This window comes from Pseudomaricurvus sp. ABR4_320, from assembly GCF_056159445.1.
Window position 1 is genome coordinate 1 of the sequence record NZ_JBSWVF010000020.1, and the last position, 57,671, is coordinate 57,671.

Consider the following 57,671-nt stretch of genomic DNA (forward strand, 5'->3'; position numbering starts at 1 on the left):
AGATCCATAGTTTGTCCCTCCAACGGGTTAAAAAAATTAGCGGACGGGGAAACTCTTCCTCTAAAAAATTAATGAAAATTTAGCAAGGAGTATGCCCAGGAAAAAAACACTCGCGAAGAATAGAAAAGAAAGGGGTGAAACCTCTTAATGTCACGAAAAACTCTTTACGAATGGACTATTCGATCGTGTTTTAGGATTTTTATTGCAAAACTGTGAATAATTTACGTGGCTCTGATTTTTGCTCGGTCCGCGTCAAACATGAAATTACTTCGACAGACGAGGGATTTATATCTATGCAATGTTCCGAAAGGAGCTTGCTACTTATGAGTAGACCCAAACGCTATACGAGCTCTACCAATTTGCAATCAATTTTTATTCTCTCAAGATAAAATCGGCGCTACGTTCAAGTGCTTTGGCCCCCTCTACCAAGGTATCTGGCCAAAGCGTGAACATGTGGAACAAACCAGGAGTGGCGTGAAGGGACACCTCGACACCGGCAAGGATCGCTCTACGACTCAGCAGCATACTGTCGTCAAGAAGTATCTCGTCTCCAGCAACTTCAAGATGTATGGGTGGCAATCTTGAAAGGTTGCTAAAAATCGGAGATGCGTCGGGATCATCTTTTTGCATGTCAGGCATAGCGGTTCGGAAAAGTGCAGAATCTGATGCATCGGTGTTCATCAAGTCCTCACAGCGATGACGAGTGGTGCTTAACCCCGTCCTATCAGTATTAGGTGAAATCAACGCCAATCGCCGTAGGGCTCTTCTTTGTGCTACACATAGCGCCAGATGGCCCCCGGCACTGTCACCACCAACGTTTACAGGATTTTCCGGCTGTGCCGTGGCATCAACAACCGCAATGGCATCCTGTAGTTGGGCAGGCCAGATATGCTCTGGTGCGAGGCGATATTCTGGCAAAATGATGCGCAGCCCAAAGCTGGCCAGTTTTCTTGCCAAATTGAGATGAGTAATCGCAGAACCAAATACATACCCACCGCCATGAAACCAGAGAAGTTCCGGCCCACTTCCTATTGCCATACAGCGTACGCCTCCTCTCTCGATAACCTCGACATCAGTCATCGTCTGTGGACCAGCCAGCTTCATAAAACTGTCTCGCATATTGCAAGGAGAGCCATCGATCGGAGTCGTCTTAATATGTCTCCGCAGTTGCATTTCGTCTTTCAGAGATCCGATCATCGTGTGCCCTTAAAGGTTTTACCCTATAGATACATAGGCGGCATTCGTTGACATGACAAAGCCAGCAGGAGGGCTATTGCCGATATTAACCATGAAAACGAAGCGCCCTCACTCACACCGCAGCGAGTTCGGTTGCACTAAGTCGCCCCCGGTAGTAATTTCTGATTCTGACTTTACGCTCCAGGTCTTTAATGATTGCACCAGAGAAATCCTTACCGGTAAGTTCCTCCGCCATGTTGATGCCTCCCGGTGTATCGACGTTAACTTCCATCATTTTGTCACCGACGATATCCAGACCGGCCAGATACATTCCGTCATGTATCAGTTTTGGTTCTACGGCTTCGGCGAGGCGCAGTGCGTCTTCATCTGGTTCTGCCATTTCATATTTACCGCCAGCAGAGATATTAGAGCGTGCGTCTCCAGAATTGTTATAGCGGCGAAAGCAGGCAAATACACCGTCAACTTTCAGCGGCTTTCCATTTAATGTCAGCAGGCGCAAGTCCCCTTCTGCCGCTTTCGGCAGGTATTCCTGCACAATGGCGTAACCGTCGCGAACCGTCGCTTCTATAATTTGATTAAGGTTGGAAGAGCTTTGTGGATTGATGACAAACACGCCCTGTCCGCCAGATCCCTGCAATGGTTTAATTACTGCGTGATCTCCGAACTGGTGCACGGCATTTTTGATCGCCTCAGCGGAGCAAGCGATTACAGTCTTTGGCCGAACCATATCCGGATAGGTTTGAAAATAGGTCTTGTTGGATGCGTCGGTAAGGTGCGTAGGATCGTTGAGAACAATAACACTCTGGTCTGCCAGTAGTTGCGCAAAAAGCAGACCGGAATTCGGTGCCCAAGGGCGAGTAATTGCTTCATCCGCTGGATCAGACCGCAACATCACCACATCGTACTGGCTTAGGTTAACTTTACCCTTTTCAAATCCGTCTTCTTGCAGTTCTGCCAGGATTTCGCAATCGCTGCTGTAATCGTTTCCGCTCGGTACCGAGGCCAACCCGGTGATAGATTCATCGGCTTCATAAATCAGGTCAGTCAGTCCCACCAGGGCAACTTGATGCCCTTCTTTCAATGCCCGACGAGTTAGACGGATGGTGGTGTAGTTATCTTTTTCGGTTTTAATATCATTGATGATAAAGGCAAGCTTCATTACTCTGCATCCTGTAGATAGAGGGATTCGACAGACATGCGGCGGGCTAGTCTAAGTCGCCGCTGACTGTCTGGATCTCTGAGGTGATGGGGAATAAGACTAGGTCCTAAAATAACGCGTTCCTGCATGAGGCGGCGGATCGTTTCAATTTGCCGCAGCGAAAACTTGCCGATAAACAATGTTTCGAGATCGTTCCCTGCCTGCAGATAGTCGAGCAGATCGCACAAGCCGTGGAGGTAAACCGCGTCTTTTGTCAGGCCCCCTCCGCGGCAAGCACGAACCGCAATATCAAAAGACAGTTCGGCGTCGAGATGAAAGGTATCGTGCAGCATGCCAAAGATGCTGTGGAATCCGTTGCCGTTAACAACTAGGTCGGCAGCAATAACACGGGCAGCGATGACTTTTAGTCGAGAATGTGGCAGGTTGCCCGTCAGATATTCGGCGAAGATGCCGAGACCTTCCTGCAGTGCGTCATAGTGCGCCAGCCCCACCTCAAGCAGCCGCAGCGGCTGCTGCGTCCCGTTGTAGGAAGTAACCACATGCGTTCCGATCTCATGAGCGATCAGAGCATTGACGCGATTGGCTTCAATATTAAGCGAGCGGGCGATCAAAAGATCACCCTGATTAACCATCATCTGAGAGTTGAGATCATCGATAATTCTGACTGCGTGATGAAAGTCGGGTTTACTCTGTCGATATTTATCCAGTTCCCTTTCGGCTGCGCCGAAAAACTCTTCTGATCCAACGCGGCCGGTAGAAATGGATGAGTTTTCCGGATGGCAGCCGTCGTTAACAGAAAGAATTTTTCTCGCACTCCTCAGTAGGCCGCTATCTGCCACGCCAAAAATCTCAATGGATGTAGCGGTGAATCCATCGGTATCTCGCAGCTGGAGAAGATCGATAAAGCGCTCCAATTCCAGCTGCTTTTCGTGCAGCAATGCGTGCAACAATGGGTGTTCGATGTCGTCGATGGGGAGTTCGCGAAGGGTACGGCGTAAACCGCAGAGGTCGCAACTCAGATCGGGATAGCGAAACGCGGAGATGTTCCGGTAACCACTGTTCAGAAAGTTTTCCCACAGTGTATCGTTGTCCAAAGGAGACAGATAATACAGCCAGTTGATCTGGTGATCGATTTCAACCAGTGTATGATCAATTCGGCGTACAGATTCGGAAAGGGTATAGGTCATGATCTACCGAGTTCTCTCACTATGGACCTTACCTGTTTGATGGTATTTGCCAGGCCCTGACGCAACTCTTCGACGGCTACCAGGTTGACCTGTCCGCTCCACTCATCCATATAGATTTTTTTGTACTCCAAAGTCATGGTACAAATATAATCACTGTAATTGGCGTACACCCATTCAGGCCAGTGGCCTCCGTCTGGATAGCGGATATTTTCACGCACATCTAAAGTCATCCCAGAAAAGGTTTGCGTTGCCAGACAATCAGCGACGGTATCGGCTAATTCACCGAATTTATGGCGATTTAGCGTTGTCGCACCGATGTCGATATCGGGATTGCCTAACTGGGGTAGCGGTGGCTCTTCGGCACCATTGCGGCGATGATTGTAGCTGTGTATATCGAGCAGCAAGATCACACCGTGTTTGTCAATAAGCTGATCGAGCCATTGTGTCATCAAAGTGTAGAAACTGTCGTGATGCCGCTGAGACGTATCGATTTCAGTCTCGCTTGGGCTGCTCTCCCAAATCGGCAGGTTCCAGGTCTGTGAGTGGGCTGTCGCTAGAGCTCGATCTCTAGGGCGATTGAGATCAACATCGAATCTGGATCTCCGGGTCCAGAAGATATGATCTCCCTCGCAGGCCAATATCTGTGTCAGCGGATCCTCTTCCCGATGATAGATCGAGGGGTCTTTGTTCAAATGGGGTTTCAGCGTATCTCGGATCCAATGTCCACTGTGGACGGCGGTAGTGAATATCTGGCCTTGCCCCTGGCGTATAAACCAATCTGATTCATTAGCATTACTTGCGTGAAATTGCATATAGCGATTGCCTGCGTTTTATGGCTTTTGTAAGCGAATAATGGACAATATGGCTTAAGGTAGCAGTTTATATGCCATGACTCATTTTGGGCTGAAAAGTGGTGATGGTAGCGGACTGTCGATGAAAAATCAGCGGCCAAGTCTGTTAGAGATTTGCAAAAACTGCAAAGACAGACTCAACTATTGAATTATGTCCAATTACCTATAATTTTTATGCTGGTATCGCGCGGCTCGAACTATCGACAATGCCTATAAATTTATTTTGGAACACGACGTCACACCAGCGAATATACACGACAGCCAGGGATTTATTGAACTGCGGGCAGAGAACAGCTCTTCGAAGTTTAGGCGGAGAGTGCTTACTTCAGTGGCGAGATTTTAGCGCTGGCAACGGAGTTGGGGTACACCAGTCAAGTTCATAAGAAAAGCGTACGTCATAAACCGATAAGCAGCAAAAGATAAACACTGGAAAATCTTGGGCCCACGCGCGGGTCGAACATGTGTATGGTGTTTTAGAGAATGAACAGGGCGGACTGATCCTTCGTAGTATTGGCCTGGCCCGTGCGGCGACGAAAACTGGCTCATGTATCTGACCTATAACCTAGGAAGATGTGTGACATTGAGCAGGCAACTAGCGTCCATCGCATGAATCTGAGGCTCAACGGGCTGCACGAAAACCGAATAAGCGACAAATAGGCGACAATAAAAAGGACGTTTAAAAAATCGAATAGAAAAATTAAGAACCAACTAAAGAGCTGCGAGATCTCAATTTTTCAGCCTTTATAGAGGTTTCCAACAGCAGCGCAGCAACGAAACCCGGCAGGCAATCATAGCTGCCGCTCGCCAATATTTGGTTAACCATGGCTATGCGAAAACATCTATACCGCTGATCGTAGACCTGGCTGGAATGTAATGTCTCGCGGCGCAGTTCTGCATCGATATTCTATTCGGTTTGACCTAGTGCTGGCCGTTATCGAAGACTTGCATCTCACTCGCATGGAAGAATTTTTCCGTTTGTTTAGGTGCAGGCGTATCCCCTAGTCTTCAGGTGATGCCGTTGAGAGCCTTCGACAGGGTGTGCAAGCATCCTGGACACACATCAATCAACAATTCGATCAGCTGGTCGGAGAATGGCTTCCTGATTGTCGATAACTTCAAAACTACCAGACTGGTCTCGATCTGACAAAGTTCCTCCTACGCGTGATAATCAACCATCCCGAGAAAGACAATCGTCAGCACAGACATGAAAGGGTTTTACACAAACTGGCTGAAGTCCTGCAACCGATGTACGAAAGAGGTCACTCCGCTAAGCCAACGGACAGTAAGTGATGCCTTGTTTTCATGACTCGTCACAACGCGTATTCCGCTGGTGTGGTTACGCTAATGACGATCATCCGTCGATAATGCCCCTCTCTGCAAAAACGACCTTTGCAGCCGATGCTGCATTCAGCGCAGCAGGGAAACCCGCATAAACCGAAATTTGAATAATAATTTCGACAACCTCTTCTGGCTGACAGCCAACGTTCAACGCTGCATGAATATGAACTTTAAGCTGTGGCTCGGCATTACCCATCGCCGATAATGCTGCGACCGTGGCGATTTCGCGAGACTTTAGATCCAACGCGTCTCGACTGTAAACATCACCAAATGGATACTCAATTGTATAGCGACCCAAATCAGGCGCGATGTCCTTCAGTGATTCGATCACCTTGACTCCCGCCTCTCCATCGATTTCTTTAAGCTTTTTCCAGCCTCGTTGGAATCTCTCGTTGTTCTCTACATTCATAGCGTACTCCTGGGTTACATGAGAGTGCCACCGTGTAGAACAGCAACCCAACCCAATGCTACCAAAAGACACTGCCACTAATAGTAATGACGATTGCAGAAACGCTCGCTTGCGTTCATCACAGTCTGGGGTTATCGGAGGCATTGAAAGGGGCTCCACGGTTTCAATCTACTGCCTAAGCTACCCCTTAGAGTTAACTCTCAGTCAAGCGAAATTGTTCCTTCGATGGCGGATTTATACAGCGCTATTTTGTCCGTCAGTTTCTGAAGGTTTTGCTGTTGTTGTAAGATTTTTTGCTGAAGATGATCAGCGTGCTCAACCAGCATTGCTTTTCTCTGGGCTAAAGTTGCGGTACCTTTTTTCCGCAAGGCCGCATAGTCGAGTATCTTTTCCAGAGGCATGTCCGTGTCCTTAAGGCGTTGAACGAACTCGATCCATGTCACGTCTTTTTCAGAGAATGAACGATGACCGTTCGATAATCGACAGACATCGTCGAGCAAACCGATTTTGTCGTAGTATCTGATGGTATGCGGGCTCAATCCGACTCTCTTAGAAAATTCGTTTACATTCATTTCCGTATAAACTTAGCGTGGTCAATGTCTAGAATAATCTAATCAGTTTGCCAAATGAACCAAGCGTTCCCCCTCTTACCTCTTCTAACATTGCTATATGACATAAATATCCATCATGCCTCTTTGAGGTTTACCTTCCTATCAAGAAAGATGGCCTTCAACTAGCTCCGCTAGAATTGATCTGGCTTTGCTTGCAAAGACAACGACCAATACGTTATGTTATAACATATATATTAAAAGCTATAGAAAAACCCATGAACTTCCTATCTCCTAATAAGGTAAAGAACAAACTCGGTAGATGTATATGAATGGACGATACAGTGCGTGCAGTCATCCTTAGCTCGAGATACTAAATAACTTATTTCGGTTAATGGAGTGACACCAAGGAACTTGAAGACAAGCGTATTTCTCTCGATATTTCTGGGACTTTCTATTCTTCTTGGAGTTTTCTGGTGGTGGAGTAGCCGCCCAGTGCTCACGTATAAGACCGAACCCGTTACGACCGGTAATATTGAAGCCGTTGTCGCCGCGATCGGTACAGTAAGACCCCGGGACTCCGTGGATGTAGGCGTTCAGGTTTCCGGACAAATTACTCGTCTTTATGTGAAAACCGGCGATACGGTGGAAAAAGGCCAGCTACTGGCCGAAATTGATGCCCGAGTTTTGCAAGCGGCTGTAGACGCTGGACAAGCAGAATTGGCAATGCTCAAAGCGCAATTGCAAGAACGCCAGGCGGAAGTGATATTAGCAGAACAGAATCAACGACGGCAGGTGAAGTTGTCCGACGATGGAGCCACGTCGGAAGAAAAAGCTCAGACCGCTCAAGCCAGCCTTCTGGTCGCACAAGCAAAAGTGAAACAGTTGCAGGCTGCTTTACAACAAACACGATCGCAGCTCAACGCTGACGAAGCCACACTCAGCTACAGTCGCATTTACGCCCCCATGACTGGGACGGTATTGACGATATCCGTGCAAGAAGGGCAAACACTGAACGCCAACTACCAAACACCCACCCTGCTCCAACTAGCAGATTTATCTACCATGCGTATTCAGGCCAGTGTTTCGGAAGCAGATATTCATCGTATTCGACCGCGTATTCCCGTTCGCTTCAGCACATTAGGTAATACCGGACGTCTCTGGCACAGTGAGGTTGATCAAATATTGCCTGCACCTGAAAATTCCGACATAGAGAGTAGCGAAGAGCTTCTCGCCGTTGCTTATACCGTTCTCTTTGATGTAGACAATAGTGATGGTTCGCTGATGCCTGGTATGACTGCTGAGGTGGATTTCGTAGTCACCTTCGCTCGCGATGTTAGCTTGGCCCCAATAGCTGCGCTGCACCCGCAGCCGCCTGATAAAAGCGTTTACCAGGCGCAGGTGCTACTACCTGGTGGCTTCATTGAAGAACGCCAGGTGACAATAGGCCGCCGCGATCGACTTCGAGCAGAAATATTGGATGGTTTACAACTAGGCGAGCAGTTAGTTACCGATACCCACAGGTATCTGCGACGAAGAGATAGCTGGTAATGTTGGCGTTTCGACTACGTCATATCAATAAACACTTCGGTGGCGAGCGGGGTTTCCCACGCATCGAGGTGCTGCATGATATCAATCTGGACATTCACGCGGGAGAATTCGTCGCCATCATGGGGACATCGGGATCAGGGAAATCAACTCTGATGAATATTCTGGGTTGCCTAGATCGTCCCTCTTCTGGTCAATACCTATTTTACGGCAACGATGTTATCAAGCTTAATCACGATCAACTCGCGATATTAAGGCGTAATACTTTTGGCTTCGTGTTCCAATTTTACCACCTTATTCCCACTGAGAGCGTGATAGAGAATGTCGAATTACCGGCGCTCTATGCCGGAATGACTAAAAGAGCCCGCCAAAAACGTGCGTTTACCATACTGCAGAGATTGGGTTTGGAGGACCATTTGCACAAACGCCCTTCGCAACTTTCTGGAGGACAACAGCAGCGTACTTCCATCGCACGAGCCCTGATGAATGGAGGGAAGGTCATTCTTGCCGATGAACCCACCGGGGCATTGGACAGTGAAACTGGTGAGCAAGTCATGCGTTTTCTGGCGGAGCTCGCCGACCAAGGCCATACGGTTATCCTCGTCACCCACGATCAAAAACTTGCTCAAAGATCACGCCGAATCATCCAGATTCAGGATGGTCGTATACTGAAAGATCATAAGCTTGAACATATCGCTGAGGGAGGCACTGCAACCTCCAAGTTTGATGGCGACGGAGAAAGCTATTCCGTGTCGAAAATACAGGCGCGCTCCAGGCACAGAACGCTACTCAAAGAAGAGCTTCGCAATGCTTTGCGAGTTTTGAGAACGAATCGTACCCGTACCATTCTCACTCTGTTGGGAATCATCATTGGCGTCGCCTCAGTAATTATCATGCTGGCTGTGGGAGAAGGTACTAAGCGCAAAGTGATGGCGCAGCTCACCGCTATGGGTCCTAATATGGTTCACGTTGGTTCCACTGTTCCCCCAAATGGAGGACCTCGAGGAGTTATCACGAAAGACGATATTGCGGCTATCGCACAATTGCCGGAGATTCTACGATATATGCCCTTTCTGGTTGATACCGCACTGGTGCGCCACGATGCAGTTCATCGCGACTATGAAATCTGGGCAACCACTGACGTTTTACCGGAAATGTACCGCTGGCCAGTAGCACTAGGACGCTTTTTCACGTCAGAAGAAAATCAGAACGTGGCCCCAGTGGTTGTTTTAGGTCATCTCGCTTATAAGCTCTTTTTCCCAAACGGTGCTAATCCACTAGGACAGAAAATTCTAATTAAAAATGCGCCGTACGAAATAATCGGAGTGATGAGCGAGAAAGGCGCTGAATCTGGGGAAAGTAATCATGATGAGCGATTGTATGTCCCTCACCGCACCGGCACAGTGAGGGTATTTCCTAGGCAGCGAGATAGAGATTATTTGGTTGTGGAAGCAATTAATAGTGACTCGGTCCAGTTGGCCGAACAGCAACTGAGCGATCTGCTGCTACTACGCCATGGTCGTTATGACTTTTGGGTGAATAATGCTGCAGCCCGACACCTAGCAGTATTGGATACGCGCAATAATATGACCCTGATGCTCGGTTTGATCGCTGCCATTTCGCTCCTTGTCGGCGGGATTGGCGTAATGAACGTAATGCTCATGACCGTGCGCGAGCGAGTAAAAGAAATTGGCATCCGCGTGGCCAACGGGGCACGCCAGCAGGATATCCATCGCCAGTTTATTACCGAAGCAGCTCTGGTTTCGTTACTGGGCGGTACCATCGGAGCACTCATTAGCATTCTATTTATAGGAGTTCTCGCTTTGGCTTCAGTACCCGTCGCTCTTTCCTTCATTGCTATTTTCGGAGCTGTTCTAAGTGCAATTATTACGGGCGTCCTATTTGGAATGATGCCCGCTAAACGAGCAGCACGGTTAGACCCTGTGGCAGCACTTACCGGGGATTAACTCTGAGTATTCTTTATGCTGGCCTATCTTATTCGACAATCTCGTTTAATATTGCTAACCGCCTCAGCAGCCAGTGTCATTTCCGGCATCTGTGGCGTACTGATGATTTCAAAAATTAATATCGCTTTAACAACTGACCATCACTCAACAAAGATGGTTGCGAGTTTTTTCGGCCTCATTCTAATTTTAGTAATATGCCGAACATTATCTTCTGCTCTCTTCGAACACTTAGCACAACATGCGATGGCGACCTTAAGGCGTTACATTTCTGACCGCGTGTTAGCCGCAGACTTGAGAAAGCTGGAATTGATAGGCAGTGCCAGAATATACTCGGCTTTAAGTGAACACTGCTCAAGCGTCGTTCAGTTCTTCGTTACGCTTCCCTCTATTTTAAATCACTCGGTAGTTGTTATTGGCTGCATGACATATATGTTCCTGCTGTCATGGAAAATCTTCTTCGCAGCATTACTTATGGTCGGGCTAGGATCCATTGGACACTTTATAGCTCAGAAGAAAGCAACAAAGTTTCTCAGAAAATCATCTCGTGAACACGAAAGGTTGTTCGGCTTATTTCGCTCTATGGTTGATGGCGCCAAAGAACTACGCTTGAATTCAAGAAAACGCCACTTATTTCGAGAAGAGCTATTGAATCAATCCATAGAAGACGTTCGCAAAAATCGTACAGCTGGCGCATCCATTTTCATGATTTCCTCGCGTTGGGGAAATTTTCTCATCTACGCGTTTATTGGATTGGTGCTATTTGTACTGGCTGACAATATTCCCAATAGAGCCCAGATAATGACCGGATTCGCTCTAATTTTCTTCTATATGATGGGCCCTCTAGAAGGGCTTTTAAACGCTATTCCTCGCGCCAAGGTTTCCAGCATCGCCGCTGATCGGCTAGATACGATTATCAACGAAATGGCCGAGAACGCACCTTCGGCATCAATGGAATTACCCAAATGCTCGTTCAACTCGATAGAATTGCAGAATGTAACCCATTGTTATCATCATGAACAACTAGATGAAACTTTTGGATTAGGACCTATAAATTTGCTGTTTCAACCGGGAACGATCACGTTTCTGGTTGGAGGAAACGGTAGTGGTAAAACAACGCTAGCGAAACTCGTGGCGGGCCTCTATGCGCCAGAGTCAGGTACTATCACCCTAGATAACCTACCGATAATTGACTCTAATCGTGATAACTATCGGCAGTTATTTTCTGCCGTTTTTACAGATTTTCATTTATTTGAGAACCTGTTAGAAAAAAATAGCTCCGATCTCGACGAGACAGGAAATCGCTTGCTTCAGCAGTTACATCTACAGAAAAAAGTTAAAGTAAGCAAGGGTGCTTTTACTACTCAGTCACTGTCTCATGGGCAACGCAAGCGACTAGCTTTATTAGCTGCGTTCGTGGAAGATCGTCCTTTTCTCATCTTCGACGAATGGGCAGCAGATCAGGACCCTACATTCAAGGAGGTTTTTTACTACGAGCTACTACCGCAGCTAAAGTCTCAGGGTAAAACCATGCTAGTTATCTCGCATGATGATCGCTATTTCAGCCAAGCAGATAGGCTTCTTAAACTAGAAAATGGGAATCTTACTCTAATGAAGGATATCTGTTCTTCTATAACGTCGGCACCGATGACTTCTGTAGTTCAAACTTTGCCGTCAGGACAGAAGTCTTCTGAATGACAGAAACGATCTGTGTTAGACGATCATCACGATAGTCTTTAAACAATGGAGGCCTCTGTGCCTCTAGATAAAATTGTCGATCCTGTTTGACTGCAGCGGGCAACAGAAATTCTGATACATCCCTGTCTGAAGCATCAGTCAGTAAGCAAGGCACGTAACGGATACCCCTTTCGCGAAGTGCGTAAACGCGATGCGAACCATTGGTTAGAACGATTCGACTGCCTGACTGTGTAACGCTTATGATGTTGTCGCTGAATCCCACGTACATAACTATTGCGTGAGTCGCTGAACCAATTGGCGTAAAGTCTGAAATCGTGTCCGGCTCGACTGTAACGACATCCAGAAAGCGCAGATCATTAGACATTGATGTAAACATATAGCCGCTATCAGCTTGCGTGCAGCGAACCTTAGGATTCGAGTAAGAGTCACTACATGAGACCAAATCAATAATTTCTTGCGGGGTCGGATGCTGCGATAACGAGGCTTTAATCTGTTCAACATGACGCAGATTGATGGATTCCTGAAAAACCACCAAACGATCGATCTCTACCATGCACCACCGTCTTGGTACTAAAGAGGTCATCCGATGCATCGAGGGTTGTTGCAACACCTTTTCAGCCAAAGGTTTCATTTCTTCTGGCAGCTCTCGGACACCAATATTATCAGCGAAACCCGCTTCTTCCTTTAGTACATTTGATAATACTGCACGCGCCGCCTTCCATTCCGCCACCAAAAACGCATCGTCAAAGCTTCTAGGCAAGCAACGCTCCTTGATAAAACGAATAAATCTGGGGAGAGGAAATAATCCTTTTAGTACGGCAGTTGGATTACTGCCGTCTTCCTCGAAGAGATCTTCCATTAGTAAGTACCTGCGTAGGTAGTGTTTAATTAACTTGTCACATAGGATGCAATGTTATAACGTAACATTACCGTCAACTCAATAGCTGACGGATTAGTCGTTGACGTGTGAGGCTTACCGTCAATCAATATATGATCGATGAGGTATTTATTCACAAATATCCAAAAGGAATAGACTATGAACGAATTTATCGAACTGGGTATATTGAGCTCAGAACATAATTCTCCTAGCAAGGGTAAATTGGCGAGTCACGAGCTAAGAGAGCTGGGTTTGGTCGTTGCGGAAACTAAAGCACACGATCATGGAAGTAAAATGGACGATACATTGCCATCCACATCTCCGGACTCTCTCTCTCGTTAAAGTCTAGAAGTAGCGAGCGACATTCTGTCGCTCGCAATTCATAAATTGGTTGATATTTCCATGTCTACTACGATTGCCCCCCCCTATTTTCTCTCGAAACAGGCACATATATGTGTTGCGAGCAAAACCCTTTTTTTATTAGATGAGGCGAACGGAAAGTACTTATGTATTAACCAAGAGCAAGCAGCAAGTCTCGCACCATTTATTTCTGACTGGCCAGTGGAATTCAATGGTTCTAACGGCTCCGAGCTGTTGAAGTCTCTACTTGATCGTAGCCTAATTACCCAAGAATCGGTTCGTGGAAAGCCTGCAACTCCTCCCGTCGTCCAAATGCCGGCCGTTTGGTTACAAGACGGCCAGCCTCGGGGGCGCCCCTCAATTACCGCGAAGGATGGGTACAGATTCACGACCGCAACGATCTATGCACTCACCCAAAAAAAATATTTTCCGTTTAGACACATTATATCGCTGGTACAAAAGAAGAAATCTGACGCACAGGCACGTCCGGTCCAAATAAATACGCTTGCCTCATTAATTCGTATTTTCGACTGGCTCCGACCTTTGGCGTTTAAAAAAAACAATGAGTGTTTTTTATATTGCTTGGCTCTCAATCAGTTCTTATCTAAATACGATATCCACCCTACGTGGGTATTTGCAATTAGGGCACAGCCTTTCGCAGCTCACTGTTGGCTACAATACGGCGATCAGGCTCTAACTGACATTCCATTCAACTTACGTCGAATGGTCCCCATTCTCGTCATCTGAAGCTTCCCATGTATCGGTATATCGCACTCTTCTGGAACCACCTTTCAGAACCATCTATACATCAAGCCAATCATTTACGACACAAATTAGAGAACAATTTTCCTGGATTGAAATGTGCCATATGTACAGACGATGCTGCCATTTATTTTCAAACCAGCGACCCCGGAGTATTCGAATGTAACCAAGCTGGTGAGCTGATCACTTTAGGTAAAGTATTCACCAAAGAATTTGGGGTTGATGCCATACCAGAGCGTGCCAAATTCAGTGACACTTCCTCCGAGAGGATCTGTAATAGCCAAGGACGAGCACTGGTAAATAATTATTGGGGAAGGTACGTTGCCTTTGGTCATGATAGGAAACGACGCCAATGGTTCGCCATGAGAGACCCAACTGGGGAAATACCTTGTCAAATGACAGTCATGGAGCACGTGGCATTATTTTTCTCCAACATGGAAGATTGTTTAAAACTGCAGCTGGGTCGTTACACCATCAATTGGTCATACCTGACCAGTTCGCTGATTTTACCTTTTCGTGATCAAAGTGAGACAGGCTTTAACGAAATTACCACATTGGAAGCAGCAGAAGTCGTGGCGGTTCACCACGGCAAGCCCGCAGATAAAAGCTGTCATTGGGATATTGCACAAATTGCCGCTGAAAATCCAATAACCGATATCCGCGAAGCGGTTCAACTAGCGCGAACAACGCTACTTGGCTGTATTGGCGCACTGGCGAGCCAGCACACTGATATTCAATTGAAGCTATCTGGTGGATTGGATTCTTCCATTGTTCTGGCCGGGTTGCTTAACGCCCCATCAAAGCCGAATGTAGAGTGCGTCCACCACTATGACTCGAACGTTGGTGCGGACGAACGAGAATATGCTCGAATGGCCGTTGCCGGCGCTAGCGAATCGTCGGGAAGAATGTGTAGGCTTATTGAATATGAACGAAAACCTTACTGTTCCTTGGAAGAGGTCCTGAACTTCCCTCGTACTGCCAGGCTTCTATACTGTACTGGTCACCTTCTCCATAGAGATGTCGGATCCGACTCAGCGCTAAGTGGAATAGCTACTCGATTTACCGGTGTTGGGGGGGATGCTGTCTTTCTACGTTTTAAAGGAAATGGTGGTGCAATCGATTATGCGTGGCAACACGGAATAAACTTAACGTTGTTGCGAGTAGCACTAGAAACTGCGCAGGCTGGCGATTCTTTCTACGGTGTTTTGAAGGATGCCATACGCTACGGTTTTCTAAAGAAGCCGTTCTTTGTGAACAAACGCTGGGGAAGCCCTTGCGACTGGCTTAAAGCGATCCCCTCTAAAACAGAATTGCAGCCTGCGTGGTTGCGACACACGCGCTCGAAGGGCTCCGCCTTATCTCCCAGTAAATTATCTCACCTGGGTCGTATGGTATTTCCAACCAATATTCTCGATCCTTACGAAGGTATCGGTGGGTTCCATGGAGTTTCGCCCATCAATTCGCAACCCGTTGTCGAACTGTTTGCACGAATACCCCTGCACATTCTAATGGCCGACGGCGAAGATAGGACCATTGCTCGTCGCGCCTTTGCAGGATTACTGCCCGAGCGCTTATTATCTCGTAGGGTGAAATGTTACCTCGATGATCACGCCGTTTCAGTAACTCAATACCATCGTGACTTTATATCAAGCATGCTTGTTGACGGCATCTTAGCGCAAAAAGGTTATATTGACAGTGCTGCCGCCGATGACGGTATCAAAAACCTCAACCCAGAAAATACATCGCAGGTGCTGGGCATTTTCGGGCCCCAACTGAATATCGAGGCATGGTTAAGAAAATGGTCATAATCACACGAACATCTGTAACTGCTTGCGACCTAAAAGAAGCTAACCATCTCATCAAGGTAAAGACTTTCCAGATCATTTGCAGTCATCGTTGATACATCTAGCCTACGACACAGCCGTCCAGCCTGCATAATGCCTATGGTCGTCGCGACTTCGCGCGCCCGGAAGAGGTCATGAGTCGCCATCAATATAGCTGCCCCGCGGTCACGTTGGCGTAAAAGTAAATCGTGAAATTCCAGCGAAGCTTTTGGGTCAAGTCCAGATGTCGGTTCATCTAAAAGCAAAGCCTTGGCGTCTTTGATAATCGCTAGCGCGATAGCGACCTTTTGCCGCATCCCTTTAGAATAATCTCTGACTCGGCGATTAAACGCAGCTGACGCAAGGCCAGCTTCAGATAATGCTTCAGATAGCCGGGTTGCGGAGCGGTCTGTTACCCCAGCGAGTCGTGCAAAATAATCGAGATTTTCAAACCCGCTGAGCTCATCATAAAGCGCGACGTTCTCCGGAATATAGAGAAGTCGGCGGCGGACAGCTTGTGGCTCGAGTTGAGGATCTAAACTATCCACCTCAACGCAACCCGAAGTCGGCTTTAGGAAGCCTAGAAATAATTTAATCGTGGTTGATTTACCGGCGCCGTTGGCTCCTAAAAGACAGTAAATTTCCCCTTCTCCAACGTGAAAAGTGAGGTCGTCTACAACTCGGAGTGTCCCGTGATCTTTTGTTAGAGCGTTTGCTGAAAGCATCGGAGATCTCCTAGAGCACCACGGCCCTATCGATGAGGACTCGGGCAACAATTATGATCAGTATCGTCGTGCAAAATAACGCGGCCAGATCTGCCAGCACACCTCTTTGTAATACGCCGCCGGTTTCGCGAAACTGAAAAGAAGGTGCATTATCGTAATCCTTTGCCATCACCAAGGCGTCACTGTCCAAATGGGCTTTGTAGATACGACGAAGCTCTAATTGAAGGGCGCGAGCTTGACGTTCAAAGGCCAGTGCGCGATTCGCATCTGATCCCGCGATACGGTCCAGAGCGTCTTGTACTGCGACTGCAGGTAAGAAGAACCTCGCGTTATCAAGAACCTCCCGTCGAGTACGCTTCTGCCTTTGATGCGATGCGATCATTGGAGCGATACCTTTGTCGAGAGCAACATGCTTGGCGTATACGGCTCGAAACCGATCCGGTACTTTGGGAGCGGAACGCAGTGGCGACTCAGCATGGTTTTCTGGATTAGCCGTTTGCCGACCGGTTATCTCTGCCTTTAGAGACTTTAGATCAGTGGAAAAGCGTATTTCCGAAGGCGCCGGAGAGACCAGGTCTATAGCGGCAAGCGTCAACGAAGGCGTTATCACCACGACCAGCAGCCACACCGCACCGACGGCAATGGCCGACTCTGTCGAACGATTGGTTACTACATTAATAGCCACCGCTATGGCTAACCAGAAGGCGCTGTAGGCTAGAACGGTTATCGCTAGCACCAACAACCCCATCGGCTGTCTTGCTCCAGACCAAACAGCGGCTACCAAGATGATTACCACGGAGGGAACCAGTACCGTTCCGCCTCTGGTTAACGCCTTTACACAGAGTACCGCGCCAATGCGAACCGGCTGCGATAGAACCATGGTGGCGACACCACGCTCTCGCTCTCGAGACCAAAGATCATAGGTGGCAACTAAGATCACAAGAGGCAGCAGGAAAACAATCACAAAGGCCAGATCAAAACGACCTGCAGCGCGTACAACCGGATTGCCGATATCTGACCACACTTCCCTGAACAGATCAGAGTAGTCGCCTAATGGCGCCGCATGAGCAGAAAATGGGTAGGCATCGGCTTGGCCGATGGATACCGGCGCCATCGCACCTGGCCGCAACACCGGTCGCAAAATAGGTAGGATAATCGATTCATAGGACTGGAGAATAAATTGGCGTCTGGAGGCAGAGTCATCCCGCTGCTTTGCCTCTATTAGCTCGATAGACGACTCTCGCTGCTGAACCCAATCCGCACCGTTCCAGCCAGCATATCCACTCAATACCACGAGTAGGATCAGCGGCGCAACCACTGCTCGCTCACGCCAAAGGAGACGGACCTCATATTCCATCACAGCGGCAAGTGCACTCACAGATGTCGACTCAGATAGTAGGCCGACATAATCGTCAGGATACTGGCGAATAGAACCCATGCCAGCAGTATCACAAGATTACACTGTTGCGCCGCAAATACCTCGTTAAGGCTTGGAGGAATTGACGTAAAGGTTACATTGCGTGTCACTGTCGCAATGTCGGCACGATATCGCTCACCCGGCAATGCTTTATGCTTCTTGATCTCTTGGTTCAAGGTCTGAATTAATCGGTACCGGTAGTCCTCGACCTCACTCAAGAAAAGAAGGTGAGATTGAATGTCGGTACCTGCAAAAGCGTGGGACCAGGGTTGTATTGAAATCGTGGGCGATAAGATCGCAAACAATCGCATTACCGCTTCCTGGCTGCGGTAAATATCATAAAGTTGATCGAAATATCGATTATTAAGTTGTGTAGAAAGCGCCTCGCCATATTCGTATTTTGCACCTCGAAAATTGATGGGGAGATCTTCAATCTGACTGACATCATAATGCGCTAATAAGTCAGCCTCGAAAACTTTCAGCCCCTCATCAGACGGATCGTGGACATCAATTCCCTGCCCAGCTTCAGCGATCAATGCGGATTTGAAGGCGGGTGCAGAAGGCGTAGGCTCTTGCCATTCCGCCACCGCTGGCGCGAGGCGTGGTAGCAGCAAGGTCGAAACCATCCAAAAGCTGAGCAGAAAGACGAGCGCGCTCCGAGCCGACCTAAACAAACAGGAGGCTGATACGGTTAGCGCGCAAAACACAAATAGATAAAATAAATAAAATCCGCCAATGGCTGCAAGAGCTGTAAGCTCCCGTACACCTGCCCCCTGCAGACCTATTGCTGGTAAACTTACCCCGATCATTACGAGCACCAACATTGCCGCCACCAGCGACAATGCAATCAGCCTCCCGCCAATCAATGCTGTTACTGAAGTTCCCGCACCGAGTTCCAACTGAAACCTTTCCCTGGCAACCTCGCCAGAAGTCGTGGCGAATCCAGCTAGAATGATGATTACTGGTGCAATGACTTGCAGAGTCCAGGCGGCGGAAAAACCGCCAAAGCGACTTATGGCGGTACCGCCCTCCATGGGTCTGTGTTGTGCAGGATTCTGTGTGTGCCCTTCAATAAACACTGACACACCAATAAAGTTGGAAATGCCCGGATCGAAAACAGCCAGCGGGCGCACCGGCGCAGGCACAGTACGACCAACATGGGCCGCGTCGTGAGGATCAATTGTTCCCTGGCTATTCCACAGCCTAGCCTCTGTCTCGGCGACAGCCGCTCGCTCTCGAGCCTCTACAACCAATCGTGCTGAGTTCGACATCACAGAGCTACAGACCAGTAATAAGACTGTGATTGAGAGCCATAACAAGCGGCACTCGCGCCACATCAGCTTTAACTGCGTTGTGGCTACACAAACAGTCTGAAAGTCAGCTAACACCGATCAATCAACCTTCGACTCATTGGAGCAAATTATTTCAACTTACCATTTGTGCGTAATGCCTACAGAAACGAAGCGCCCAAGAGCCGTGGCATTGATGGGGTCATAGCCTGTTCCTCGTGCGTTTTCGATAAATGGCGGATCTATATCGAAAACATTCTGTGCGTTGAAGGAAAGGTTAGTATTCTCTAAAAAGTCGTAGCTGAGATTTAAGTCCACCGTTGTCCATGAACTCACGATGGGATCTTCTAGGTTTGATGGATCTCGATAGCTATCGACATAATTGATAAAGAGCCCTCCCACCAAACGTTGATAGGTCGAGACTGCGCCTCCTCGTAACGTAAGATCGACCGGTAGATACACCACATTAAGCACATCGGCCTCAGGCGACGCGCTCGTCACGCGACGCGTGTTTTCCATAATGTACTGACCTGCCAAACTCAATTTAAGATGAGAAGCGCCAATATCAATACTGTATGACGCGTCTACATCAATCCCCTCTTGTGAGGTCATCGCATTATTTCGCACCCGATTATCGAGAATCACCTCTGTATCGTATTCATCTAAGTTGTCGGGAACCGCATAAGGACCTGAGCGAATGACTCGGAATGAGTCTGTGGCCATACCCAATTGCCGGGCGTCCTCGATTTCTTGAGTGGTCGGACTAAAAGTTAAAATAGGCGCATATGGATCAGTGGACTCAGCAAACAGATTCACGATGCTACCCGGGTAGCCTCGATCTATTCGGTCAGTGTAATCAATGTGATAGTAACTCGCCTGAACTTGCAAGCCAGGGACTATTTGGGGCGCGAACGAGAATCCAGCGGTCCAAGTTTCAGCTCGCTCCGGTCCTAAGTCAGGGTTGCCATTGGTCAGCATCATGGTAATCGTACTGCCAGTGGGTGAGTTTGGGTCTGCCAAGTTGTAGACATATGCACCGTTATTCGACTGCATATCAGTAAATACGGGCGCCCTAAACGATTTCCCGTAGCTCGCGCGAAACGCCAGATCTTCCGTCAACTCCCATAGCAGGCCATACTTCGGATTAGTGGTGGAACCAAAATCGCTATAATCATCGTAGCGTGCAGCGACCGTTACGGACAAACTGTGAACGCCTGGTAAATCCTTAAGGAGCGGGATGTTCAACTCACCAAAGGTCGACGTAATATACCGGCTTGGATTGTACGGCTCTTCTAATTCGCGATAGTCGAAAAAATCGTATTCATCACGTCGATAACTTGCGCCTAAGGCTAAACGGACATCCCCTGCTGGTAGCTCGAATACTGCTCCATCAGCAATGAGATCGACGTAACCACTTCGGGTGTCCATATCCGTTGGAGGCGCTGTCTCTGCTATTCCATCCTCAACCGTGGTCCGCTCGTACCTCACTTCGCTTTCGCCAAAACCCATATTTAAACGAGCCTGCCATGTTTGGGGTAACTCCAGAGTCAGTCCAGTGAACAAGTCATACTGTTGTGTTTCCGGAATTAAATTAGTTACATCCCAGTCGCTGGCAATCGTGGTATCCATTTCTCGCTTAGAATAGGAAGCTGTCACATTAAGCGATAGCATTTCATTGATCTGCTGAATACCGTCAATATACAAACTATGCCGTTTTGAGCCTGGGTAAAGATCGTAGGGGGTGTAAAGAACATTTTCGGAAAAGTCTTTTTCTAGAGCGGACAAGTTATCCTGCTCGAGGTATTCATAGTTGGCAAATAGGTGCCCTTCGTCCCATGACCAGCCAGCGGCCTGAGATACTTGGTATTCGTTCATGCCGCCGCTCGTGACACCGCCATAACGCACACCTGTTTCGAATCCAGTAAAATCCCGACGCATAATGATATTTACAACGCCGCCGATCGCATCAGCACCGTAAATGGCTGACGCACCATCCGTTAAGACCTCCACTCGCTCCACAGCACTGATCGGAATCAACGAAATGTCGACATACTGGTACCGGTTCGATGCGGTCACCCGATGACCATTGATTAGCGTCAAGGTGGTACCGGTACCGAGTCCTCGGAGATTAATGGAAGTCCCTTGTCCGAAGTTGCTTCCGGTATCTCGGTCCTCACCAAGATTTGCGACATTTGCACCGTTAGCACCGCCACCGAAATTTTGCGGTAACTTTTCAAAGAATTGCTGCATCGTAGCCGCGCCACTGATTTCAATATCCGCCTTTTCAAAGACGATTACAGGTGATGAAGCTCCATTTATACTCCCTCGGATATTACTGCCAATGACAATCACCTCCTCAACAGTACTGTTATCTATACCTGAGTGAGTTCTGTTTCCCTCTACAGTGACATCTTTATTCTGTCCCGATGCATAACCGCTTATAAGGGTCATAAATACGATACTTGTCGAGAGCAGCGTATTGGATTTTGCTTTTAACATGAACTCTTCCTTGAATATTTCTTACTTCGGTATTGCCTAATCATCAGGAGCAATTGGCAGTCATTCTGCACACTGACGCTACGCGAGTGGTTGCAGTCGGTTGGCAATATGAATAACGATTTCGTTTGCAATAAAAATTTTTGCTTGCACCGTTATAAGTTTGTACTCCAAGGCGTAGAACTAGCGCTTTCGCCCTGCCTACTGGTTTGAGCTACCCCCTTGGAATGTGACCCCACATCGAATTAATGTTATGTTATAACATATTATTAGCGATAATGCCCTTCGGAGTAAAGCGTTTAAATAATGTTATCAAATACGGCGCTGCTCCCAGTTTTGCTGCTTACCCCAACTTTCGAACCGACAAAGAAACATTACACAGCCTGCCATAGGGGGCGATAGGACATTAGGGAACTCGCACCAAGCACGAAAAGAGACGACTAAGATAGGCCTTCTAAATCGTCCTGCCTAAGATTGGATGTGACCTGCTTTTTGCAATCCACGCGCCATACATAAGTGAACGAAAAGGGATTTGAATATTTTCAAATCCTGCAACCTTAAGAAAATCAGTGATGATTTTTTATTCACAAATATAGATGGTAGATTTTTATGCTTTCGGTCTGTCTGGAAATTTACAACCCCAGAACAGGCTACCTGGAGCGCATCGTTATGACCGCAATTCATGAGACTGCAAAACCCCGCTTTAAGTAAATATCCACCAAGGCGGAAATCCGGTATATCTATGCGCCAAGTTCGAGTGACCTGAGATGAATACATGGTCGACGAGTCGACAGCCAACTTCAACAGATCTATGTCCCTTATCTGATCTATCCGGCGTTTGGCTGAACGTGTGATCAAAATTCACTCTATTGTTCGTTCAAAGAACTGGAGCAAGTTATTCGTACTCAGTATCTATTCCACTTCATCACAAATACTAAATGTGGGAAACCGCTCAGATCGCAACCTGGTGAAACGAGTCCTTCATTGACCTTCAAGGAAAGTACCAATACGGGAAGATCGATATAGAATTCAGCAATCACTGAAAATACATCAATTACCTCTCGGGTAATACCGTAGAAAGCTGTGTAAAAATAACTTTCTTGGCCGTTTTAACACGAATCTTGGGCGACCTCCTTCGTGTACAAAAACGCTCCATTTCAAAACCAAACATATTACCTATGCGAATCAATCCTTCAGCCGTACTGGCGGGTTCAATTCGCGTTTTGCATATACTGGCGCAAGTGCCGCCCGGGGAACAATGTCTTGGATGTTATTTTAAAATTTCCATCTAACGGGACGAGCTAATCAGACACATTTGCCACCAACAGCGATATCAGTCTTCACATTTCTACCTATTGAGAAGTATTTAGGCGCGAGTTAAAGAACGGCACAATAAAGACTCTTTTGCAGCGGCAGCGAACCACAACAATGACGACACTTCAGGAAGACTGGACAGCAAAGTCAGCCAAGCTCACGCCACTACCAGAGGCTTGGGTGCATGGCGTCGCTGGCAAGGCGCAAAACGGCGAATCCACCACCATCATTAATCCCGCGACAGGAGACGTGCTCGCTGACGTTGCAGCCTGCGGGCCTGCCGATGCAGAGCTCGCAGTCGGGTCTGCGCGGCAGGCATTTGCCGCAGGAAGTTGGTCAAGATGCTCGCCACAGGAGCGAAAGAAAATTCTGCTGCGCTGGGCTGACCTGATCGAATCACAGGCTGAAGATTTCGCGCTCCTGGAATCGCTGAACGTCGGTAAACCTATCTCGGATTGCCTGTCGATCGATGTTCCCGGTGCGATCAATACCATCCGCTGGAGTGCCGAAGCCATTGATAAGGTCTACGGCGAAATCGCCCCCACCGAGCAACGCACCCTGGCCTTGGTGCAGCGACTGCCTCTCGGGGTAGTACTCGCCATCGTCCCCTGGAACTTTCCCCTGTCGACCACCGCATGGAAGCTGGCTCCAGCCCTGGCCGTTGGCAACTCCGTCATTCTCAAGCCCGATCCTAAAACGCCCCTGACTGCATTAAAGCTGGCCGCCCTGGCCAGTGAAGCGGGTCTGCCCGACGGCGTCTTGACGGTAATTCCCGGTGATGCGCAGCTGGGCGAATATCTCTGCCGTCACCCGGACATTGACGCCCAGACTTTTACGGGCTCCACCCATGTCGGCAAGCTGCTGTTACAGTTCTCGGGTCAGAGTAATCTGAAACGAACCTTTCTCGAACTCGGCGGTAAAAGCGCCAACATCGTGTGCGCCGATGCCGATTTGGAAAAGGCCGCTGAATGGGCGGCCATCGCCGGGTTTTACAACGCCGGCCAGACCTGCACTGCCGGCACCCGCCTGCTGATTCAAGAACAGATTTATGACGAATTTCTGGCCAGGGTTACTCACCTTGCCAACCTGTGGACCCCGGGCCACCCACTGGATCCGACCACACGCATGGGGCCGATCATCAATCGTGTTCAGTGTGACAAGATTCAATCCCTGGTCGACAGAGGGCTGGCAGATGGCGCGCGACTCTTATGTGGTGGCACAGCGATACACGGCCTTAATGAAAGCTTACCGGGCGATTTTTTTCCCGCGACACTTCTGGCTGACGTCGATAATCGCTCACACATTGCCCAGGAAGAAATCTTTGGTCCGGTCATTGCCGCCATGCCCTTTCGAACGGCCGAGGACGCCATCCATCTCGCCAATGACTCCCGCTACGGACTCGCCGGCGCCGTATGGAGTCGCGATCTTACCACAGCTCTGACGATCGCCAATGAGGTCAGAACCGGCACCATGGGGGTCAATAATTATTTTGGTGGTGATATGACAGTGCCCTTTGGTGGGTTTAAGGAATCGGGTAACGGTCGAGATAAGTCTCTCCATGCGCTGCAAGATTACACGGAACTCAAAACCACCTGGATAGAGTACTGAGCTGTCATTCTAGCAAGATCAGCGATACGCAAGGGCACTTTAGATCGTCAAACTCACCCAGAGAGAGACAGGTTAATTTCAGAAAACGGTGGTGCACGGATACCGATCTAGTGATTGACTGATGACGATGACTGGCCCTCAATTCACGCAGATTTATTGACCCGTTCCGCGTAAAATTTGCCCCAACCAAACGCCAATCGCCGCGTTATCCACTCTGTCTCCCCTCTGCCGGCTGTTGGCCAGACCGCCCTCGGCAATCGATAAGGGGATTGACTCCCCGCCGCGATCGGTTAACAAATCGATTTCAAAATCGGTGTGAAATTCCGGGTGTGCCTGGATTCCGACGATACGTTTTTGGCCGTAATCCACCACCGCATTGACACAGAATTCAGAGGTTGCCAGGACACTGGCCCCCTCCGGCAGAGAAACCACCTGATCCTGATGCACCGCGTTCAGCAGCAATGTGTCAACGGACGATTTGTCGAGGGCCTGAGCCAATTCTGGCACCAGCTGATATTCGTGGGTACCAACGCCCCAGCCACCGGTGTATTTTTCCACCCGCCCACCGAGCGCTTGTGCCAGCATCTGATGTCCAAAACAAATACCCACCAGCGGCTTACCGGTTGCCGCCAGGGTGACAACCCAGTGTTGCAATGTTGCAATCCAGGGCAAGTCGGCATAGACACTGTATTTACTGCCGGAAATGATCCAACCATCGTGATCCGCGGCCGTCTCTGGGAACTCCCCCAGATATACATCGTAATTTCTGAACTCAGCCTCCGGCAACGATGGACTGACAAGGTCAATCAGCATTTGGCCATAGGGTGCGTATCGGTCAGCCAAGGTTGCCGGTGGCGCACCAGCCGCTAATATGCCAATGGACAGTGTCATAAGTCTGTTCTCTCCAGGAAACCTCTGATTAATTACCTGCGTTGCCATCGCTGTTTTAAAAATGACCTTAAAATGCTCATATACAACACGTAAACTCGAAGGGTCGGTCCCACTGTTTTTCGGCCATTTTTGCCTTGCGCTGGCCGCCTCGCCGACATTAATCAAAGGCTCCTTAGCTTGCCGAAGCCTGTGGTGGTCTCAGCTTTTCTACGGATGATGCGAGCCTCGGCGCATTTGCAACATGGCAACCACGACACCAACCGCGACTATGGCGATCATCAAAGTGGCTAAGGCATTGACCTCGGGAGTCATCCCCAGGCGGATTTTCGAAAATATAACCATCGGCAGTGTGCTGTCACCAGGGCCAGACACAAAACTGGCGATGACCAGGTCATCCAAAGACAGGGTAAAAGACAATAGCCAGCCTGAAACCAAGGCCGGTGCTATTAACGGCAGAGTGACCAGAAAAAAAAGCGAAGAAGGCCTGGCACCGAGATCCATGGCCGCTTCCTCCAGAGACTCGTCCAGCCCGACCAAGCGCGACTGGACGATCACCGCAACATAGGCCATGCAGAATGTGGTGTGGGCAATAATGATCGTCAGCGTTCCCCGCCCGGAGGGCCAACCGATCAATCCCTCCAGCGCAACAAACAACAACAACAGAGATAAACCTGTGATGACTTCCGGCATGACCAATGGCGCCGTGATCCAGGCCGTCAACAGCAGCTTGCCACGGAAGCGTCCCATTCGAGATAGGGCATAGCCCGCCATGGTGCCAAGGATTACCGCCAGGGTCGCACTGACAAAGGCAATTTTAACGCTTAATCCGGCCGCCTTGAGAATCTGTTCATTGCGGAACAGCTCCACATACCACTTTACCGACCAGCCTCCCCATACGGTGACCAGTTTCGATTCATTAAAACTGTAGATGATCAAAGAGAGCATCGGCAGATACAAAAACAGAAAGCCTAACGAGGCACTTCCCCACAGAAACCAGGATCCCGATCTCATACTCAGACCACCTCCTGTTTACGCCGAATCAAAATAATGGGCAGGACCAGTATAATCAGCATCACGATTGCCACCGCCGATGCCATCGGCCAGTCTCTGTTGAGGGAAAACTCATCCCAGAGTACCCGTCCGATCATCAACGTATCCGATCCACCCAGTAACGCCGGAATCACATACTCGCCAACGGCAGGAATAAAGACCAGCATACAACCGGCAATAATGCCCGGCATGGCCAATGGCACAATCACCAGAAAGAAACTCTGGAGAGGACGACAACCAAGATCCGCGGCCGCCTCCACCAGCGACATGTCCAATTTTTCCAGAGAGGTATACAGGGGCAAGATCATAAACGGCAAGTAGGTGTAGACAATACCTATATAGACAGCGAGATCCGTTTGCAGCAATTGTACGGGTTGATCTACCAACCCCAGGGACAACAGCAGATCGTTGATGACGCCATTTTTTTTCAACAGTGCCATCCAGGCGTAGACCCGCAGCAAAAAGGACGTCCAAAACGGCAGTATGACTAACGCCAACAGCAGCGGACGCCGATGTTCAGCCGCTCGCGCAATAAGCCAAGCAATAGGGAAGCCCAACAGCAAAGTCAGGACCGTTGCGACGGCCGCGACTTTAATCGAACTGAGATACGCCTCCAGATAAAAAGAGTCATCCCAGAGAAACAGATAATTATTGAGATTAATGCGAATGTTTAATAAGGCTTCCTGGGGATCAAATTCGAGCAGTCTGGTATAGGGAGGAACCGCAATCGCCAGTTCAGCAAACGAAATCTTAAAGACCACCAAAAAAGGAACAAAGAAAAACAGAGCCAGCCAGAAAAAGGGAATGCGAATGACCAGCCAGCGACCGACATTAAAGGTTATGGCCCGTCGCAACCAAGCCATTCTAGCGGTGGAGTCCGGATGATTGGTTGCAGAAAATTCTGCAGGCGGCGGTGATTCGTCCATCGGCAGCTTCCTTACACCTGCAGCGCGACAGCACTGTCGGCGGACCAGTGCAGGTAAACACGGTCATCCCAGGTAAATCGCGCTCCCGTATCTCGTGCGGTGTTCGGCTGGGTAACCCGCAGCTCCTTACCCTCAACCGTGCGAATTTTGAAAATGGATAAGCTGCCCATATAGCCGATATCAACAATCACACCCTGACACTGGTTGATGCCCTGTTCCGGATCCTCGCGACTGAGTGTGATTTTCTCCGGGCGAATCGCAAAGGCCATCTGCTGTCCCTGACTGCACGCCACCACATTGCTACTGCACAGATCAGTATTGAGGTCATTGGAATGCAGGCGAATCTGCTCCGCTGACGATTCGCTAACCCAACCTTCCATCAGGTTTACGCTGCCGACAAAGTTTGCAACGAAGCGGCTGTTGGGCTGTTCATAGATGTCATAAGGCTCCCCTACCTGGACAATCCGCCCCTGATTCATGACGCCAATCCGGGTCGACAGCGTCATTGCCTCCTCCTGGTCGTGGGTCACTACAATAAAGGTGACTCCCAATTCATCCTGAATATTAATCAGCTCGAACTGAGTTTCTTCCCGCAGCTTTTTATCCAGCGCGCCAAGAGGCTCATCCAGTAACAACAATTTCGGACGTTTTATAAGAGATCGAGCCAACGCCACCCGCTGACGTTGGCCACCGGAAAGCTGATGAGGTTTACGTTTGCCGAGGTGACCGAGCTGCACCATATCCAACATATCGGCAACACGCTGTCGAATATCACTTTCAGCGACGCCCTCTCGCTTCAGGCCAAATGCGACGTTTTTTTCAACGGTAAGATGAGGAAATAGAGCATAAGATTGAAACATCATATTGACGGGTCGATTCCACGGTGGAATTCCCGCCATATCGACACCATCAATAAATATCTGTCCAGAAGTGGGTTGCTCAAAACCCGCCAACATTCGCAGCAGTGTGGATTTGCCAGATCCGGAACCGCCCAGTAAACAAAACAACTCACGGCGGTAGATGTCTAATGAAACATCGTCGACCGCCGTAAACTGATCAAACTGCTTGCAGATGTTTTGGATACGAACAAAAGGCACAGCCTGGGGATTAGTCCACAACTTCTGCGGTGGTGCAGTCAGTGGATTGTAGGGAACGTCCGATGATTCATTCATGACTCTATTCCATCGATCACCTACGATAGGCTGCAAAACAGCCCGTCGTAGGCAGGCGTGTTTAACGCCCGGTTTTGACGTTGCTCCAGGCCCGATTCAGAATTCGGTCAAAGCGTGCCGTGTGGGCCTTTTGGGTAAAGAGTTTTTCTTTAACAGCAGCACTCGGATAAACGCCTGGATTCGAGCTTACCTCTTCATCCAACAATGGTTCTGCAGCCGTGTTGGGAACCGCATAAAACACATAGTTGGAAATCCCGGCAGCCGTTTCCGGCTTCAGGACATAGTCGATAAACTGGTAGGCCGCATCTTTATGAGGTGCATCCGCAGGTATCGCCATCAAATCAAACCATACCAGTGTGCCCTCGGCTGGAATCGTGTAACTGACCTCAACGCCCTGCCCAGCCTCTTCGGCGCGACTCTGAGATTGCAGGATGTCGCCGTTATAACCCAGAGCGACGCAGATTTCCCCGTTCGCCAGATCCGCGATGTATTGGCTTGAATGGAAATAGCGATAATTTGAACGAACCGATGACAGTAAGCCCTCAACTTTTTGCAGATCTTTTTTATCTTCTGAATTGGGATCAAGGCCCAGATAATTCATGGCAATCGCTGCCACCTCCGCCGGGGAATCCAGTAGAGCGATACCGCAATCCTTCAACTTAGCGGCGACTTCAGGCTTAAAAATCACATCGAGGCTGTCGAGGGGCGTATCACCAAGACGCTCTTTAACCATGTCAATATTGTACCCGAGCCCGATGGTGCCCCAGGCATAGGGGACACTGTGCGCATTGGCCGGATCGTGCAGCGCGACTTTTTCCAACAGCGTCTTATCCAGATTGCCATAATTTTTCAGTTCACTGGCGTCGATTTGGCTGTAGATTTGGGCCTGTACCTGACGCTCTAGAAACGAGCCGGTCGGCATGACCAGATCGTAACCGGTATTCCCCGTCATTAACTTGGCTTCCAGAACCTCGTTGGAGTCGTACACATCATAGTTAACCTTGATACCGGTTGCTTTTTCAAAATCGGCGATGGCTTCCGGATAGATGTAGTCTGACCAGTTGTATATATTCAGTTCGGTGGATGCGGCAAACGCGCCGGACGCGACGGCCAAAGAAGCGGCCATGGCTAAAGGGATACTCGTGTAGTTCATTGCAACGACTCCTGGGGGAACTCAGGCGATACAGCCAGCGTGAATAACAAGGTCATGGACCATCAATGGAGACAATCTCTGTCTTCAATGAAAATTACGTCAGAGAAACCGGGATTCCCATACCTCCTAGGAGTTAAAAGAGCCCTCTTCCAAACGCAACGATAATTTAATTGCTCATTCAAGTGGGGTGACGGCCAATTCGTCGATCGCGTTTCTGTTACAGCGAAACTCGCGCCGCCACGCTTCAGATAAGCCCCAGATAGGACTCATACTCGACATCTGAAATGCGGGCACTGAGCTCATAGAATTCCTGGCGTTTCATCGCGACGAACACATCGACTAATTGATCCCCGAGATAGTGACGCATAACAGTACTTTGCTCAAAACGATCAATGGCATCGGCCCAATGGCTCGGCAGACGCTCTCCGCTCCCAGCCGCGTAGGCGTCGCCTGCGACAGGTGCTGCTGGCTGCAAACGCTGATCCATGCCGTGGAGCGCACCGGCCAGAATCACAGCAAGGACCAAATAGGGGTTGGCATCAGCGCCCGCGACACGGTGCTCAATACGCCGCGCGGAGGGTTCACTGTCAGGCACCCGTAAGGCGGCGGTTCGGTTTTCATACCCCCAACAGGGGTCGAGCGGCGCATGGGAGCCGGCCTGAAATCGTCGATACGAATTTAAATGCGGCGCAAGTACCAACATAGAATCAGGCATGATTGCCAGTAGCCCGGCGATCGCCTGACGCATCACGGTGGAACCTTCATCCCCCCCGTTATCAAACAGATTTCTGCCGTCGGCATCGAGCAAACTGAAGTGCACGTGAAAACCGTTACCGGAATGCTCTTCATAGGGCTTGGCCATAAACGTTGATTCATAGCCATGCCGTCTTGCTGTCCCCTTAATAAGGCGCTTAAACAAAATCGCCTGATCGCCCGCCGCTAGGGGGTCGGGCACATGCTGCAGATTGATTTCAAACTGGCCGGGGCCCAACTCAGAAATAATGGTGTCCGTCTGCACCCCCTGCAGATCACAGGTTGCTCGAACTTCGGCAAAGAATTCCTCAAGATCGTGAACATCATCCAGGGAATAGGCATCGATGGTGTTCAGTCGGCGTCGGTTACCCCGACCCAACACCGGCGGACGGGGTCGATGAGTGGTCTCGGTAATCGGATCGATCAAATAGAATTCCAGCTCCGTCGCCATAACTGGAAACCAGCCGCGCTCATGAAACCTTGCGACCAGCGCGTTTAACGCCTGACGCGGGTCCACCAAAAAGGGACTGCCGTCGACATTACTCATCATGGCCTGCAGCTGATAGCTACCATGGTCAGACCAGGGCACAGGTACGGCGGCCTCGCGCACCGGAAAACAGATCCCGTCATTGTCACCCGTCTCAAACACGAGACCATTGTCGGTGACATCACGCCCCCAGAAATCGACCCCAATGACCGATCTGGGCAGCTTGACGCCCTCCTCGAAGACCTTGTCAATGGAACTGCCGAGCAGACGCTTACCCCGTAAATTTCCATTCAGGTCGACGATGAAAAGATCAAATTCATTGTGAGCTGTTGCATCCGCCATTCAATACATCTCCGTTGGCAAAACGAGGCTAGCCCTGGAGCCCCCAGAAGCGTTATCCTACTATCAGCTATTGTGATCACAATTACAATGGCTAGCAAGACATTATCAGAGGAAGACACTAAAACGTGTTCATTCAATTAGACAAACACTCGCCGATCGATTTAGCACCCGCGCCCAAAGCCAATTCGGAAACCGTCACCCAGTGGGTCTATAACACCCTGCGCGAAGCCGTGCTGGCAGGTCATATTATGCCGGGCAGAGCCCTGACCATTCGCGAACTGGCAGGACTGCTGGGGGTCTCGCCCATGCCGATCCGCGAAGCCCTGCGCCAGCTGTCCGCCGAGGGCGCTCTGGAAATCCAGGACAACCGCCGCGTTCTGGTTCCGCGCATGACCGCGGTGAAATTCACCGAGCTGGTGGACGCGCGCATCGTACTTGAAAGCCACTCAGCCTCCCGGGCGTTGCCCTACATCAGCCCGACCATTGTCAAAGAGCTAAGACGGCTGGACGCGGCCATTAACGCCGCCCACGACTCCGGTCACGACGAGGATGTCTTGGTGCTTAACCAAGCCTTCCATCGCACCATCTACAGTGCCAACCCCCACCAGGTAACGCTGCCATTAATCGAACGCCTGTGGCTACAACTTGCACCATTTATGCGCGTAGCCACCACCAAACTGGAGCAGTACTACAAAATTGATCGCCACCAGGAGGCACTGGACGCCATCTCTCGGAGCGACCCTTTGGCACTGCAATTGGCCATCAGCGCAGACATCCGCGACGGCTGCGCCTTTGCGCAGGATCCGGAATTGCTGCAGGAAATGCTCCACGTTTGATACCCGTACTCCGGAGTCGTCAGGAGGTGTTGTAATCTTTCCCACTCTTCGATAATGTGATCACAATATTGTGATCACATTACAGGTGCGTACGCCATGCCTTCTCTCCAGTCACTTCAGCAACGAGATGCCGAGCACCACCTGCACCCCTTTACCAATACCGGCGCGCTTAACCGTAAGGGCACGCGTATCATCACGCGTGGAGAAGGGGTCTACCTATGGGACGCGCAGGGCAACAGAATTCTCGATGGGATGTCCGGTCTCTGGTGTGTCAATTTAGGCTATGGTCAACAGGAACTGATCGACGCTGCGCAACAGCAATTGCAGACGCTCCCCTACTACAATACGTTTTTTCAGACCAGTCATCCCGCCGCCATCTCACTGGCAGAAAAACTTGCCGACATCACACCTGGCGATCTCAACCGCCTCTTTTTTACCAATTCCGGTTCCGAAGCCATCGACACCATCATCCGCCTGGTGCGCTATTTTTGGTCGCTCAAGGGTAAGCCAGAAAAGCATATTCTTATTTCAAGACATAACGCCTACCATGGCAGCACACTGGCAGCAGCCTCTCTGGGCGGCATGCGCCCTATGCATCGCCAGGGAGCGCCGCTGGTGCCCGGCATAGAACACATCTGCCAACCTTATTGGTACGGTGAAGCCGACGGTCTGTCCCCGGCGGAGTTCGGCCGTCAATGCGCCCTGGCGCTAGAACAGAAATTGATCGACGTCGGCCCGGAAAACGTGGCTGCATTTGTCGCCGAGCCTATCCAGGGGGCCGGCGGCGTCATCGTCCCCCCGGACAGCTACTGGCCGGAGATTCAACGTATCTGCCGCGAGTACGACATCCTGCTGGCGGCCGATGAAGTGATTTGCGGTTTCGGGCGCACCGGTGCTTGGTTTGCCAGCGATACCTTTGCAATCCAACCGGATATCATGTCGATGGCCAAAGGCTTGTCATCCGGCTATCTTCCCATCGCCGCCGTGGCGGTCGGCGATCGTATTGCGGAGCAATTGATCAGCGCCAACGAAGACTTCAATCATGGTTTTACCTACTCGGGCCATCCCACTGCCGCGGCCGTTGCACTGAAAACCATCGAAGTCATGGAGCGTGACCAGGTCATACCCTGCGTTGCCGAGGATACCGGCCCCTATTTCCAACAACGACTGAGGAGTGTTCTCGGCGATCACCCTCTGGTCGGGCATATCGAAGGCCGGGGATTGATGGCCGGAATCGCCCTGGTTAAAGACAAAGAGACACACAGTCCATTTCCCGCCGGAACCGATTTGGGATTAATTTGCAGAGATCATTGCTTTAAACAGGGATTGATCATGCGCGCAGTGGGTAACCGCATGGTGCTTGCGCCCCCACTGATTATTACTCATGCCGAAATAGACGAGCTCTGCGCGATTGCCAAACGGTGTTTTGACTTGACACTCGCGAGCACCCGAGCCGCCGGGAGTTCTTGATATGCCTGTTGCCCCCCATGAGAAAAACAAAGCGCTCGCACGACTCATTGACCATATGCGGCTGCCCAATTTTCCCCAAGAATTATGCCGCTATCTGGCTGAAATGGTGCAGTTCGATACCTGTCTCATGCTGCTCTATCAGCGTGCAGAGGCGCCGATCTTCGTCTACACAGAATCCACAGAAAAAAGTCGTGCGCTGCAAAAGTATCTGCAGACGGATTATCGGTTGGATCCGCTCTACCTGACCATTTTCGGCAATGGTGCCTCCGGCGTCATTCGTCTAAAAACCATTCAGCCAGAAAGATTCAGCAGCTCCGCCTACTATCAGGACTGCTATCAGGAATTTCAGTTGGAAGACGAAGTTAATCTGGTGATTCCCATCGACGAAGATGCCTACTTTACGGTCGCGCTCGGTCGAAAATCCCGCTTGGGATCCATAAAACGCCAGGACCTCATCCAGTTGCGGGAACAGGTTTCTGTATTGAGCGCTTTGACACAACAATTCTGGCAGGTCTGCGCAGAGAACTACAGTCCAGAAACCTCCGGCGGCAGCACCCTGGCGCTCGCCCTGCGCACCTTTGGCCAGGGGCTGGTGACCCGTCGCGAGCAACAGATTCTGGTTCTGGTGATACAGGGACTCAGCTCACAGGCGATCGCAGAGCAACTCAATATCAGTCTGGGAACGGTGAAGGTCCATCGCAAAAATATCCACAACCGATTTCACACCACCGCCCATGCGGATCTTTTCGGATTGTTTCTCAATCATCTGAATCAATTGGAAATGCGCAATGCCGCCTGACCCATGCGCACAATAAACAGGAAGCACCCAGAGTTTCTGTGGGCTACTGTCGGGCATATACGAGGGTTTCCTCCAGAGCCAGCCCCATCAGAGAAATAATCTCATCGACCTGAGCCGGTGTCGTAATCAGTGGCGGACACAATGCCAGGGACGATGCCGCGACAACGCGACTGATCAAACCGTGACGCTGACACGCCTGACCTGCGTAGCTTGCCAGCTGAGCGGTTGTGTGCTGACAGCCGTTGATCCGGGTTGCGTCCAATTCAATAGCAGCCAACATTCCCTGCCCTCGAACCTCACAAACCAATGGGTTTTCTGCAAATGTTGCCAGGCTCTGTTGTAGGTATTCTCCGGTCTGTGCCGCCAACGCAAAGATAGAATCACGCTCGTAAATCTCGAGAGTTTTCAAACCCACGGCGCAAGCCAGCGGATGCGCGGTATAGGTATACCCATGACCAAAGACACCCAGATCACGACAAGGGTCTACCATGGCCTCATACATGTCACCTCGAATTACCGCGGCTGAGATAGGTACATAGGAGGATGACAATTGTTTGGCGAGACTCATCATATCCGGTGTGAATCCCATGCTCGTTGAACCGAAATCACTCCCGGTGCGACCAAAACCGGTAATCACCTCATCGGACCATAATAAAATATCGTACTTTCGCAACAGGGCCGCGACCTTGGTGCTGTAGCCCGCGGGGGGAACAATGACACCACTGGCGCCGGTAATTGGTTCGGCAATAAAGGCTGCGATGGTTTCCGGCCCTTCACGAAGAATCAGTGTTTCCAGGTTGGCGACCAGACGATCCGTGAACTCCGTCTCGGATTCCCCTGGCAAGGCGCCGTGCAGATAATGCGGCGCATCGGTGCGTAGAATACCCAGAGCCTCCATCGGCAAATCAAAATGTGTGTGATTAATGGGCAGTCCGGTGAGACAGGCCGCCGCAATCGTCACGCCGTGGTAAGAGCGCTCGCGGGCGATAATTTTACGCTTCTCCGGTTTACCCTGGGCAGCAAAATAATATCTCAGGAGTTTAATCTGAGTGTCGTTGGCGTCACTCCCTGAACAGCCGAAAAAAATCCGGGCATCGGCAACCGGCAGCATAGCCGCCAACTTGTCTGCCAATTCCATTCCGACGTCGTGAGTCCTGCCGCCAAACATATGCGCATACGACAGGGTTTCCATCTGCTGTGTCGCCGCCTCGATTAACTCACGGTGGTTAAAACCCAGCGAGGCGCACCAGAGGCCGGACATCGCCTCTAGATAAGGCTTACCGGTATCGTCATAGATGTAGATGCCATCACCCCGGACAATCTTTAACGTTTCTGTGGCCGAAAAATTGGTGGTTGGATAGATCAGAGCGGACACGCGACTAGGTTCTCCTCAAAGTTGAAATCGCTATGGCGACTCCCAGTGGTAAGTATCAGACCATAGTTTCACACCCTAGAAAATATCACCAGAGAGGTATGGAAGACGCGCGGCCTCTTCTCTTAACGTAGCTATGCTAACAAGGCATTCTTTCTCTCCCTGCAGGAAACTTCATGGCATGATCCAGGCCAGCTCCTACCCTGATTCTTACTACGCCGCATCGACAGCGTCACAGCGGCAAGCGGTCCCGCTGCAGAATACGCCAACCTCGGCGGATGTCTGTGTTATCGGTGGAGGCTTCACAGGACTGTCAACCGCAATTCACCTACTGGAACGCGGATACTCGGTCGTATTACTGGAAGCCAATCGTATCGGCTTTGGCGCTTCCGGGCGCAACGGGGGGCAGATCGTCAACAGTTACAGTCGCGATCTGGATTTTATCTTGCGTCATTATGGTCCGTCGGTTGCCTCAACGCTCGGCACCATGGCCTTCGAAGGCGGCCGCATTATTCGCCGCCTGGTCTCGCACTATCATATTGACTGTCACCTGACCGACGGTGGTATTTTTGCCGCTTGTAACCACAAACAATTTAAAGAACTTATCGCCAAGAAACAGCTGTGGGAAAGCCATCAACATACCCAGCTGGAATTGATTGACGCTGCAGACATCTCAACGTATATCGGCAGCGCCCGATATAAAGGCGCACTCCTGGATCACAGTGGTGGACACATGCACCCCCTGAACCTCGCCTTGGGAGAAGCCGCAGCCATCGAAAGCCTGGGCGGCAAAATTTATGAACAGTCGCCCGTTACCGATATTAAAAAAGGCGAGCGGCTCACTATCGTCACCGAAAAAGGCTCTATCACCGCTGACTATGCCGTGGTTGCAGGCAACGCCTATTTGTCGGGTGTGCTACCGGAGCTGCAACACAAAGCCATTCCCTGTGGTTCACAGGTCATAGCGACCGAGCCATTGAGTCCTAATCTGCAGCAACAACTGCTGCCGCAAAATCATTGTGTTGAAGATTGTAATTACCTGTTGGATTACTATCGGCTCAGTGGTGATGGACGTTTGATTTACGGGGGTGGCGTTACCTACGGGGCTCGAGAACCCGATAAAATCGAAGCCCTGATTCGCCCTAAAATGCTGCAAACCTTTCCCCAGTTAGATCGGGTAGCGATTGACTACACCTGGACGGGAAATTTTCTGTTAACACTGATGCGACTTCCACAATTCGGTCGTCTCGACACCAACATTTTCTACGCGCAAGGGTACAGTGGTCACGGTGTTACCTCGACCCACCTGGCCGGAGAGTTACTCGCCAGCGCCATTCAGGGACAGGCAGAAAGATTTGATGTGATGGCGGGATTACCCCAATACCCCTTCCCCGGTGGTCAGCTGTTTCGCATTCCACTGACCGCCATGGGCGCCTTTTACTATCAACTGCGTGACAAATTGGGCATCTAGAGACGCCGCTCTGTGAACAAAAGCGGCTGATGTTACGAGAAAACCGGCTATTCCTGCAATCCCAAGCGTTGACGCACGATATCGACAAAGATGCTGGCGCCCACCGAAATCAGCGCATCGTCAAAATCATAGTCGGGTTCATGGACCATCACGCCGTCCTGCCCCAGAAAAAAATAGGCTCCAGGGACTCTGTCCTGAAACGCGGCAAAATCGTCGGCAAATGGATAGGGCGGAATATCTGTCGCAACATTCTCTTGGCCCAAAATCGTTTGACAGGCCTCTGCGGCGACGGCCGTGCAGGTGGGATCGTTGACGCACGGCAGCCCCTCGTGTTCGATTTCTACGGTAATCTTGCAGTGATAAATCGATTCGTAACCAGCGCAGGTCTGCCGGATTCTTTCGACAAGATCTTTCTGTACCGTTTTCGACAGCGTGCGTATCGTGCCCTGTAACATCGCTGTATCGGGAATGATGTTGCGGGCCGTACCGGCATGAAACTGTCCCACACTCACCGTCGCCGTATCCTGTGCGCTGACGTAGCGCCCGATAAACGACGGCAGTTCAACGGCCAGCCGGGCAGCCACTTGCAAAGGGTCATGACAAAGGTGAGGCGAGGCACCATGTCCGCCCCGCCCTGCCACCAGAATATTGAAATCCGCGTAGGAGGACAGAGTGGGCCCCACGCGCAAACCCGCTTTACCTTTGCCCAGCAACGGCATGTTATGGCAACCATAGATTTCTTCAAACGGAAATTGATCGAGTAACCCATCGGCAAGCATTCTCTCCGCCCCCTCCCCGGTTTCCTCGGCCGGCTGAAAGATCAATACGACCCGGCCACGGCTCGGAGGATTCCGGGCGATATAGCGCGCGGCACCTAGTAGTATCGTTGTGTGACCATCGTGACCACAGCTGTGGGAGCAGCCATGATTCCTGGAGACATAATCGATTTCCTGCTGGGGCTTTTCCTCCATTGGCAGGGCATCCATATCAGCTCTCAGTGCAATACTCGGCCCTGGACACTGGCTGTCAATAATACCAACGACCCCGGTGGTGCCAAGACCGGCATGGACCTCAAGGCCATAGTCTGCGAGCGTTTGCTGTACGAGCTTCGCGGTCTCGCTTTCCGTAAAGGCAATTTCCGGGTGACGGTGAATCGTCTGACGAATGACCGCCAGCTCATCTTCGGCTTCTTTGAGTTCGGGAAGAATATTCATGAATTCTTACATTGCCTTTCGTTGTGAATCATTTTAAAAAAGGGGTTAAGTCATCTTCATTCGTTGAAGAAAGTCCTATCATCATCGAAGTGAAAACGGCCTAAATAGCTTCGATTAGACTATAGGGATCGCTCGTCTACGACGGAGCGACACAGATACATCAAAAGCAGCGATAACATCGCACAGAACAGCAGATAGAATGCGGGAATAAATTTACTGCCGGTCACTTCGCCCAGTATGGTCAACAAAGGGGGAGCCATTGCGCCAAAAACAATAACGCCTAAATTGTAGGTAAACGACATCCCAGTAGCCCGGACGTCTGCGGAAAAAAGGCGCGCGAAAATTCCGGGCGTTGGTGCCCATACCAGAGACAGAAACAGACAGCCGATTGCTTGTCCAATGATTAGGCGACTGTAGGTCGGATCGGCCAGCACATAGGCGAACAACGGATAGGCGCTCAACCCAAACAGCAGGGTCCCCACGACAAATATCTTAATCCCACCGATTCTATCGGCGACATTTCCGACCAGTAGTATCCCCACCATCAATATCACACCAGCGATGGTGTCACTCAAAAAAATGGCTTGGACAGGCAATTCAAGGGTGTGAACCACGTAGAAAGTCATATAAACGAACCAAACATAATTGGCCGCCCCGCCTATAGCAACAATCCCGAGTCCTGCGACAATGGCTTTGCGATGTTTCTTCAATACGGTCCGCAAAGGAGTTTTCGCCAGAGCGCCACTGGCTTTCATCTCTGAAAATGCCGGGGTTTCCGGTATTCTTGAACGAATATAAAAACCGACGGGAGCGATGATTCCTCCCAGGAGAAAGAGGACGCGCCAACCCCAGGTAGCCGCGTCTTCATCTCCCAAAAGCAATACCATACTCAGACCTAAACCTGCGGCCAGCAACGTAGCCAGCGCTTGTGCGAAAGTCTGGAAGCTCGCGTAAAAATAATGTCTGTCTTTGGGCGCATACTCAGCCAACATGGTGGTCGCGCCGCCGAATTCTCCGCCGACCGAAATTCCCTGAAGAATGCGAGCAATTATGATCAGTAGCGTTGCCAGTAAACCCCAACTGGCATAAGTCGGGGTAATGCCCATCAGCACCGTGGCAATGCCCATCATCACAATCATCGCGACCAGGGCCGGTTTACGGCCGTAGCGATCCGAATAGATACCCAACAGAATGCCGCCCAGAGGCCTAAATAAAAACGCAAAGGAAAAGGTTAGAAAGGTCAGTAACGTTTGAATAAAGGGATCGTCATCGGGAAAGAAGGCCTGCGCGATAAACAACGCGAAAAACCCATAGAGCATATAGTCATACCACTCCAGACCATTGCCGATCACCGATGCCAGTATGACTCGACGGGAAATTCCCTGGCAATTGTCAGAGACCTCTTTTGGCGAGTCATTGCTGGCCTTAAATACTCGGGTTACGATTTCACCCATACCGTCATACTCCCTTTTGTGAAATCGGTTGTCGATAAACTCAACGGTCTAACTGTCTCAACAACGTTTTATAGCGGCGCCCCCAAACGGGGGCGCCGTATTTTCACCGAAAAAAATTACGCTTTTTTTGGTCGATGAATTCCGTTACCACTTTTTGGATAGACTTAAACTGACAACTCGTCCGACGATCGTATGGTTATTGGGATCATAGGCAGTAGGCAGGTAATCAGTTGCGTTGGTACCACCGTCAATAAATGGAGGATCTTCATCAAAGACGTTATTGGCATTGAAAGACAGCGTCGTACCTTCGGCCACGCCTCCAAAGCGATCCAGAACCCAGTTCACATTGAGATCGGTCGTTAACCAGGCGTCAATACCGACCGGCGACGTATTGGAAACCGGAGCACCCGTCTCCTCGTCCGGAACCATGCAACTGCCTATCGCGCATTCGTAGCTGCTGACATAATTGACCGCCAGCGTCGCGCTCAGATCACCAAAGCGCGCGCTGACTCCCTGGCGACTGCGCCACTCGACCGGCGCCCCGAAGGAACTGTAGGTACCCAGTTGATCGACCTTGCCAGCGCCTGGAGCCACTTCCGTTTCGTACTTGAGCAGTCGGGTTGCATCGAGGAAAAATCGCAAATCGCCGCCTTTAATGGGTAGATTGTATCCCAGAGAAAGATCGATACCTGAGGTTTCAAGCGTCGCGATATTAATCTGCGTCGCGTTGACGATCATTTGTACATCGGAAGCAGAATCGGCCAATGGCGGCCCGAAAGTCCCCAGATATTTACCACTGTCCATCACCGACTGAACATCCGCGTCGTCGGGGCCGACATTCAATGCCGTAATGTACGGTGAGGTACCGGTGGCGAAAAACTCCGCAACAATCGCAGGAAAGGTTCCCCCTTGGATGCGCTGTATTCTGTCATCGATAGCAATATCAAAATAGTTAATGCTGGCATCAAATCCGGTCGACATAGACTGCCAGTCGAAACCAAATGAGAATGTCTCAGCGGTTTCCGGCTCCAGTACACCCTCGCCGGCACCACCGGAATTCACCAGAATCGTGAACGAGCAATCCTGGCCCGCAACGCCCGGTGTGCCGCTGATACCATTGAAACTGACCAGGTCTGAATCACAGGGCCCGAAATAGGTAGCCGGCAACGTATAAGCGGCATTTCCCCCAGGCAGCGGTTGCGGATCATCGTTCTCAAAGCGCATCGGCGGAGCGTGAAATGACGTCCCCCAGGAAGCGCGGAGCTTCAACCCGTCAGTGATGTGCCAGTTGATACCGACTTTTGGATTGAACGTCTCGTAATCGCCTGTGCCGCTGAACGACTCATAACGGCCGGCCAGAGAGAGGTCCACATTGGCGAGTACAGGAATTGAGACTTCGGCAAACACCGACGAAGCATCCCGCTCTGTCTCGGTATAATCCCCGGAAATCGGCGTCACAGATCCGGTATTATAGGTGACGGCCCCGGACATGGTTTCAACACGATAGTCCACACCAAAAGCCACGGCCAAGGCGCCGGCAGGCAGTTGGAACACTTCGCCGTTGGCGGTCGCTGATACTTGCACGACCTCCGAATCAAAACTCAGATTTTCGTAGCCATACAACTGACTAAGTTGCGTCTCACTCATGGGATCGGACGACCAGGGGTTGAAGGCTTCAAACTCTGTACCACACGCATCCGGATCCGCAGCAGAGGCTTGCAAGGCGCACTCAAAGGCATTGGTGGAACCGGTAAGAGAGACGTTGGCAAGCTGTTCCTGCCTTCTACTTTGCTCTTCGAGACTGTAGGAACTGCTGAGATCCAGACTCCAGGAGCCGCCAAGTTCGATCAGTGTTCCCAGTTGCAAGCCAAGACTATCAACACTGCTCACCCGAGTATCTGCGCGATCATCGGCGACATAGGCAAAGGGAATACTGGCATCGGCGGAATTGGTGTAACTGGAATCGATATCGTCAATGTAATAGGGATTGCTGGTCGGTAAACTTGACTCAACAGCAATCGAATAGCCCAGATCATAATTGGACTCTCTCTCGGAATAGCGAATATCGCCGTATAGAGAGACTGCCTCCGTCACATTGAAGTCAAAAGTTGCAAAATAACTTTTCCGCTCAATTTCCGGTAATAAGTCGAGTGCTTCATAAGGGTTGTAGGTGTTGCCAGTACCATCAGCACTGACATTGAGATCGCTATTGGTGAGATTCGTGTTGCTACCCGTTGTAGGATAGGCCGCAACAGCAGACGCTGGTGAACCGCCACTATCGCCATAAAAAATGTTTGCCGATGTACCGACATGCGTCGCATATCGCTGCCAGTTAACGCCCCCCAGGGAACTGAAATCATTACCAGAGGAATAAGGATCCCTGTCTGTGGCCGCGACATTGTCACGGTGATAGTATTCAAAACCAGCGACAAAATTTCCTTTCGAACCACTCTTGCCAAAAACATGACTGAAGGTCGTTTCTTCGCCTCCCCCCTGGGTGGCCTGACCGACTTTGAGCGTGGTTTCCGGTGCGTCTATGTCTCGCTTGGTAATAAAGTTTACAACGCCACCAACCGCATCTGATCCGTAGAGCGCGGAAGCACCATCCTGTACCACTTCGACTCTTTCGATCGCAGCCATGGGAATGTTTGAAATATCGACGAAATCCCCATATTGTCCTGAGGCAGCCACCCGCCGCCCATTGACCAATACCAGCGTTGACAGGGAACCCAACCCTCGCAAATTGATGCCCTGCCCTCCGGAGAGATTTGCCTGGGACGCGCCCTGATCCTGGCCACTTTGCACCTCGTCAGCAATACCGACGCCACCGGCGAAATTGCTGGGTAATTCCCGAAAGAAATCTCCCAGGGTGGACTTACCCGTTCCAACAATGTCTTCACTCGACAAATTCAGGGATTCACTGCCGACAAGGTCGGCACCACGTATGAAGGTTCCGGTAACAACAACCTCTTCTATATTATGTAGAGATTCATCGACTTGTGCCATGGATTCAGCACTATTAAAACAGAGAGATGCAGCCGCTAAAGGTAGGGCTAATGCAGACCTCCCGCTTGCTGATTGAGAGATTGCCGCGCTGAGGCGTTTTGTATTCAGAGGTAACATAAAGCATCCTAGTCACGATTTCATTTCCATACAGCGAGCGGACTGCGCAGTTTTTTACTGGCAAACCGGTGTCGCTACGTCACTCTCTCTGGCTGCAAACGAGGTGCGCCAACCGCAGTTATATTGCTAATTAATATATTATGTAGTATACGTCCCATATTACTCGTGACAATATCCCTTGGTAGGTATATCGGGCATTTTCCTCCGAAGCTATCGTGTTAATAGCACCTTGCAGAATCGCTGAAGGTTTCTTGTATAAGGTAATCGGTTTTCTTTTAGTGAAAAAATTTGGCAGACAGCTTTTTGGAAGAAGACATGGATCGGGATAAAGAAAGCACTGTGGCCTGAAAAAATGTCTTTCTCACTTCTATGATGATTACTTTGCCAGTCATTTCTATGGACAGATGTTTATGAAGATATTAAAAGTCATTGGCGTAACTCTTTGCTTAGGTTTAATAAACGCCGAGGTATTTGCAGAGCCTCCCGCCCTACCGGATATGCAGCCAATCACCCTACCCAACACCACGGAATTTCTACTCTCTTCCGAAGACCAGTCAGAGCCGTTTCGAATTATGGTCGCCGCCCCTGATGTGCCAGCGCCAAAAGAAGGATACGCGGTCATCTACGTCACCGATGGCAATAGCATTTTTGGCGCTCTTAGAGATGAGCTGCGACGCCAACTATCCGACTCTTATCAGGTTCCAACGTTACTCGTTGCGATTGGTTATCCTGAGGACAAACCATGGAATGATGTTCGTCGTGAGCATGACTTAACGCCAAGTATTCCTGGATTCGCTGACTTGCATGGTCCCTGGGGTGAAAAAGTTCCTAATATTGGTGGTGCCGATGACTTTCTTGAATTTATCGAATTCACCTTAAAACCTATTATCGAATCTAACTATAAAGTTAATAAATCACGAGAGACCCTGACCGGACATTCTTTCGGAGGGCTATTTACGCTCTATACTTTTTTTACCAAAAATACGTATTTCGATAATTATGTTGCTATGAGCCCCTCGATTTGGTTGGGCGATGAATACATCCTTAATGCAGAAGCTCAATATCGGGGTCGCTACCGGGATTATCCCGACTCGACCAAGCTTCTTATCACTGTGGGTCAATGTGAACAAATTATTGGAGAATGCGATCCCGCATTGAAAAGCTCTCCGGAAAGAGATATTTGGTTGGTAAAAACGGGGCGTATGGTTGATAACGCACGAGCAATGCAACAGCGTCTGTCGGCGATCAAGGGATCAGCTGTGCAAGTTCAAGTCATCAATGGCGAACATCACCTTTCGGTCATTAGTGCTTCAATAGCGAGAGCAATGTGGTTTGCGGTTGGGAAACTTTAATGGATGCTCGACAAGCATCCTTATGACACCAGGTTGTCGACATCTAGCATGCGCCTTAAGCAATCTATAAAGATGGGCGCATTGCTTCTGGTATAGGCGCTAAAATATCCTGCCGAACATCATTAACCTTATAGACCATTTTCCTGACGTGTCTCTTTCCAGGATCAGTTAGACAAATCGAGTATGCACGACCATCCTGCTTTGACTTTTTTCGTATAGCCCATTTATTTTTTACCAGCCTGTCGACCATTTCGGCTAAGGTGTTACGATCAAAGCCACTAATTTCTGATAGCGTCGTGTAAGTAGCGTGGGGATTTTGATAAATAGTTACTAAGACAGAAAATACCTCTCTCGATACCGAGAACTCCTCCATATGAAATCGAAATACATCACGAGATTGTTGGTGTGCACGACGCAACAGATGTCCTGGGGTCTTCTCTAGATCAAATGCTAAAACCTGTTGATCTGTTGAAAAATTGGCGCTGTTATTTTTTGGCATATTTTTCCGTTAATTCGTACGGCATACAATATATGAATCATTAGAATAGGAATTATATTTTATTGAGTATGAATTTTTTATCGAAAATATCCATATATTTACTATTAATTATTTTGTACAAAGGTAGCGATATTCTTAAAGAATAATATTTTATAGCTCCAAAAATTAAGTATGGATCTGCAGTAGAAATCACGGCGACCTTATGAATAACCTTGAGAATTCTTGTTTGCAAAGTTATTGCCGTATCGATACTCAAACAGATATGATGTATACGACATAATAACGATGCTATTTTAAACTTAGATATTTTTCCCGTAAAAAATATTTGAAGTAAATACTAGAGAAAGAGCTTAGTGAGAGAAGATCTTGGCGTACCAGGCATTCCATTGGTCGCGATGACAATATACTTAGCAGAACATTGGTAAGAGGTTTTAAATGGAAGTATCTGCATTTTCTCGCGTTTTAAAAACACTACATAACGTTATTCAAGAGCAGGCATCTTTAGTGATAAATAAGAATGGCCTTCGCTTTTTGGCCGGCATAGGGATATCTATGGCGGTTAGTCACACTTACGCCGCACCGCCACAAAATAATGATTGCTCAGCTCTCGCTCATCAATCATTGGAAATGGCCGCAGATCATCCGGCAATGATTATTTCCGCAGAACAGGTTACAGAAGCTTCTAAGTCTTTGACCGCCCAGCAATCCTTTGGAAAGCGCAGTATTGTTCAAGGAATGCCTGTAGGGGAAGGTATAAAAGCACTTCCTCCCCACTGTAGAATTGAGGGCTATATCGCCCCATCCGTAAGATTTCTTGTACTGCTACCAGAAAAAGACCAATGGAATAAGGATGTTCTCTATGCTTCCTGTGACGCTTTCTGTGGGGCCGTCGGGGAAGATATGCCCGTTCCCGGCTTGCTTCATGGCTTTGCCAGTATCACCACCGATGGTGGACACACCAGTAAACGACCTTTCGACGGTATCTGGGGTTTTAATAATCGTGAAGGGGAAAAGGACTTTGGTTATCGTGCCTCCCATCATGCAGCCCAGGTTATCAAAGCCGTTGCCAAACTCTACTATGAACAGGATTATCAACACGCTTTTATCACCGGTTTTTCTAAGGGTGGTCACGCGGGTATTAAATCGGCGCTGAAATATCCGGAAGATTTCGACGGTATTTTGGCGCGAGCCCCTGTTGTTCGATACCAGGAAATCAATGCGGTTAGAATTCCGTGGATTGCGAAAGCCAATACCCGTGAAGATGGCTCTTCAATCCTTATGGCCTCAGACATCCCGCTACTACATCAGGCGGCCATAGAATCCTGCGACCAGGTTGATGGTTTAAAGGACGGCATCATCGATGATCCCAGAGCATGCAGTTTCGATCCACAAATCCTGGTTTGTGAAAACGGTGCTGACGAGAATTGCTTGTCTCAAGAAAAAATTGATGTTGCTAAAAAGTTCTATGAGACACCCAAAGGCCCTTCTGGAAAAGAGGTTTACCCGTGGGGACTGGAAGTGGGTTCGGAACTTGACTGGCCCTATTTCCATGCTCCTGTGGCCTCACAGGCACAGAGTTTTAGTAGCGCGATTTCCAGCTCCTATATTCGCTACCTCGCCTTCCCTGAAGATCTCGGTGCAAGCTATGACTGGAAAGATTTCAATCCAGAAAAAGAGGCTAAGAAGCTGAAACCTATGATGGATATCATGGATGCCACTGAGCACGATCTGAAAGCATTTCGGGATTCAGGTGGTAAGCTCATGATCTTGCATGGTTGGTCCGATGGTGCCGTTAGCGCGAGGATGTCGTTAGAGTGGTTCAATAAAATGGAGAAAAAGATGGGAAGCGATGTGGATGACTTCGCTCAGCTCTATCTGATTCCCGCAAACAGTCATGGAGCTAACCCTGGCGACGGACCCAATGTGAATGAAAGTCTAGAGGCTCTCAAGCAGTGGTTGGAAACGGGAGACGCTCCCGACAAACTGTTGTTGAAGCAGCTGAATAAAGAGGGAGACTTGGTTCGCAGCCGACCTGTTTACCCCTATCCCACTACAGCCAAGTATTCCGGCCAAGGTGTTATCAATGATGCTACGAATTTCGAGCCCTATGACTCAAAGTAATAATGGCTAGCAACGTTTTGCGTTTGTCTTAATTACGGCGGTATTCCTTGAGTCATTGGTCAAAATAGTGATCACGTGAATACCGTTTTTTTAATCTCTTCAACGTTCAAATTTTTTTGATAAAAGAATAAAAGACGTTGTTCCTAGAATACCTTCTATCTGTCGAATTTGGTCGATGATCTTATCGAGACTTTGACTATTTCTCGCTCTTATTACCGCTATATAATCGTAATCGCCGCTGATCGTAGACAGTGATTTTACGGCGCTTAAGTTTTGTAGCTGTCGTACGACGCCAATCGGTTCCGGACTTTTAACATCAATCATCACGTGGGCAACCAAGCTATCATTGATGACGTCTAGATCGAGATCTATTCGGTAACCTTTGATGATTCCTCGTTTTTCTAGGCGAGCGATTCGATCTTTAACCGTAGAGTTCGACATGTCAAGTTGGCGTGCGAGTTCTGCAACGGGTAAGCGTGCGTTTTCCTGCAACAGATCTATTAAACGCCGATCAATATCATCAACCGTTAAATTCACAAAACCACCGCTACTTTGCTAATAAAAAGAATAAAGAACCGCAGAATATAGCATTTTTTTCGGCAGCTCCCACCACTAGACTAATAAAAATATTTTGATTGGAGGAACAGACCATGGAAAATGTCGTTGTCGTTGGAGCAGGAAAGATTGGCAGTGTTATCGCGAACTTGTTGGCGGAGACAGGGGATTACCGTATTCTACTAGCGGATAAAGAAATCGATACCAAAATCCAACAAAGTATCCACTATCCTATTGATTATCAGCACTTGGATGTTACGGATGAGAAGTCGCTGAGCAATATCCTTAAGGGACAGTTTGCCGTCATCAATGCGCTTCCCTACCAGTATACTGAATCTGTTGCTAAATCAGCGGCCAGCAATAACGTTCATTACCTGGATCTTACAGAGGATGTTGCGGCTACGAAGCTGGTAAAATCCTATGCTGAAGGCGCTCGCAGTGCCTTTATTCCCCAGTGCGGCCTAGCGCCAGGTTTTATCTCTATCGCGGCTAATCATATTGCCAGCCAATTTGATAAGATCAACGACCTACATTTGCGGGTCGGAGCCCTCCCCCTCTACCCCACGAACGCGCTTAAATACAATCTCACATGGTCTACTGATGGGTTGCTGAATGAATACTGTCGGCCATGCGAAGCCATTGCAAACGGAAAGCTAATTCAAACTCTGGCGCTTGAAGAATTAGAAACCTTTACCCTCGATGGCGATCGCTATGAAGCGTTTAACACCTCTGGAGGATTAGGGAGCCTCTGTGAGACTCTGCTCGGTAAGGTAGAAAACCTCAATTACCGCTCTGTGCGCTATCCGGGACATAGGGACATAATGAAGTTACTGTTGCAGGATTTACGTTTGAAGGATGATCAAGAGCTGTTGAAACAGGTTTTTGAACGAGCACTACCCAGAACGCTCCAAGATGTTGTCGTCATATTTATAAGCGCAACAGGCTACTCTAAGGGAAGTTTTCTACAGAAATGTTATGTGAACAAGATCTATGGTCGCCAGTTCAATGGGCAGCTTCTGGGGGCTATACAAATTACGACTGCAGCCAGTATCTGTGCCGTTTTGGATATGCTAGTAAAAGGCGAGATTCCACAGAGCGGCTTTATTTGCCAAGAGGACATTAGCTTTTCAAAATTTATAAAGAACCGCTTTGGAGAGGCATACGCAGGCAAAGCTGCGGGAGACTGAGCTGTATCCAGTTGTCGCTGTTTCGCCTATAGAAAATGATGCCTGACCTCTTGGAATAAATATTTGATTGTGCATTATATCGTGTCAGGTATCTGCCCTAGAGCAACCAGAAATATTAGCTCTAGGGTTTTTACTCCAGGATTTTTCGCTACTAGTGAGATAAAATGCTAAAAGTCACATCGAAGGGTTCGAAGCTGGCTAAGAATCTTTCATCATCTCAATGCTCCTATCAATTTAGTTGTAGGCGTACTGAAGTGCTAGGGACATCCCCACCGTAAATAACACTTCCCTCTACTGACAAATGCTTCGTTTTTTTGACACCTTATCCGTATGATTCTGCCGTTCTTCGATCATTAAATGAAAGCTTTTAACATTCATGATTTTCCTTCCTGAAAAAACAGTGTTGTTAAACCCGGTTACAGCGTCAGATCTTTTTATACAGAGCTTCAATCACCTTGGAAATTGAAGCCATTTCCCGGCGCTGATAGAGCGTAATTTCATCAATAACTTCTGCACCCAGCGCCTCTTCGAAAACTTCCCGATTGACGTCGGAATTGTAGGCGCTTTGTGCGTTATCCCCCAGATTTGATTGGAAAATTCCGGCGGCGCTAACTGGGAGGAAGTCTTCGTAAGTCATCGGGCTGACGGTGACAACACCGGCGGCGATTAACGCATCGATATCTGTGACATCAATGTTGTTCGGTAATGTCACATTCGGCGCGAGGCGATATTCGAAGAAACCCAGCTCTTGCTGGCGTATTTCTTCTGCAGTATCGGGAAATTCCGCAAACGCCTCGCCGAGAACTCGCTGATGCGCATCATTACTCAGCCCGCGGGTCAGCTCTCGAGAATTGGTGAGCAGTTTGTCGTAGAGCTCACGCCCCTTGGCCGTCAATGCCTGACCCCGTTGTTCGATTTCTCCAAAACGGGCGGTGTGAGAACCTTCACTGTCATCGGTAAAGTGGATCGCTTCATCCAGCGCTTTGAAACTCGTCTGGCGCAAGAGGATCGGATTCTCACGGCGTGGCGGCCCTTCGATAATCAGTTTGGGGTCGATACCAACCTCGGTCATCCCCATCTGCACCGCATCGATATCGAGGGTGCGAGGCGTGAGATGATTAATGTGTGGGCCATGGAAGCAAACGATATCGGCAATAAGGCGATGTTCACTGTGAAGCGCTTCATAGGTCTCTTTATCGACAGTCGCATCAGAATGCCAACGAAACGTTTCTAGAGCCTCATCGACAAAGCGTAGTGCTTCCGTCTCGGTTAATCCGCCTTTGTGCTCGCAGCGTTCGATTAACGTTTTCACACCCGGCGTAAAAATATCACGCTGGGCAAGGACTTCCGCGGCATGTTTACGCAGAGGCTCACTTTCAATCAATTCCAGACGCAAGAGTGATGTAAATACACGAAATGGATTTATCGCCAAGGAAGTGTCATCAATCGGACGAAAGCAGGTGGAGTGTACGGGAACGCCTGCTGGGGACAAATCATAATATCCAACTGGATACATGCCCATGACCGCAAACAGCCGGCGCAACATAAACAATTCTTTCGGCTTGCCGATACGTATCGCACCATGGCGCTCTACGTCCAAGCGGTGCAGTTCATCGTGAGCCTTCAGGTGCTGCGCCAGTTGTGGATTTACGTCTAACGTCTTATTGTTGACCTGCTGTACCAGTTCCAGCAAATTGGAGTACTTGGGGACCTCTTTCTGGTACATCGCAGACATGGTTTTGGAAAAATGATCCCGGATTTCATCGGTAGAAAGAAAGGGTGCCGTCATCTTCTTGATCTCTCTCGTGTACATTTGGGGTTAACAAATTTCAGGCGTTTTGTGCGACTGTTTTACAATCGCCAATAGCGCCTGTAATGGGTGCTGTAAGGGCCTGTTCGAAAACCGTGCGACCTGACTTCCTTAGCCCCAGCATGAAGGTTTTTTAAAGAACCCGATTCTTGTGCCGGAAGACGTCCAGCACCAGACCACTGCTCAACGATTGGCGTAATCCGTCGTCAAAAGCAATGATGACCGCATGCCGGCTTCTACAAGTGCTATTTTTAAAGCGTTTTCAGTTGCTTCTACGCCACAGTTGGTGGGCATGAATCCTATGGAAAAATACCGTAACAAACTCTTACAGAACCTCACATATTTTTAGACAGCCAGGGCGCGGAAGAATATTAAAAGCGGAGTGAATGAGCTAACCCACTTGTTAATGCACTGACTCGACGATGCAGGGATGATTGCAACCTATGTTCATCCCGCCAATACCGATGATAAAACATCCACCCGCTTCATCTCAGCGGGTGAACGACACCCAACGATTTACAAATCTGCAGAAATTCCACGCATCAACTCTTATTCAAGGAAAAACCCTGTTGCAATGAAAACAGAGCTTGGTAAGAGTCTCAAACGAAAATAATTCTCCAATACATTCCAAAAAGTAATTCTCCGGTTCGGCTTTACTGGCATGAACGTACCAATCCGAACCCAGGCAATTGAAAGTTCAGCTAATTCGTATCAAAAATATTCAGCTCCGGTGATGCAAAACAAAGATACTATTTAGAGTAGGTATCATAAGTGCCCTAACACCCATCCGATAAAGGCTTTTACCTTTTCCTGATTAGCTTTATGTTCAGGGTAGGCGAGATAGTAAGCTTCTTCACTGGTTTTTGTGTGTTCCCACGGAATCACCAAATCCCCCCGCTCCAATTCTTCCTCAGCCAGGAATTTCGGTACCAGCGCAACACCGCAACCCACTTGAGCGGCGCGCAAAGACATCAAATAATTGTCGAATTTGGGACCGTGATAGCTGCGCTCGGTGTATAGACCTTGCTCAGCAAACCAGTCGTGCCAGGCTTCAGCTCGGGTCGCACTTTGCAGGAGAACCAATTTCGCAAGTTCTAGAGGATCAGCGATGCCACCTTTGGGTAAAAGCGACGGCGCGCACACCACACACATCTCTTCTTCGACCAACTTGACACATTCCGCCTTGGGCCATATGCCGTTGCCGAAGAAAAAGGCCACATCCACCCGCTCTTCAACTAAATCAAAATGTACTATGCGGTTAACAATATTGAGGTATACCTGTGGATGTTTAAGGCGAAAGCCTTTCAGTCGGGGGATCAGCCAGCGCACTCCAAAGGTTGGTAAGGTGGTGACATTGAGAACTTCACTCTGACCACCATAAGACTGCATATAGCGGGTGGATATTTCGATCTGTGCGAGAATACGTCGAACTTCTGTCAGATATAAAGATCCCTCCGGTGTGACTTGCAGGCGCTTACGAACGCGGCGGAATAATGGATGGTCTAACATGGACTCTAGCTGAGCAATCTGCTTGCTGACGGCGCTTTGGGTCAGGCTTAATTCTTCCGCTGCGCGGGTAAAACTGAGGTGGCGGGCTGCCGCTTCAAAGCATTGCATGGAGGCGATGGTGGGCAGATGGCGACGGATCATCAGGAAGAGCCTTGCATGAATTTTTGGAATGATGTTGTTATAAATGATCGCTTGTTCCTGGACCTACTTGCAATCAAAATTTAATCCTGGATTAAAAAATATTTTAACGGAGCGAGAATGATTGATTCCATCATGCAACGACTTGGCGTTGCCACCAATCTGTTTCAAGATGGCGACCATCCCGTCTATTCACCTGTCGATGGCAAAGAGATTGGCCGTGTCACTCTGGTCTCGGCCGACGCTGTCGCTCAGTCAATTACCGATGCATACGCTGCCTTTAATATTTGGCGCAACGTGCCAGCTCCCCGTCGCGGCGAACTGGTGAGATTACTCGGCGAAGAACTGCGCAAACATAAAGAAGACTTGGGCACCTTAGTAACGCTTGAGTGTGGCAAGATCTATCAAGAAGGTCTTGGTGAAGTTCAGGAAATGATCGATATCTGCGACTTGGCTGTGGGTCAGTCTCGTCAACTTTTTGGATTAACCATTGCCTCTGAAAGACCCGGACACCATATGCGTGAAAGCTGGCATCCGCTCGGCGTGGTCGGTGTTATCTCTGCTTTTAACTTTCCCGTTGCGGTTTGGGCTTGGAATACCGCTCTGGCGCTTGTCTGTGGTAATGCCGTCGTCTGGAAGCCATCGGAAAAAACCCCATTGACCGCGCTAGCCTGTCAGGCGCTGCTGGAAAAAGCGATGGCAGCTTTTGGTGAGGATGCTCAAGCCGGTCTAAGCCAGTTGGTTATTGGCGATCGCGATGCCGGTGAGGCGCTGGTTGATGATCATCGTGTGCCTCTGATCAGTGCTACCGGCAGCACTCGAATGGGAAGAGAAATTGCCCCGCGAATTGCCAGTCGCTTTGGCAAAAGCATTTTGGAGTTAGGCGGCAACAATGCCATGATCCTCTGCCCCAGCGGCGATTTAGATATGGCGGTACGAGCAATCCTGTTCTCTGCAGTCGGTACCGCAGGCCAACGTTGCACCAGCTTGCGCCGCTTGATCGTGCATGAAAGTATCCGTGAAACGGTATTGGAACGGGTCAAGAAAGCCTACGCTAATATCAGTATTGGAGATCCCATGGAGGGTAATCTGATTGGGCCGCTGATGGATGAGTCTGCATTCAATGCCATGCAAACCATGTTGGCGAAATCCCGGGATAAAGGCTATCGCGTCTTTGGTGGCGAACGCCAGCTGGCTGACATTTATCCCGATGGCTACTATGTCGCCCCAGCCATTGTTGAAGTCTCCGAGCAAGACGAACTTGTCCGCGAGGAAACCTTCGCGCCAATTCTCTACGTCATGAGCTATCAGAACTTCGACGAGGCTATGGCATTACAGAATAATGTTCCCCAGGGGCTATCTTCCTGTATCTTTACGACCGACGTAAGAGAAGCGGAAATATTCCAGTCTGCCAGTGGCAGTGACTGTGGTATTGCCAACGTTAATATCGGTCCTAGCGGCGCTGAAATCGGTGGTGCTTTCGGTGGTGAAAAAGAGACTGGTGGTGGTCGTGAGTCCGGCTCCGATGTTTGGAAGAGCTACATGCGTCGACAAACAAACACCGTTAACTATTCACGTGAGCTGCCCCTAGCTCAGGGTATCAAGTTCGATTGATCCGTTAAATCCCAAGTGAGCTGTGACGAGATGACTCTGACTTCTCTGTACGGCTCAGATTTGGATAACGCGTTTAGCGGCAAGGGAGTGCACTCTTATCAGGAATTCAATGAAGAATGAAAGAACAGTGTTTGTGGCTTGAAATACCTCCAGTGAATCACTTCGGGTCTGACGGAGTATGACCGGTTGGTTAAGGCCAGTAATGGCACCGATCGTTGGTTATCGCCCATTAACCGAAGTTTAATGCCCTTCTGTAAGTCCCGTCATACTTGGCCTACAGAGCTTTTTGCAATCTATAGGGGCAAAAACCGTAGGACCCCAATGTGGTAGGTATCGCAGGCTTTTTGGTACCACTCATAACCATCGACCATAATGGCTTTGCTTTGGTCGGTCAGTAATTCTAAGGGCACTGACTGTGACCGGTTGTCTCGGTAGTGATAGACAACCGCTGACTGCATGCCGAAGGTGGCCATCAGCCAAAGATAGCTTTTGCTCTGTGCCGGTTTACCCGGTTCATCCAGTACCTGCAGTGTGGTTTCATCCAAGTGGATGAGTGGTTGTTGCTGGATATGCTCGGTAAGTAGATTGATCAATGGCTGAACCAGTTCTCCACACTTCACCATCCAGTTGGCGAGATTGGTTCGGTCTAAGGCAATACCGATACGCTTAAACATCTCGCTTTGGCGATACAGCGGCAAGGCATCGGCATACTTTTGTACGGCTATAAAGGCTAGTAACCCTGGGCTGGCGATACTCTTTTCGATGGGTTGTTTTAGCTTGCTCGCCGTAATGATGTGTTGCTCGCAGCACGGGCAAGCGTATTTTAAACGGCGATGTCGAAGTACTTTGATTTGTGCCGGGATTATATCCAGCTGTTCATGATCTTCGCTGCCGATGACGTCCAGCGCAGTACCGTCTTTCGGACAAATCTTTTCCTCGTCTGGTATATCGTGAATGATCTCTTCACGGGGTAACTTAGCGGGAATACTGACACGAGGACGAGTTTTGCGTTCGTGGCTTTTTACGGTAGAGGTTTCGGTGACGACGTCGTCGTTCAGCTCCTCGGCTTCATTAAATAAGCCGAGCTGATTGACCGATATTTTCTCCGAAGAATTGCCAAAGCGCTTTAGCAGCAATCGTTGGATTTCTTCTTTTAATGCGGCCAGCTGCGAATCACGTCGAGTGATCTCTTTATCTTTTTCAGATAACAGCTCTCGCAGCATTCGATTTTCTTGTTCAAGGGCAGCCATGTCATCCATTGCCGGTATTTTACTCGAGCCTAGACAACATCTCGATAGTAAATCGGTAAATGTGGATTAATTTTGCTGATATCAAAGCCTCTGAGTAACCAACACCACTGCTCATGATTGAGCGTAATGATTTCATTGCCACCCAGGCGAGGCCATTTAAATTTATCGCGCTCCAAACGCTTTTGCCAAAGCGCAAAGCCCGTCTGATCCCAGTAAAGCACTTTGAGCTGTCGCCGAGATTTATTACAGAAAACGAACAGACTGGCCCTAGTTATCGGCAGCGCCATCGAATCGGCTACTATGACAGATAAGCCATTGATCGACTTACGGAAGTCAACCGGTGCCTTATGAAGATAGATAGGAATGTCATTGCGCCATTCGATCATGCCAAGGCTCGTATCACATCCGCGAGATAGGCTGAGGGCGTAGATTGCGGCAACTTAATCTTAACCCTGCCAATTTCAAGTTCGATAGAACTACGACCAGGTCTAGGCTGAGCTAATATGACTTCAGTGAAAGCCGGGGCAGCAGTGGCATCCTTTGCTATAAGTTTACTGCGTTTGAGACTGAAGTATTTTGGATTGAGGTTGCGCTGTTTACAAAACTCAGTTTGAGTTTGTCCGCTGACTTCGAATTCCGCGATGAGTGATTGCCATTGCTGGCGTGTGAGTCGAGCCATGATCATCCTCCGAGGTCGATTTGCTTGGAGGTTAATTGAAGGAAGGTGTTAACGACAGGGTGTGGTTGCTTCGGCGCTTACCCCGTCGCATCAGGATCATGATGAGCAGCTCGTATCCTGACCAAGATCTCTTCCGTACCCTTGTTGGTCGCCTGAACACCTCATAAACCATGCCGAATGCTGTCCCCGGCATGTTGATAAACAATGGGGGTGAGGGGGAGTTGCGCCTGAAAATGGTAACTCCGATCAAATATCCGTGTGAATCTGGGAGAAGATCCCGGATAGCCGCTGTCGCGGCTTCCGGGATGACAGTGTTGGGTGTTGGTGCAACATGCGGGCTAGAGCCTCGTCGAATGAGGCCTAAGTTATTTTTATCAGACTTTAACCATGTATATTAATTTAAAACCGGTCAAAGGAAGCCGCAGCACCCATTGAGAGGCTTGTATCATAGTTATGATCATAGCGCCTCTCAATTCTAAAGATACGATACCTACGTGTCCGAACTCCATCACCGGGTAATTGCACGTGCCTCCGAGCCTACATTCAATTTTAAAAATAAGGAGGCAATAGCTGCGACACCCGAACCCACGGCCATTATGATAGATACTTGCGGTAGCGTATAATTCTGCGAAAGAAGCACGCCAACAATTATAGGGGATAGAATCGCTCCTCCTCTACCAATTCCCAGTGCAAACCCAGTACCGAATGCTCGCGTGTTGGCCGGGAATACGACCGCCATTGCCGCATACATGCCCGCTACGGAAGATTGACAGAAAAAACCTGCGAGAGCTGCGTAAAAAGAAAACTGATCAATTCTCGCGGGCGTGTGACCAAACAATACAATTGCGACAGAGGACATCGCTAGAGAACTCACAAGTAGAATTTTAAGATTAATTTTAAGCGCGATAAACCCAAACAATAGTGCGCCAATCAAACCCCCGACACTTGCCCAAACTAAGACAGTAGCAGATAAAGACGGAGAGAATCCCATCTGTGCAACGATAGCTGGAATCCATTTCAGAACAAAATAAAAAGTCACGGTATGAAAAACATATACGGCGGATACTAGTATAGTTTGAGTTCGAAGCCCCTTTTTAAAAACATCCGTAAATGATCCTTCAGTATTCGTCTCATTTTTTACAATCAACTCATGGATAATAACTTGGTGACCCAAAGTCTTTAACGATCGATTGATCTTATCCAGCGCGCTTTCTGGTCTTTTCCTCGCCAACCATGGAATTGATTCCGGAACGAAAAAATAAATGAAAGGCAAAACACACAGCGTAACTATTGCGCCTAACATGAAAATAGATCGCCAGCCTGACTCTTCTAGTAGAGAAGAAGACACCATCCCGCCAAAAATACCTCCAAAGGCGAAGCCTACGACCATAAACGAAATGCATACCTTTCGATACCTTGCGCCAGATACTTCTGCTGTCAGTGCATTGGTTGTTGCTAGCATACCACCAATACCAACACCGGTAATAACCCTACAAATGGACAATTCAAGCACACTATTTGCGTAGACACTAAGGTACATTCCTAGCGCCATTAGAATCAGGCATAACATCACTGTTGGCCTACGTCCTTTGGAATCGGCCAAAGCGCCCATTAACAGAGATCCAATACCCATGCCAATCAATTCCATCGACAAAACGATTCCCAACGCACCTCTACTGATATTCCACTCCATTAGAATGCCGGGAGCAGCAAAACTAATAGACAGTAAATCGAAACCATCTAATGCAGTAAGTATGACTGCAATGCCTACTACAATAAATTGTTGCAACCTCATAGGCGCTTGATTTAGATAACCGATGGGATCTGTATTGTGAGTCATTTTATTTCCCTGAGTAAACATGACGATTTAGAGT

At 49.2% G+C, this 57,671-nt stretch carries 44 protein-coding genes; 15 read left to right on the top strand and 29 right to left on the bottom strand.

Going from position 1 to position 57,671, the window contains the following annotated elements:
- Nucleotides 1-372: 372 nt before the first annotated feature.
- The 6 genes from ACXAFR_RS23810 to ACXAFR_RS23835 all read right to left on the bottom strand — a co-directional run bounded on the left by ACXAFR_RS23810 (nucleotide 373) and on the right by ACXAFR_RS23835 (nucleotide 6,713).
- On the bottom strand, nucleotides 373-1,197 hold the full coding sequence (locus ACXAFR_RS23810) for an alpha/beta hydrolase (protein WP_475181800.1): 825 nt from the start codon (nucleotides 1,195-1,197) through the stop codon (nucleotides 373-375).
- A gap of 112 nt (nucleotides 1,198-1,309) precedes the next feature.
- A complete protein-coding gene (locus tag ACXAFR_RS23815) occupies nucleotides 1,310-2,356 on the bottom strand; it encodes an ATP-grasp domain-containing protein (RefSeq protein WP_475181804.1) in 1,047 nt (348 codons plus the stop codon).
- Nucleotides 2,356-3,543: a tyrosine/phenylalanine carboxypeptidase domain-containing protein gene (locus ACXAFR_RS23820; protein ID WP_475181806.1), complete on the bottom strand. Its 1,188-nt coding sequence runs from the start codon at nucleotides 3,541-3,543 to the stop codon at nucleotides 2,356-2,358. Before ACXAFR_RS23820 ends, ACXAFR_RS23815 begins: the two co-directional genes overlap by 1 nt.
- On the bottom strand, nucleotides 3,540-4,355 hold the full coding sequence (locus ACXAFR_RS23825; RefSeq protein ID WP_475181809.1) for an N-formylglutamate amidohydrolase: 816 nt from the start codon (nucleotides 4,353-4,355) through the stop codon (nucleotides 3,540-3,542). The genes ACXAFR_RS23820 and ACXAFR_RS23825 overlap by 4 nt, the downstream gene beginning before the upstream one ends.
- Before the next feature lie 1,390 nt (nucleotides 4,356-5,745).
- On the bottom strand, nucleotides 5,746-6,141 hold the full coding sequence (locus tag ACXAFR_RS23830; protein ID WP_475181810.1) for a carboxymuconolactone decarboxylase family protein: 396 nt from the start codon (nucleotides 6,139-6,141) through the stop codon (nucleotides 5,746-5,748).
- 200 nt (nucleotides 6,142-6,341) lie between these two features.
- A complete protein-coding gene (locus ACXAFR_RS23835; protein WP_475181812.1) occupies nucleotides 6,342-6,713 on the bottom strand; it encodes a MerR family transcriptional regulator in 372 nt (123 codons plus the stop codon).
- 471 nt (nucleotides 6,714-7,184) lie between these two features.
- On the opposite strand from ACXAFR_RS23835, the gene ACXAFR_RS23840 reads away from it, so the two are divergent.
- Genes ACXAFR_RS23840 through ACXAFR_RS23850 form a run of 3 tightly spaced genes read left to right on the top strand, consistent with a single transcriptional unit; the run spans nucleotide 7,185 to nucleotide 11,899 of the window.
- A complete protein-coding gene (locus ACXAFR_RS23840) occupies nucleotides 7,185-8,240 on the top strand; it encodes an efflux RND transporter periplasmic adaptor subunit (protein WP_475181814.1) in 1,056 nt (351 codons plus the stop codon).
- Nucleotides 8,240-10,204, top strand: a complete 1,965-nt coding sequence (locus tag ACXAFR_RS23845; RefSeq protein WP_475181815.1) for an ABC transporter permease — start codon at nucleotides 8,240-8,242, stop codon at nucleotides 10,202-10,204. The genes ACXAFR_RS23840 and ACXAFR_RS23845 overlap by 1 nt, the downstream gene beginning before the upstream one ends.
- A gap of 15 nt (nucleotides 10,205-10,219) precedes the next feature.
- Nucleotides 10,220-11,899, top strand: coding sequence for a cyclic peptide export ABC transporter (locus tag ACXAFR_RS23850; protein ID WP_475181817.1), 1,680 nt, complete (start codon nucleotides 10,220-10,222; stop codon nucleotides 11,897-11,899).
- Here the strand turns inward: ACXAFR_RS23850 and ACXAFR_RS23855 are convergent.
- On the bottom strand, nucleotides 11,832-12,758 hold the full coding sequence (locus ACXAFR_RS23855; RefSeq protein ID WP_475181819.1) for a ParB N-terminal domain-containing protein: 927 nt from the start codon (nucleotides 12,756-12,758) through the stop codon (nucleotides 11,832-11,834). The genes ACXAFR_RS23850 and ACXAFR_RS23855 overlap by 68 nt on opposite strands.
- A gap of 405 nt (nucleotides 12,759-13,163) precedes the next feature.
- Here ACXAFR_RS23855 and ACXAFR_RS23860 point away from each other — a divergent pair, with 405 nt between their 5' ends.
- Together ACXAFR_RS23860 and ACXAFR_RS23865 are read left to right on the top strand one after the other, a co-directional pair.
- The gene (locus ACXAFR_RS23860) at nucleotides 13,164-13,883 is read left to right on the top strand and encodes a lasso peptide biosynthesis B2 protein (protein ID WP_475181821.1); all 720 of its coding nucleotides are present in this window, start codon (nucleotides 13,164-13,166) and stop codon (nucleotides 13,881-13,883) included.
- 8 nt (nucleotides 13,884-13,891) lie between these two features.
- A complete protein-coding gene (locus ACXAFR_RS23865; protein ID WP_475181823.1) occupies nucleotides 13,892-15,706 on the top strand; it encodes an asparagine synthase-related protein in 1,815 nt (604 codons plus the stop codon).
- Nucleotides 15,707-15,735: 29 nt separating this feature from the next.
- Here ACXAFR_RS23865 and ACXAFR_RS23870 read toward each other — a convergent pair whose 3' ends face one another.
- The 4 genes from ACXAFR_RS23870 to ACXAFR_RS23885 form a co-directional block, all read right to left on the bottom strand.
- Entirely contained in the window at nucleotides 15,736-16,446 is a 711-nt protein-coding gene (locus ACXAFR_RS23870) for an ABC transporter ATP-binding protein (protein WP_475181827.1), read from the bottom strand.
- Nucleotides 16,447-16,456: 10 nt separating this feature from the next.
- Nucleotides 16,457-17,824: a DUF3526 domain-containing protein gene (locus tag ACXAFR_RS23875; protein ID WP_475181830.1), complete on the bottom strand. Its 1,368-nt coding sequence runs from the start codon at nucleotides 17,822-17,824 to the stop codon at nucleotides 16,457-16,459.
- The gene (locus ACXAFR_RS23880) at nucleotides 17,821-19,134 is read right to left on the bottom strand and encodes a DUF3526 domain-containing protein (RefSeq protein ID WP_475181831.1); all 1,314 of its coding nucleotides are present in this window, start codon (nucleotides 19,132-19,134) and stop codon (nucleotides 17,821-17,823) included. The genes ACXAFR_RS23875 and ACXAFR_RS23880 overlap by 4 nt, the downstream gene beginning before the upstream one ends.
- Nucleotides 19,135-19,293: 159 nt before the next feature.
- The gene (locus tag ACXAFR_RS23885) at nucleotides 19,294-21,651 is read right to left on the bottom strand and encodes a TonB-dependent receptor plug domain-containing protein (protein ID WP_475181832.1); all 2,358 of its coding nucleotides are present in this window, start codon (nucleotides 21,649-21,651) and stop codon (nucleotides 19,294-19,296) included.
- A gap of 1,425 nt (nucleotides 21,652-23,076) precedes the next feature.
- On the opposite strand from ACXAFR_RS23885, the gene ACXAFR_RS23890 reads away from it, so the two are divergent.
- Entirely contained in the window at nucleotides 23,077-24,570 is a 1,494-nt protein-coding gene (locus ACXAFR_RS23890; RefSeq protein ID WP_475181835.1) for an aldehyde dehydrogenase family protein, read from the top strand.
- Between the two features lie 153 nt (nucleotides 24,571-24,723).
- Here ACXAFR_RS23890 and ACXAFR_RS23895 read toward each other — a convergent pair whose 3' ends face one another.
- The 6 genes from ACXAFR_RS23895 to ACXAFR_RS23920 all read right to left on the bottom strand — a co-directional run bounded on the left by ACXAFR_RS23895 (nucleotide 24,724) and on the right by ACXAFR_RS23920 (nucleotide 31,344).
- Nucleotides 24,724-25,461, bottom strand: a complete 738-nt coding sequence (locus ACXAFR_RS23895; protein WP_475181836.1) for a type 1 glutamine amidotransferase — start codon at nucleotides 25,459-25,461, stop codon at nucleotides 24,724-24,726.
- Nucleotides 25,462-25,668: 207 nt separating this feature from the next.
- A complete protein-coding gene (locus ACXAFR_RS23900) occupies nucleotides 25,669-26,472 on the bottom strand; it encodes an ABC transporter permease subunit (protein ID WP_475181838.1) in 804 nt (267 codons plus the stop codon).
- Nucleotides 26,473-26,474: 2 nt separating this feature from the next.
- Entirely contained in the window at nucleotides 26,475-27,437 is a 963-nt protein-coding gene (locus tag ACXAFR_RS23905) for an ABC transporter permease subunit (protein ID WP_475181841.1), read from the bottom strand.
- Between the two features lie 11 nt (nucleotides 27,438-27,448).
- Complete coding sequence (locus tag ACXAFR_RS23910) at nucleotides 27,449-28,609, bottom strand: ABC transporter ATP-binding protein (RefSeq protein WP_475181843.1); 1,161 nt, start codon at nucleotides 28,607-28,609, stop codon at nucleotides 27,449-27,451.
- A 61-nt stretch (nucleotides 28,610-28,670) separates the two neighbouring features.
- Nucleotides 28,671-29,762: a polyamine ABC transporter substrate-binding protein gene (locus ACXAFR_RS23915; RefSeq protein ID WP_475181845.1), complete on the bottom strand. Its 1,092-nt coding sequence runs from the start codon at nucleotides 29,760-29,762 to the stop codon at nucleotides 28,671-28,673.
- Between the two features lie 244 nt (nucleotides 29,763-30,006).
- Nucleotides 30,007-31,344: a glutamine synthetase family protein gene (locus tag ACXAFR_RS23920; protein ID WP_475181846.1), complete on the bottom strand. Its 1,338-nt coding sequence runs from the start codon at nucleotides 31,342-31,344 to the stop codon at nucleotides 30,007-30,009.
- Between the two features lie 125 nt (nucleotides 31,345-31,469).
- Between ACXAFR_RS23920 and ACXAFR_RS23925 the strand changes: the two genes are divergently transcribed.
- The 3 genes from ACXAFR_RS23925 (at nucleotide 31,470) to ACXAFR_RS23935 (ending at nucleotide 34,449) form a co-directional block, all read left to right on the top strand.
- On the top strand, nucleotides 31,470-32,180 hold the full coding sequence (locus ACXAFR_RS23925; RefSeq protein WP_475181849.1) for a GntR family transcriptional regulator: 711 nt from the start codon (nucleotides 31,470-31,472) through the stop codon (nucleotides 32,178-32,180).
- A 96-nt stretch (nucleotides 32,181-32,276) separates the two neighbouring features.
- Nucleotides 32,277-33,650 carry an aspartate aminotransferase family protein gene (locus ACXAFR_RS23930; RefSeq protein WP_475181850.1) on the top strand — a complete coding sequence of 458 codons (1,374 nt, stop codon included), beginning with the start codon at nucleotides 32,277-32,279 and terminating at the stop codon, nucleotides 33,648-33,650.
- Nucleotide 33,651: 1 nt separating this feature from the next.
- Nucleotides 33,652-34,449 carry a response regulator transcription factor gene (locus tag ACXAFR_RS23935; RefSeq protein ID WP_475181852.1) on the top strand — a complete coding sequence of 266 codons (798 nt, stop codon included), beginning with the start codon at nucleotides 33,652-33,654 and terminating at the stop codon, nucleotides 34,447-34,449.
- A 43-nt stretch (nucleotides 34,450-34,492) separates the two neighbouring features.
- On the opposite strand, the gene ACXAFR_RS23940 is transcribed toward ACXAFR_RS23935, so the two are convergent.
- Nucleotides 34,493-35,824: an aminotransferase gene (locus ACXAFR_RS23940; RefSeq protein ID WP_475181854.1), complete on the bottom strand. Its 1,332-nt coding sequence runs from the start codon at nucleotides 35,822-35,824 to the stop codon at nucleotides 34,493-34,495.
- A gap of 178 nt (nucleotides 35,825-36,002) precedes the next feature.
- On the opposite strand from ACXAFR_RS23940, the gene ACXAFR_RS23945 reads away from it, so the two are divergent.
- The gene (locus tag ACXAFR_RS23945) at nucleotides 36,003-37,292 is read left to right on the top strand and encodes an NAD(P)/FAD-dependent oxidoreductase (RefSeq protein WP_475181855.1); all 1,290 of its coding nucleotides are present in this window, start codon (nucleotides 36,003-36,005) and stop codon (nucleotides 37,290-37,292) included.
- A 47-nt stretch (nucleotides 37,293-37,339) separates the two neighbouring features.
- On the opposite strand, the gene ACXAFR_RS23950 is transcribed toward ACXAFR_RS23945, so the two are convergent.
- The 3 genes from ACXAFR_RS23950 to ACXAFR_RS23960 form a co-directional block, all read right to left on the bottom strand.
- Nucleotides 37,340-38,506: an amidohydrolase gene (locus ACXAFR_RS23950; protein ID WP_475181857.1), complete on the bottom strand. Its 1,167-nt coding sequence runs from the start codon at nucleotides 38,504-38,506 to the stop codon at nucleotides 37,340-37,342.
- Between the two features lie 119 nt (nucleotides 38,507-38,625).
- Nucleotides 38,626-39,960 (bottom strand): MFS transporter, encoded by a 1,335-nt coding sequence (locus ACXAFR_RS23955; RefSeq protein WP_475181860.1) that lies wholly within the window; start codon nucleotides 39,958-39,960, stop codon nucleotides 38,626-38,628.
- 144 nt (nucleotides 39,961-40,104) lie between these two features.
- Entirely contained in the window at nucleotides 40,105-43,083 is a 2,979-nt protein-coding gene (locus tag ACXAFR_RS23960) for a TonB-dependent receptor plug domain-containing protein (protein WP_475181861.1), read from the bottom strand.
- 410 nt (nucleotides 43,084-43,493) lie between these two features.
- On the opposite strand from ACXAFR_RS23960, the gene ACXAFR_RS23965 reads away from it, so the two are divergent.
- A complete protein-coding gene (locus ACXAFR_RS23965; protein WP_475181863.1) occupies nucleotides 43,494-44,435 on the top strand; it encodes an alpha/beta hydrolase in 942 nt (313 codons plus the stop codon).
- Between the two features lie 64 nt (nucleotides 44,436-44,499).
- Here the strand turns inward: ACXAFR_RS23965 and ACXAFR_RS23970 are convergent, their stop codons facing one another.
- Nucleotides 44,500-44,934 (bottom strand): MarR family winged helix-turn-helix transcriptional regulator, encoded by a 435-nt coding sequence (locus tag ACXAFR_RS23970; RefSeq protein WP_475181865.1) that lies wholly within the window; start codon nucleotides 44,932-44,934, stop codon nucleotides 44,500-44,502.
- Nucleotides 44,935-45,369: 435 nt separating this feature from the next.
- Here ACXAFR_RS23970 and ACXAFR_RS23975 point away from each other — a divergent pair, with 435 nt between their 5' ends.
- On the top strand, nucleotides 45,370-47,055 hold the full coding sequence (locus tag ACXAFR_RS23975; RefSeq protein ID WP_475181866.1) for a tannase/feruloyl esterase family alpha/beta hydrolase: 1,686 nt from the start codon (nucleotides 45,370-45,372) through the stop codon (nucleotides 47,053-47,055).
- 99 nt (nucleotides 47,056-47,154) lie between these two features.
- Here the strand turns inward: ACXAFR_RS23975 and ACXAFR_RS23980 are convergent, their stop codons facing one another.
- A complete protein-coding gene (locus tag ACXAFR_RS23980) occupies nucleotides 47,155-47,592 on the bottom strand; it encodes an Lrp/AsnC family transcriptional regulator (RefSeq protein WP_475181869.1) in 438 nt (145 codons plus the stop codon).
- A 113-nt stretch (nucleotides 47,593-47,705) separates the two neighbouring features.
- Between ACXAFR_RS23980 and ACXAFR_RS23985 the strand changes: the two genes are divergently transcribed.
- Nucleotides 47,706-48,797, top strand: a complete 1,092-nt coding sequence (locus ACXAFR_RS23985) for a saccharopine dehydrogenase family protein (protein WP_475181872.1) — start codon at nucleotides 47,706-47,708, stop codon at nucleotides 48,795-48,797.
- 424 nt (nucleotides 48,798-49,221) lie between these two features.
- Here the strand turns inward: ACXAFR_RS23985 and hglS are convergent, their stop codons facing one another.
- The gene (gene hglS, locus ACXAFR_RS23990; protein ID WP_475181875.1) at nucleotides 49,222-50,586 is read right to left on the bottom strand and encodes a 2-oxoadipate dioxygenase/decarboxylase HglS; all 1,365 of its coding nucleotides are present in this window, start codon (nucleotides 50,584-50,586) and stop codon (nucleotides 49,222-49,224) included.
- Nucleotides 50,587-51,037: 451 nt separating this feature from the next.
- On the opposite strand from hglS, the gene ACXAFR_RS23995 reads away from it, so the two are divergent.
- The gene (locus ACXAFR_RS23995) at nucleotides 51,038-51,220 is read left to right on the top strand and encodes a hypothetical protein (RefSeq protein ID WP_475181876.1); all 183 of its coding nucleotides are present in this window, start codon (nucleotides 51,038-51,040) and stop codon (nucleotides 51,218-51,220) included.
- A gap of 152 nt (nucleotides 51,221-51,372) precedes the next feature.
- Here ACXAFR_RS23995 and ACXAFR_RS24000 read toward each other — a convergent pair whose 3' ends face one another.
- Nucleotides 51,373-52,257, bottom strand: a complete 885-nt coding sequence (locus ACXAFR_RS24000) for a LysR substrate-binding domain-containing protein (protein ID WP_475181879.1) — start codon at nucleotides 52,255-52,257, stop codon at nucleotides 51,373-51,375.
- A 117-nt stretch (nucleotides 52,258-52,374) separates the two neighbouring features.
- On the opposite strand from ACXAFR_RS24000, the gene amaB reads away from it, so the two are divergent.
- Nucleotides 52,375-53,868 (top strand): L-piperidine-6-carboxylate dehydrogenase, encoded by a 1,494-nt coding sequence (gene amaB, locus ACXAFR_RS24005; protein ID WP_475181881.1) that lies wholly within the window; start codon nucleotides 52,375-52,377, stop codon nucleotides 53,866-53,868.
- Between the two features lie 293 nt (nucleotides 53,869-54,161).
- On the opposite strand, the gene tnpC is transcribed toward amaB, so the two are convergent.
- The 4 genes from tnpC to ACXAFR_RS24025 form a co-directional block, all read right to left on the bottom strand.
- Nucleotides 54,162-55,118 (bottom strand): IS66 family transposase, encoded by a 957-nt coding sequence (tnpC, locus tag ACXAFR_RS24010; RefSeq protein WP_475181883.1) that lies wholly within the window; start codon nucleotides 55,116-55,118, stop codon nucleotides 54,162-54,164.
- Between the two features lie 29 nt (nucleotides 55,119-55,147).
- Nucleotides 55,148-55,504: an IS66 family insertion sequence element accessory protein TnpB gene (tnpB, locus tag ACXAFR_RS24015; protein WP_475181885.1), complete on the bottom strand. Its 357-nt coding sequence runs from the start codon at nucleotides 55,502-55,504 to the stop codon at nucleotides 55,148-55,150.
- Nucleotides 55,501-55,797 (bottom strand): IS66 family insertion sequence element accessory protein TnpA, encoded by a 297-nt coding sequence (tnpA, locus tag ACXAFR_RS24020; RefSeq protein ID WP_475181888.1) that lies wholly within the window; start codon nucleotides 55,795-55,797, stop codon nucleotides 55,501-55,503. Before tnpA ends, tnpB begins: the two co-directional genes overlap by 4 nt.
- Nucleotides 55,798-56,305: 508 nt before the next feature.
- Nucleotides 56,306-57,637: an MFS transporter gene (locus ACXAFR_RS24025; RefSeq protein WP_475181890.1), complete on the bottom strand. Its 1,332-nt coding sequence runs from the start codon at nucleotides 57,635-57,637 to the stop codon at nucleotides 56,306-56,308.
- Nucleotides 57,638-57,671 lie beyond the last annotated feature (34 nt).

Excerpts from the sequence above, each read along its gene's own strand:
- ACXAFR_RS23955 (WP_475181860.1), bottom strand. The coding sequence starts at position 39,960 with ATGGGTGAAATCGTAACCCGAGTATTTAAGGCCAGCAATGACTCGCCA.
- ACXAFR_RS23855 (WP_475181819.1), bottom strand. The coding sequence starts at position 12,758 with ATGGAAGATCTCTTCGAGGAAGACGGCAGTAATCCAACTGCCGTACTA.
- tnpB (WP_475181885.1), bottom strand. The coding sequence starts at position 55,504 with ATGATCGAATGGCGCAATGACATTCCTATCTATCTTCATAAGGCACCG.
- ACXAFR_RS23810 (WP_475181800.1), bottom strand. The coding sequence starts at position 1,197 with ATGATCGGATCTCTGAAAGACGAAATGCAACTGCGGAGACATATTAAG.
- ACXAFR_RS23950 (WP_475181857.1), bottom strand. The coding sequence starts at position 38,506 with ATGAATATTCTTCCCGAACTCAAAGAAGCCGAAGATGAGCTGGCGGTC.
- ACXAFR_RS23910 (WP_475181843.1), bottom strand. The coding sequence starts at position 28,609 with ATGAATGAATCATCGGACGTTCCCTACAATCCACTGACTGCACCACCG.
- ACXAFR_RS23890 (WP_475181835.1), top strand. The coding sequence starts at position 23,077 with ATGACGACACTTCAGGAAGACTGGACAGCAAAGTCAGCCAAGCTCACG.
- ACXAFR_RS23820 (WP_475181806.1), bottom strand. The coding sequence starts at position 3,543 with ATGACCTATACCCTTTCCGAATCTGTACGCCGAATTGATCATACACTG.
- hglS (WP_475181875.1), bottom strand. The coding sequence starts at position 50,586 with ATGACGGCACCCTTTCTTTCTACCGATGAAATCCGGGATCATTTTTCC.
- ACXAFR_RS23815 (WP_475181804.1), bottom strand. The coding sequence starts at position 2,356 with ATGAAGCTTGCCTTTATCATCAATGATATTAAAACCGAAAAAGATAAC.
- ACXAFR_RS23835 (WP_475181812.1), bottom strand. The coding sequence starts at position 6,713 with ATGAATGTAAACGAATTTTCTAAGAGAGTCGGATTGAGCCCGCATACC.
- ACXAFR_RS23895 (WP_475181836.1), bottom strand. The coding sequence starts at position 25,461 with ATGACACTGTCCATTGGCATATTAGCGGCTGGTGCGCCACCGGCAACC.
- ACXAFR_RS23975 (WP_475181866.1), top strand. The coding sequence starts at position 45,370 with ATGGAAGTATCTGCATTTTCTCGCGTTTTAAAAACACTACATAACGTT.
- ACXAFR_RS23905 (WP_475181841.1), bottom strand. The coding sequence starts at position 27,437 with ATGGACGAATCACCGCCGCCTGCAGAATTTTCTGCAACCAATCATCCG.
- ACXAFR_RS23885 (WP_475181832.1), bottom strand. The coding sequence starts at position 21,651 with ATGTTAAAAGCAAAATCCAATACGCTGCTCTCGACAAGTATCGTATTT.
- ACXAFR_RS24000 (WP_475181879.1), bottom strand. The coding sequence starts at position 52,257 with ATGATCCGTCGCCATCTGCCCACCATCGCCTCCATGCAATGCTTTGAA.
- ACXAFR_RS23995 (WP_475181876.1), top strand. The coding sequence starts at position 51,038 with ATGATTGCAACCTATGTTCATCCCGCCAATACCGATGATAAAACATCC.
- amaB (WP_475181881.1), top strand. The coding sequence starts at position 52,375 with ATGATTGATTCCATCATGCAACGACTTGGCGTTGCCACCAATCTGTTT.
- ACXAFR_RS23830 (WP_475181810.1), bottom strand. The coding sequence starts at position 6,141 with ATGAATGTAGAGAACAACGAGAGATTCCAACGAGGCTGGAAAAAGCTT.
- tnpC (WP_475181883.1), bottom strand. The coding sequence starts at position 55,118 with ATGGCTGCCCTTGAACAAGAAAATCGAATGCTGCGAGAGCTGTTATCT.
- ACXAFR_RS23965 (WP_475181863.1), top strand. The coding sequence starts at position 43,494 with ATGAAGATATTAAAAGTCATTGGCGTAACTCTTTGCTTAGGTTTAATA.
- ACXAFR_RS23985 (WP_475181872.1), top strand. The coding sequence starts at position 47,706 with ATGGAAAATGTCGTTGTCGTTGGAGCAGGAAAGATTGGCAGTGTTATC.
- ACXAFR_RS23930 (WP_475181850.1), top strand. The coding sequence starts at position 32,277 with ATGCCTTCTCTCCAGTCACTTCAGCAACGAGATGCCGAGCACCACCTG.
- ACXAFR_RS23935 (WP_475181852.1), top strand. The coding sequence starts at position 33,652 with ATGCCTGTTGCCCCCCATGAGAAAAACAAAGCGCTCGCACGACTCATT.
- ACXAFR_RS23880 (WP_475181831.1), bottom strand. The coding sequence starts at position 19,134 with ATGTCGAACTCAGCACGATTGGTTGTAGAGGCTCGAGAGCGAGCGGCT.
- tnpA (WP_475181888.1), bottom strand. The coding sequence starts at position 55,797 with ATGGCTCGACTCACACGCCAGCAATGGCAATCACTCATCGCGGAATTC.
- ACXAFR_RS23865 (WP_475181823.1), top strand. The coding sequence starts at position 13,892 with ATGTATCGGTATATCGCACTCTTCTGGAACCACCTTTCAGAACCATCT.
- ACXAFR_RS23850 (WP_475181817.1), top strand. The coding sequence starts at position 10,220 with ATGCTGGCCTATCTTATTCGACAATCTCGTTTAATATTGCTAACCGCC.
- ACXAFR_RS23870 (WP_475181827.1), bottom strand. The coding sequence starts at position 16,446 with ATGCTTTCAGCAAACGCTCTAACAAAAGATCACGGGACACTCCGAGTT.
- ACXAFR_RS23915 (WP_475181845.1), bottom strand. The coding sequence starts at position 29,762 with ATGAACTACACGAGTATCCCTTTAGCCATGGCCGCTTCTTTGGCCGTC.
- ACXAFR_RS23845 (WP_475181815.1), top strand. The coding sequence starts at position 8,240 with ATGTTGGCGTTTCGACTACGTCATATCAATAAACACTTCGGTGGCGAG.
- ACXAFR_RS23920 (WP_475181846.1), bottom strand. The coding sequence starts at position 31,344 with ATGGCGGATGCAACAGCTCACAATGAATTTGATCTTTTCATCGTCGAC.
- ACXAFR_RS23900 (WP_475181838.1), bottom strand. The coding sequence starts at position 26,472 with ATGAGATCGGGATCCTGGTTTCTGTGGGGAAGTGCCTCGTTAGGCTTT.
- ACXAFR_RS23960 (WP_475181861.1), bottom strand. The coding sequence starts at position 43,083 with ATGTTACCTCTGAATACAAAACGCCTCAGCGCGGCAATCTCTCAATCA.
- ACXAFR_RS23825 (WP_475181809.1), bottom strand. The coding sequence starts at position 4,355 with ATGCAATTTCACGCAAGTAATGCTAATGAATCAGATTGGTTTATACGC.
- ACXAFR_RS24025 (WP_475181890.1), bottom strand. The coding sequence starts at position 57,637 with ATGACTCACAATACAGATCCCATCGGTTATCTAAATCAAGCGCCTATG.
- ACXAFR_RS23970 (WP_475181865.1), bottom strand. The coding sequence starts at position 44,934 with ATGCCAAAAAATAACAGCGCCAATTTTTCAACAGATCAACAGGTTTTA.
- ACXAFR_RS23945 (WP_475181855.1), top strand. The coding sequence starts at position 36,003 with ATGATCCAGGCCAGCTCCTACCCTGATTCTTACTACGCCGCATCGACA.